The organism is Maribacter sp. (assembly GCA_020629415.1).
In the GTDB taxonomy this organism is placed as follows: domain Bacteria; phylum Bacteroidota; class Bacteroidia; order Flavobacteriales; family Flavobacteriaceae; genus Maribacter; species Maribacter huludaoensis.
Genome location: JAHDDL010000010.1, coordinates 57,672 through 102,718 on the forward strand (window position 1 = coordinate 57,672; position 45,047 = coordinate 102,718).

The 45,047-nt window shown below is 36.4% G+C and carries 39 protein-coding genes (1 of these 39 only partly in view); 21 read left to right on the forward strand and 18 right to left on the reverse strand.

Annotation, left to right across the window (positions count from 1 at the left end):
* Window positions 1-438: the beginning of a peptidyl-prolyl cis-trans isomerase gene (locus tag QZ657_RS06135; RefSeq protein ID WP_291965637.1), read on the reverse strand. 444 nt of this gene lie to the left of the window's left edge; the window shows 438 of its 882 coding nt (coding positions 1-438); its start codon is at window positions 436-438; its stop codon lies off the left edge, out of view.
* A gap of 223 nt (window positions 439-661) precedes the next feature.
* On the opposite strand from QZ657_RS06135, the gene QZ657_RS06140 reads away from it, so the two are divergent.
* The 4 genes from QZ657_RS06140 to QZ657_RS06155 all read left to right on the forward strand — a co-directional run bounded on the left by QZ657_RS06140 (window position 662) and on the right by QZ657_RS06155 (window position 4,216).
* Window positions 662-901 carry a hypothetical protein gene (locus QZ657_RS06140; RefSeq protein WP_291965639.1) on the forward strand — a complete coding sequence of 80 codons (240 nt, stop codon included), beginning with the start codon at window positions 662-664 and terminating at the stop codon, window positions 899-901.
* A gap of 14 nt (window positions 902-915) precedes the next feature.
* On the forward strand, window positions 916-2,043 hold the full coding sequence (locus tag QZ657_RS06145; RefSeq protein WP_291965641.1) for a serine hydrolase: 1,128 nt from the start codon (window positions 916-918) through the stop codon (window positions 2,041-2,043).
* A 22-nt stretch (window positions 2,044-2,065) separates the two neighbouring features.
* Window positions 2,066-2,809, forward strand: coding sequence for a 23S rRNA pseudouridine(2604) synthase RluF (gene rluF / locus QZ657_RS06150; RefSeq protein WP_291959402.1), 744 nt, complete (start codon window positions 2,066-2,068; stop codon window positions 2,807-2,809).
* A 96-nt stretch (window positions 2,810-2,905) separates the two neighbouring features.
* Entirely contained in the window at window positions 2,906-4,216 is a 1,311-nt protein-coding gene (locus tag QZ657_RS06155; RefSeq protein ID WP_412759676.1) for a carboxypeptidase-like regulatory domain-containing protein, read from the forward strand.
* An 83-nt stretch (window positions 4,217-4,299) separates the two neighbouring features.
* On the opposite strand, the gene QZ657_RS06160 is transcribed toward QZ657_RS06155, so the two are convergent.
* Both QZ657_RS06160 and recQ read right to left on the reverse strand, forming a co-directional pair.
* Window positions 4,300-4,812: a fasciclin domain-containing protein gene (locus tag QZ657_RS06160; protein ID WP_291965643.1), complete on the reverse strand. Its 513-nt coding sequence runs from the start codon at window positions 4,810-4,812 to the stop codon at window positions 4,300-4,302.
* A gap of 277 nt (window positions 4,813-5,089) precedes the next feature.
* A complete protein-coding gene (recQ, locus tag QZ657_RS06165; protein WP_291959400.1) occupies window positions 5,090-7,300 on the reverse strand; it encodes a DNA helicase RecQ in 2,211 nt (736 codons plus the stop codon).
* A gap of 173 nt (window positions 7,301-7,473) precedes the next feature.
* Between recQ and QZ657_RS06170 the strand changes: the two genes are divergently transcribed.
* The 4 genes from QZ657_RS06170 to lptB are packed head-to-tail and all read left to right on the forward strand — an operon-like array spanning window position 7,474 to window position 10,437.
* Window positions 7,474-8,451 (forward strand): KpsF/GutQ family sugar-phosphate isomerase, encoded by a 978-nt coding sequence (locus QZ657_RS06170; RefSeq protein WP_291959398.1) that lies wholly within the window; start codon window positions 7,474-7,476, stop codon window positions 8,449-8,451.
* Window positions 8,451-9,311, forward strand: a complete 861-nt coding sequence (tatC, locus tag QZ657_RS06175) for a twin-arginine translocase subunit TatC (RefSeq protein ID WP_291965645.1) — start codon at window positions 8,451-8,453, stop codon at window positions 9,309-9,311. The genes QZ657_RS06170 and tatC overlap by 1 nt, the downstream gene beginning before the upstream one ends.
* Window positions 9,295-9,645, forward strand: a complete 351-nt coding sequence (locus QZ657_RS06180) for a carboxymuconolactone decarboxylase family protein (protein ID WP_058103463.1) — start codon at window positions 9,295-9,297, stop codon at window positions 9,643-9,645. Before tatC ends, QZ657_RS06180 begins: the two co-directional genes overlap by 17 nt.
* A gap of 51 nt (window positions 9,646-9,696) precedes the next feature.
* Window positions 9,697-10,437 carry an LPS export ABC transporter ATP-binding protein gene (gene lptB / locus QZ657_RS06185; RefSeq protein ID WP_068486398.1) on the forward strand — a complete coding sequence of 247 codons (741 nt, stop codon included), beginning with the start codon at window positions 9,697-9,699 and terminating at the stop codon, window positions 10,435-10,437.
* Window positions 10,438-10,447: 10 nt separating this feature from the next.
* Here lptB and QZ657_RS06190 read toward each other — a convergent pair whose 3' ends face one another.
* The 3 genes from QZ657_RS06190 to QZ657_RS06200 are packed head-to-tail and all read right to left on the reverse strand — an operon-like array spanning window position 10,448 to window position 12,601.
* Entirely contained in the window at window positions 10,448-10,828 is a 381-nt protein-coding gene (locus QZ657_RS06190) for a DUF4345 domain-containing protein (RefSeq protein ID WP_291965647.1), read from the reverse strand.
* The gene (locus QZ657_RS06195; RefSeq protein WP_291959389.1) at window positions 10,815-12,089 is read right to left on the reverse strand and encodes an MFS transporter; all 1,275 of its coding nucleotides are present in this window, start codon (window positions 12,087-12,089) and stop codon (window positions 10,815-10,817) included. The genes QZ657_RS06190 and QZ657_RS06195 overlap by 14 nt, the downstream gene beginning before the upstream one ends.
* A complete protein-coding gene (locus QZ657_RS06200) occupies window positions 12,086-12,601 on the reverse strand; it encodes a GyrI-like domain-containing protein (RefSeq protein WP_291965649.1) in 516 nt (171 codons plus the stop codon). The genes QZ657_RS06195 and QZ657_RS06200 overlap by 4 nt, the downstream gene beginning before the upstream one ends.
* Before the next feature lie 130 nt (window positions 12,602-12,731).
* Between QZ657_RS06200 and QZ657_RS06205 the strand changes: the two genes are divergently transcribed.
* The gene (locus tag QZ657_RS06205; protein WP_291965650.1) at window positions 12,732-14,429 is read left to right on the forward strand and encodes an alkaline phosphatase D family protein; all 1,698 of its coding nucleotides are present in this window, start codon (window positions 12,732-12,734) and stop codon (window positions 14,427-14,429) included.
* 50 nt (window positions 14,430-14,479) lie between these two features.
* Here the strand turns inward: QZ657_RS06205 and QZ657_RS06210 are convergent, their stop codons facing one another.
* The 5 genes from QZ657_RS06210 to QZ657_RS06230 are packed head-to-tail and all read right to left on the reverse strand — an operon-like array spanning window position 14,480 to window position 20,022.
* On the reverse strand, window positions 14,480-16,660 hold the full coding sequence (locus QZ657_RS06210) for a B12-binding domain-containing radical SAM protein (RefSeq protein ID WP_291965652.1): 2,181 nt from the start codon (window positions 16,658-16,660) through the stop codon (window positions 14,480-14,482).
* A gap of 40 nt (window positions 16,661-16,700) precedes the next feature.
* Entirely contained in the window at window positions 16,701-17,645 is a 945-nt protein-coding gene (locus QZ657_RS06215; protein ID WP_291965654.1) for a tRNA dihydrouridine synthase, read from the reverse strand.
* A gap of 10 nt (window positions 17,646-17,655) precedes the next feature.
* Window positions 17,656-18,717 carry a flavin monoamine oxidase family protein gene (locus QZ657_RS06220; protein WP_291965657.1) on the reverse strand — a complete coding sequence of 354 codons (1,062 nt, stop codon included), beginning with the start codon at window positions 18,715-18,717 and terminating at the stop codon, window positions 17,656-17,658.
* Window positions 18,718-18,743: 26 nt separating this feature from the next.
* Window positions 18,744-19,259, reverse strand: coding sequence for a DinB family protein (locus QZ657_RS06225; protein WP_291965660.1), 516 nt, complete (start codon window positions 19,257-19,259; stop codon window positions 18,744-18,746).
* A gap of 25 nt (window positions 19,260-19,284) precedes the next feature.
* Entirely contained in the window at window positions 19,285-20,022 is a 738-nt protein-coding gene (locus QZ657_RS06230; RefSeq protein WP_291965662.1) for a CDP-alcohol phosphatidyltransferase family protein, read from the reverse strand.
* Window positions 20,023-20,417: 395 nt separating this feature from the next.
* Between QZ657_RS06230 and QZ657_RS06235 the strand changes: the two genes are divergently transcribed.
* The 11 genes from QZ657_RS06235 (at window position 20,418) to QZ657_RS06285 (ending at window position 36,145) form a co-directional block, all read left to right on the forward strand.
* Window positions 20,418-23,870, forward strand: a complete 3,453-nt coding sequence (locus QZ657_RS06235) for a pyruvate carboxylase (protein ID WP_291965663.1) — start codon at window positions 20,418-20,420, stop codon at window positions 23,868-23,870.
* A gap of 167 nt (window positions 23,871-24,037) precedes the next feature.
* A complete protein-coding gene (locus QZ657_RS06240; protein ID WP_291965665.1) occupies window positions 24,038-25,222 on the forward strand; it encodes a DUF4105 domain-containing protein in 1,185 nt (394 codons plus the stop codon).
* An 18-nt stretch (window positions 25,223-25,240) separates the two neighbouring features.
* Window positions 25,241-27,112 carry an ABC-F family ATP-binding cassette domain-containing protein gene (locus tag QZ657_RS06245; RefSeq protein WP_291965667.1) on the forward strand — a complete coding sequence of 624 codons (1,872 nt, stop codon included), beginning with the start codon at window positions 25,241-25,243 and terminating at the stop codon, window positions 27,110-27,112.
* A gap of 154 nt (window positions 27,113-27,266) precedes the next feature.
* Window positions 27,267-27,527: a hypothetical protein gene (locus QZ657_RS06250; RefSeq protein WP_291959368.1), complete on the forward strand. Its 261-nt coding sequence runs from the start codon at window positions 27,267-27,269 to the stop codon at window positions 27,525-27,527.
* A 193-nt stretch (window positions 27,528-27,720) separates the two neighbouring features.
* On the forward strand, window positions 27,721-28,158 hold the full coding sequence (locus QZ657_RS06255) for a hypothetical protein (protein ID WP_291965668.1): 438 nt from the start codon (window positions 27,721-27,723) through the stop codon (window positions 28,156-28,158).
* 30 nt (window positions 28,159-28,188) lie between these two features.
* Window positions 28,189-28,338, forward strand: a complete 150-nt coding sequence (locus tag QZ657_RS06260) for a hypothetical protein (RefSeq protein ID WP_291965670.1) — start codon at window positions 28,189-28,191, stop codon at window positions 28,336-28,338.
* A 73-nt stretch (window positions 28,339-28,411) separates the two neighbouring features.
* Complete coding sequence (locus QZ657_RS06265; protein ID WP_291965672.1) at window positions 28,412-28,987, forward strand: cob(I)yrinic acid a,c-diamide adenosyltransferase; 576 nt, start codon at window positions 28,412-28,414, stop codon at window positions 28,985-28,987.
* Window positions 28,988-29,120: 133 nt separating this feature from the next.
* A complete protein-coding gene (locus tag QZ657_RS06270) occupies window positions 29,121-29,345 on the forward strand; it encodes a DUF2795 domain-containing protein (protein WP_027064442.1) in 225 nt (74 codons plus the stop codon).
* A gap of 202 nt (window positions 29,346-29,547) precedes the next feature.
* Window positions 29,548-32,907, forward strand: coding sequence for a preprotein translocase subunit SecA (gene secA, locus QZ657_RS06275; protein ID WP_291965674.1), 3,360 nt, complete (start codon window positions 29,548-29,550; stop codon window positions 32,905-32,907).
* A gap of 314 nt (window positions 32,908-33,221) precedes the next feature.
* Window positions 33,222-34,442, forward strand: a complete 1,221-nt coding sequence (locus QZ657_RS06280; RefSeq protein ID WP_291959359.1) for a sensor histidine kinase — start codon at window positions 33,222-33,224, stop codon at window positions 34,440-34,442.
* Between the two features lie 113 nt (window positions 34,443-34,555).
* Window positions 34,556-36,145: an amidohydrolase family protein gene (locus QZ657_RS06285; RefSeq protein WP_291959357.1), complete on the forward strand. Its 1,590-nt coding sequence runs from the start codon at window positions 34,556-34,558 to the stop codon at window positions 36,143-36,145.
* 168 nt (window positions 36,146-36,313) lie between these two features.
* Here QZ657_RS06285 and QZ657_RS06290 read toward each other — a convergent pair whose 3' ends face one another.
* From QZ657_RS06290 to QZ657_RS06315, 6 genes are all read right to left on the reverse strand, one after another.
* Window positions 36,314-36,571 carry a hypothetical protein gene (locus QZ657_RS06290; protein WP_291959356.1) on the reverse strand — a complete coding sequence of 86 codons (258 nt, stop codon included), beginning with the start codon at window positions 36,569-36,571 and terminating at the stop codon, window positions 36,314-36,316.
* Between the two features lie 275 nt (window positions 36,572-36,846).
* The gene (locus QZ657_RS06295; RefSeq protein WP_291965676.1) at window positions 36,847-38,202 is read right to left on the reverse strand and encodes a DEAD/DEAH box helicase; all 1,356 of its coding nucleotides are present in this window, start codon (window positions 38,200-38,202) and stop codon (window positions 36,847-36,849) included.
* Between the two features lie 131 nt (window positions 38,203-38,333).
* Window positions 38,334-38,552: a PLD nuclease N-terminal domain-containing protein gene (locus QZ657_RS06300; protein ID WP_291965678.1), complete on the reverse strand. Its 219-nt coding sequence runs from the start codon at window positions 38,550-38,552 to the stop codon at window positions 38,334-38,336.
* A 129-nt stretch (window positions 38,553-38,681) separates the two neighbouring features.
* On the reverse strand, window positions 38,682-40,337 hold the full coding sequence (locus tag QZ657_RS06305; RefSeq protein WP_291965680.1) for an amidohydrolase: 1,656 nt from the start codon (window positions 40,335-40,337) through the stop codon (window positions 38,682-38,684).
* A 60-nt stretch (window positions 40,338-40,397) separates the two neighbouring features.
* On the reverse strand, window positions 40,398-42,899 hold the full coding sequence (locus QZ657_RS06310) for an ABC transporter permease (protein ID WP_291965690.1): 2,502 nt from the start codon (window positions 42,897-42,899) through the stop codon (window positions 40,398-40,400).
* A 47-nt stretch (window positions 42,900-42,946) separates the two neighbouring features.
* Window positions 42,947-43,636: an ABC transporter ATP-binding protein gene (locus QZ657_RS06315; protein ID WP_291965682.1), complete on the reverse strand. Its 690-nt coding sequence runs from the start codon at window positions 43,634-43,636 to the stop codon at window positions 42,947-42,949.
* Window positions 43,637-43,698: 62 nt separating this feature from the next.
* Between QZ657_RS06315 and QZ657_RS06320 the strand changes: the two genes are divergently transcribed.
* Window positions 43,699-44,433, forward strand: a complete 735-nt coding sequence (locus QZ657_RS06320) for an arylesterase (protein ID WP_291965684.1) — start codon at window positions 43,699-43,701, stop codon at window positions 44,431-44,433.
* Here QZ657_RS06320 and QZ657_RS06325 read toward each other — a convergent pair.
* Entirely contained in the window at window positions 44,430-44,669 is a 240-nt protein-coding gene (locus QZ657_RS06325) for a hypothetical protein (protein WP_291965686.1), read from the reverse strand. The genes QZ657_RS06320 and QZ657_RS06325 overlap by 4 nt on opposite strands.
* Between the last annotated feature and the right edge of the window lie 378 nt (window positions 44,670-45,047).

Sequence of the window (45,047 nt, forward strand, 5' to 3'; positions counted from 1 at the left end):
AATCTGTTCTTTAAGTTTAAAGTTCTCTTTGGCATTTTCATAAAAAGCGTTCAATTGCTCATCCGTAATTACAGAATCTGTGGCCTGTGCAACCAATGCTTCTTTATAAACACTTGTATAAAGTTCCGTTCTGTAATCATCGACCAGGGCATTATACTCGGCCAATTTTTCTTCGGATAAATTTATTTTCGCCTTGGAAAGCAACAATTGTTTTGAGGCCCAATTGTTTATATAATTGACAGCAAATGAAGCACTGTCCCCTTTGGTCATGTTTTCCGTAATTAACGGCGCCAGGTCATCTTCATACAAAAAAGACTCACCAACTCTAGCAATGACCCTTTTTTCCTCATCTTTCTTAAAAAGACCTTCACATGAGCTAAAAACAATTGTCAGTAACCCTATTATTGCAATAGGATAAATTTTACGCAGTAAAAACATTGATTTCTTAAAAAACATCGAGCAAAAATAGTAATAACCACATCGTGTGCAAATGCTTAATGATTTACTTAACACGTTTTTAGGGCTTACAATATATAACAAATAGCTAATAATCAATTAAAATTAGCGTAGCGGTAAGCCGTCAACTCGTTTCTCAAACACTATATTGTGCCATTTTTTATGGTAAATTTGTTACTTATATTTATAACCTAATTATATCTTCTTGAACAGACAAATAAAACTTATATGGGACTTTAGAGGTCCTGCAGCTCTAAAAACTGCCGAACATCATGTCAAGCACTTAAACGAGTTTATAGCTTCTGAAAAAACTGCATTAAATATTACGGGTTTTAAAGAAATTAATGAAATGTACAGTATTGCTTTTATGGTTGTAGAAGAAAAAGAAATGATTACGGTAAGGGATTTACTGAAACCGCATAGGGGTGAAGTCTACAACCCCTAAAAATATATAATAACATGAAGCACTTTCTTCTTTTCATTTGTGGTGTTCTTCTAATTTCTTGCGCACAAGAAAAGCAGAATTTAAACTTTCTTGAAGTTGCCCTATCTTCAAATGACCCTAAAATAAAAAGGGTTATGGACAGCATAAATAGCTATGAAGTACAAATTATATATACACAGATCAATAGAAGAAATGATAGTATTTCATTTACCGATTATGAATTTCAGGTAAATGATAGTAGTTATTTTTACCCTGCGAGTACGGTTAAATTTCCCGTTGCCGTTTTAGCATTGGAAAAACTAAATTTAACGGACACTTTATCAATAAATACAAAATATTATATAGAAGGGGATACTATAGAAAGTACCGTAGCAATTGACATATCTAAAATTTTTGCGGTCAGTGACAATTTAGCGAACAACAGATTGATGGAGTTCTTAGGTTTTGAAGCCATTAATCAAAATTTAAAGGAGAAAGGCATTTCACCTCTAAGATTAAGCCATAGAGTGGGCTATCGTTCAGATGATTTAAGAACCAAACCATTAATCATTTATCTTAACGACTCTACCACCGGAATTACGCAATCACTTTTAAACAAAACTCCAGAGCGTTTAAAACTTCTTAACGTGGAAAAAGGTATTGGGTATTATGAAGGTGATGAACTTATAGAAGAAGCTTTTGATTTTAGTCAAAAAAACTATTATCCTATTACAACGCAACACAACCTTCTTAAAAGAGTACTATTTCCGCAAATGTTTAAAGAAGTTGAACGGTTTAATATTAGTGAAAAACAACGGGAACATTTGTTAAAAGCAATGCATACCACCCCTCAGCACATTGGCTATGATCCAGCTACATATTATGATGGTTATTGTAAGTTTTTCATGTATGGCGATACTAAAAAAAATATACCGGAGTCTATAGAAATATATAATAAAGTAGGGTTTGCTTATGGAACGTTGACAGATTGCGCCTATATAAAGGACACTAAAAATAATATCGATTTTCTCTTAACGGCAACGATCTTGGTCAACAAGGATGGCATTTTTAATGATGATGCCTATGAGTATGATGAAATAGGAATTCCGTTTTTAGCTCAATTAGGTAGAGAAATCTATCAACAAGAATTGAATAGAAAATAATAAAAATACAGCAAAGCTGAATATGCAAGACAACACTCAAAAGACAAGGATCAACAAATATCTTAGCGAAGCAGGATATTGCTCGCGTAGGGCTGCTGATAAACTTATTGAACAGGGCAGAGTTACCATTAATGGAGAAGTACCGGAAATGGGCACTAAAATTTCAATTGGCGATGTGGTAAAGGTGGATGGAGAACTTATCAAAGCCCCTAAAGGTAAATCAACCTATTTGGCATTCAACAAACCTGTGGGTATTGTTTGCACCACGGACACCGGTGTTGAAAAAGACAACATTATTGATTTTATTAATTACCCAAAAAGGATTTTCCCCATCGGCAGATTGGACAAACCCAGTGAAGGGCTTATATTTTTAACCGATGATGGCGACATTGTAAATAAGATATTACGCGCCCGAAACAACCATGAAAAAGAATACCTGGTAACGGTAGATAAACCTATCACCATTGATTTTTTAAATAGAATGCGTAAAGGAATTCCTATTCTTGACCAAGTAACACGGGAGTGTGAAGTTTTTGAAGTAAGTACCTATCAATTTAGAATAATACTTACACAAGGTCTGAACAGACAAATTCGTAGAATGTGCGAGTATCTAGACTATAGGGTAAAGAAATTGAAGCGCATTAGAATTATGAACGTACAATTGGATGTACCTGTAGGAAAATGGCGAGACCTTACAGAAGAAGAACTAAAGGAAATCAATAGATTGGTAAGTACTTCATCAAAAACATTTGATGGCAAGAAATAAAATTATATTACGATAACAACCACAACGATAAGGATTTAACAAAATTGATTACATAAAATTCGTTTTTAATCATTATCTTAAAAGAAAAGCTAGGTTATGTCACAAAAGAACAATTTCTCAACAAGGCTCCATACTGTAAAGTATGTTTTCTTATTGTTATTTTCAATAGGAACAGTAACCAACACTATGTTGGCACAAACAGTTGATTATACGGAATATACCGGTGAAGTTTTAGATACCGATAGTAAAAAACCTTTAATCTTCGCTACCCTAACAGTAGAAAATACTAATGTCTCCACAATTACCAATTCTGAAGGACAATTTTCGTTGAAAGTGCCAAAGGAATATACCGAGAACAATGTAACAATTGCATTTTTAGGATACAAAACAAAGCAGATCGCTATATCGGAACTAGACGAAGAGAAGAACAAAATCTATATGACGGAATTTGCCATGGCCTTGTCCGAAGCGCGAATAGATGCCCCTAATGATGCTGAAAAATTAGTTTTTGAAACTTTGAACAGAAAAGGTGATAATTACTTAGATGAAAGTACTGTAATGACTGCCTTTTACAGAGAGACCATAAAAAAAAGAAGAACAAACGTAAGCCTGTCCGAAGCGGTAGTAAATATTTACAAAACACCCTATTCTTCTAAAAAGACCGATGCACTTGAACTGTACAAAGCACGCAAAAGCACTGATTATACCAAGTTAGATACCGTTGCCCTAAAACTTCAAGGTGGTCCGTTCAATACCTTATTTGTAGATATGGTAAAATACCCTGACTACATCTTTACCCCGGAAACTTTGGCGTACTACGACTTTTCATTTGACACATCTACCCGCGTAAACGACCAATTGATATATGTTATAGAATTCAAGCAAAAGCCAGAAATTATCGATCCATTATATAATGGTAAACTATACATAGATGCCGAGAATAAAATTTTGACTCGAGCCATTTACTCTTTAAATATTACCGATAAGAGGTTGGCATCACAAATGTTCGTTAGAAAAAAGCCAAGAAATGCCGAAGTATGGCCAACAGAAGTATCTTATCGTGTAGATTACAGAGAAAAAAATGGTAAATGGTATTACGGCTACAGTAATGTGTTATTAGAGTTCAAAATTGATTGGGACAAACGCTTGTTCAATTCAATTTACAGCATGAACTGCGAAATGGCAATTACGGATTGGGAAAGAAACACCAATGAAAGCTACCCTAAATATAAGGACAGAATGAAATCTTCTATAATATTAAGTGATGAAGCCATTGGTTTTGCAGACCCGGATTTTTGGGGCGAATACAATATCATAGAACCTGAAAAATCTATTGAATCCGCTATTAAAAAAATACAAAGACAATTACGGAAGAATAAATCTACAAGCGGTGCAACTGCACGCTAATAAAAATTACATAAATTAAAAAAATCCCTTTTACTTCTATCTAAAGAAGCAAAAGGGATTTTTGTACTAGAGAATTCTAATTTCTATAATGGCATTACTACAGTATCAATGGCGTGAACGACACCATTACTTGCTGCTACATCTGCAATAATTACAGTTGCCATATTCCCTTTTTCATCCTTTAACATTACATTCTCATCGGCTAGCGTTAATGTAATCATACCTCCTTGTACGGTTTTTACAGAAAACGCACCATCATTTTTGTTGATAGCATCTATAACATCTGCAGCCATATATTTACCTGCAACTACATGGTACGTTAAAATACCAGTTAGTGCATCTTTACTTTCCGGCTTTAGCAATGTATCTACGGTACCAGCTGGCAATGCTTCAAAAGCGCTATTCACAGGGGCAAAAACTGTAAATGGACCTTCACTACTTAAAGTCTCTACCAAATTGGCAGCTTTAACTGCAGCTACCAAAGTAGTAAAATTGTCATTTCCGGCAGCAACGTCAACAATAGTTTCTGATTGTGCCGAAACATTTGTAACAAATAATGCAATAGCACTTAACAATGTAATTTTCAAAATTTTCATAGTTCTTTTTTTTAGATTTCCGTAAATGTATAACGGAACTACTAGTAATAGTCTTAAATTTTGTTTAAAGTTTTAATAAAAATATTAAACAATTTATAAAAACCTGATTACAAAACTATTAACTACATTAAATAAAACTCATTGCATACTATAAACATTAACCCGACCCGAGCACGACGGTCATTAAATCTTTATTCAGATAATATTTGGCAAAAAAAAATCCATTAACCAAACTAAATTGGGTAATGGATTTAAATCTACTTTGAGTTAAGAACTGTTAATTTGCTACCTCACTAATAAATTTTAGACGGTATAAACGTAATTCTTCTTCCTCGTACTCACCATCAAACTCGGTCATGGCGTCTTCAAGGTTATCACTATCGGCCTCTAAGAAATAATCGTGTATTTCTTCTTGTTGATCTTCGTCTAAAATCTCATCGATCCAATAATTAAGATTCAACTTTGTACCACTGTATACTATTTGTTCCATTTCTTTGATAAGATCAGGTATTTCCAATCCTTTTGCAGATGCAATATCAGACAACGGTAATTTCCTATCTACATTCTGTATTACATATAGCTTTAAAGCAGAGTTGGCACCCGTACTTTTAACTACAAGATCATCTGGTCTAATTATTTCATTTTCCTCAACGTAATTTTTAATAAATGCTACAAAGGGTTTACCGTATTTTTTTGCCTTACCCTCACCTACTCCATGAACATTCAACATTTCCTCATGCGAGATAGGATATTTTAATGCCATATCTTCTAATGAAGGATCCTGAAAGACTACAAAAGGGGGTACACCTATTTTCTTGGCCTGTGCCTTTCGTAAATCTTTTAATTGCTTTAACAATTTCTCATCTGCAATTCCTCCAGATTTAGCGGCACCAACAATAGCATTATCATTTTCCGCATTATAGACATGATCTTTGGTCATCATGAACGATGAAGGTTTCTTTAAAAACTCCTTACCACTATCGGTTACATGAAGTACGCCGTATTGTTCAATTTCTTTTCTAAGAAGACCGGCAACCAAGGTTTGACGAATAAGTGCCATCCAATAACTTTTATCTTTATCGGAACCAATACCAAAAAACTCCTTTTCATTGGTTTTATGAGATGAAATTATTGCATTGGTCTTTCCTCTAAGGGTATTTACAATTTCTTTGGACTTAAACTTTTCACTAGTTCCGGTCACCACCTTTAGTAACTTTTCAACGTTGTCCTTGGCTTCTTCTTTCTCTTTTGGATTTCGGGTGTTGTCATCCATATCTGCTCCTTCACCATTAACCTCGTCAAATTCCTCACCAAAATAATGAAGCATAAACTTACGCCTGGACATTGAGGTTTCTGCATAGGCTACAACTTCTTGCAACAGCGCATTTCCTATCTCTTGTTCTGCCACTGGTTTACCGGACATGAACTTCTCAAGCTTCTCTATATCCTTATATGAATAATATGCCAAACAATGACCTTCGCCACCATCACGGCCTGCCCTACCCGTTTCTTGGTAATAACTTTCTATACTTTTAGGAATATCATGATGTATAACAAAACGCACATCTGGCTTGTCTATACCCATACCAAAAGCAATAGTGGCCACAACCACGTCTACATCTTCCATCAAGAACATGTCTTGATATTTTGATCTGGTCTTAGCGTCAAAACCGGCGTGATACGGCACGGCACTTACGCCATTTACCTGTAAAACCTGAGCCAATTCTTCTACTTTTTTTCGGCTTAAACAATATATAATACCAGATTTGCCTGAATTTTGTTTTACAAAACGGATGATATCCGCCTCAATATTCTCGGTTTTGGTACGTACCTCATAAAACAAATTGGGTCTATTGAAAGATGCCTTGAACAAAGTGGCTCCACCAATTCCTAAATTCTTTATGATATCTTCCTGCACTTTAGGCGTAGCCGTAGCGGTAAGTCCTATAATAGGAATATTATCGCCCAAACGTTCAACAATAGATTTTAGGTTTCTATATTCAGGTCTAAAATCATGACCCCATTCAGAGATACAGTGCGCTTCGTCTACCGCTACAAAAGAAATAGTAACCGAACGTAAAAACTCTACATTCTCTTCTTTTGTCAATGACTCAGGAGCAACATATAAAAGTTTGGTAACACCATTGGTGATATCTTGCTTTACCTGTTTTATTTCCCCTTTGTTCAATGATGAGTTAAGCACATGTGCTATTCCGTTCTCAGAAGATACACCACGTATGGCATCTACTTGATTCTTCATTAAAGCAATAAGTGGAGATACAATAATAGCGGTACCTTCTTGCATTAACGCAGGTAATTGGTAGCACATAGATTTACCACCACCAGTTGGCATAATTACAAACGTATTATTCTGCTTTAAAACATTTTTAATTACCTCTTCTTGAAGTCCTTTAAACTGAGAAAACCCAAAATATTTTTTTAATGAGGAATGTAAATCGATATTGTCAAATTCTTTACTGTCTGTCACATTTTACATTTAAGGGGACACTACTTACTTTAAAATTTTATAAGCGAACAAAATTACAAATTACCAAGCTAGGCGTTTCTAAATTATTATGCGATAATCGGCATTTAAAATTAAGTTTGTTTAATTTTGTCATCTTAAAGATAATACATTCTTTTAGGAATACAATCCATAATTTGAATAATAGATTGATTGCAACGGACACCATTATTGGCTTAGCGAAAAAAACCATTGAAACTGAGCGTGATGCTATAGCACAACTTTCATCTCTTTTGACCGACGATTTTGCCAGTATCGTAAACTGCATTATCCAGGCAAGAGGCCGTGTTATAATCTCTGGTATTGGCAAGAGTGCCATCATTGCCACTAAAATTGTTGCTACCTTGAATTCTACAGGTACACCCGCAATTTTTATGCATGCGGGCGACGCCATTCATGGAGATTTGGGAACCGTACAGGACAATGACGTGGTCATCTGCATTTCTAACAGTGGAAATACGCCCGAAATCAAGATGTTGGTACCGCTCATAAAAAGAGGTACAAACAAATTAATTGCAATGACCGGTAATACCGATTCTTTTTTAGCAAAGCAGGCAGACTATATTTTAAATACCCATGTAGAAAAAGAGGCTTGCCCAAATGGTTTGGCTCCTACAACAAGTACTACCGCACAATTGGTTATGGGAGATGCCTTGGCCATTGTTCTACTGGAAATTAAAGGGTTTACCAGTTCTGACTTTGCAAAATATCACCCTGGCGGGTCATTGGGAAAAAGGCTTTATCTAAGAGTTTCTGACCTTGTAAGCAAAAACCAAGTACCAAGCGTACAACAAGACGAAGAGGTCAAAAAGGTTATTGTTGAAATTTCTAAAAAAATGTTAGGGGTCACTGCCGTACTTAACGGAGAAAAAGTTGTTGGTATCGTTACCGATGGCGATATTAGGCGAATGCTAAACAAGCATGATAATATAAAAGGATTGACCGCCAAAGATATCATGACTACCAACCCAAAAACAATAGCTGCAAATACATTGGCCATAAAAGCTTTAGAACATATGCAGAAAAAGGGTATCTCACAACTGTTGGCCATGGATAACGACACATACGTTGGTGTTATTCATTTACATAATTTAATAAACGAAGGTATTTTATAATGAGTTCCAAAGCTACCACGCCACCAAACGAAATGTCGTTTCTTGACCATTTAGAAGAATTGAGATGGCATTTAATACGATCAGTTTTGGCAGTTGTCATTATTGGTAGTGTTGCCTTTTTAATGAAAGATTTCATTTTTGACACGGTTATTTTCGGACCTAAAAAAATGGATTTCCCCACCTACAAATTATTTTGTGATATCGCAACGTATTTTGGATTCGACTCGGCTTTTTGTGCTGATAAACTTCCATTTACCATACAAAGTAGATTAATGTCCGGGCAATTTTCCGCACATATTTGGACATCGATCTGGGCCGGTTTCATTATTGGCTTTCCTTATGTTCTTTATGAAATGTGGAAATTCATTAGTCCGGGACTTTACGAAAAAGAACGAAGAAATTCTAGAGGCTTTATTTTCATAGCATCTTTCTTATTTTTTCTAGGTGTATTGTTCGGGTACTATGTGGTATCTCCGTTATCCATTAACTTTTTAGGAACCTACCAAGTAAGTTCAGAGGTTACCAATGAATTTGACCTTGCCTCTTACATATCTACCGTTAGAGCATCTGTAATTGCCTGTGGTGTTTTGTTTGAACTACCTATCATTATTTTCTTTTTGACCAAAATTGGCCTGGTAACCCCAGAAATAATGAGAAAATACAGGAAAATAGCATTGGTGGTCGTATTGATCTTATCTGCCGTAATAACTCCGCCAGATGTTGCCAGCCAAATTATAGTGGCCATACCGGTATTGATCTTATATCAAGTAAGTATCTATATTTCTGCTATGGTATTGAGAAAAGAAAGAAGAAAAGCTGAAAAAGAAAAAAAAGCAAATAGAAATGTCAAATCAAATTGAAGAATTTAACGCGTATCGTTCTAAGATGAACGATAAGTTATTGGCCGATAATAATAAAATAGTAAAACGTATATTCAATTTAGACACCAATGCTTTTGCCGCTGGTGCCTTAGATGTGAAAACCAAAGAGTTATTAGGTCTTGTGGCGTCTACGGTGTTACGATGCGATGATTGTGTAAAATATCATTTAGAAAGTTCATACAACGAAGGTGTATCTAAAGAAGAGGTCATGGAAACTTTAAGTATAGCTACTTTGGTAGGCGGTACTATTGTTATACCACACTTAAGAAGAGCTTATGAATACTGGGAAGAATTAGAAAACCAAGAAGGTTAAAAAATCCCTAATTACTTTTCTAGCAGACCAATAACCAATAGATTTGAAAACATGAAGTTACGTGCCGACAATATTATGAAATCCTACAGAGGCCGTAGGGTGGTTAAAGGAATTTCCCTTGAGGTAAACCAAGGAGAGATCGTAGGGCTACTTGGACCAAACGGTGCGGGTAAAACCACATCCTTTTACATGATTGTTGGCCTTATAAAACCTAACGGCGGAAGTATCTATTTAGACGACATGGAAATCACCAAATTCCCCATGTACAAAAGAGCACAGAACGGTATTGGGTACTTGGCACAAGAAGCATCGGTATTTAGAAAACTAAGTATAGAAAAGAACATTCTAAGTGTACTACAACTAACCAAATTAAGCAAGAAAGAGCAGCACATGAAAATGGAATCGCTCATAGAAGAATTTGGATTGGGACATATTCGTAAAAGTCGTGGCGATTTATTATCCGGTGGCGAGCGAAGAAGAACTGAGATTGCAAGAGCGTTGGCTACCGATCCAAAGTTTATTCTTCTTGATGAGCCTTTTGCAGGAGTAGATCCCGTGGCCGTAGAAGACATACAACGTATTGTAGCGCAACTAAAGAACAAAAATATCGGTATACTTATTACCGATCATAACGTACAGGAAACACTTGCTATTACAGAACGTTCTTACCTAATGTTCGAAGGAGGAATTTTAAAATCCGGTATTCCAGAAGATTTGGCTGCAGATGAAATGGTACGTAAAGTATATCTGGGGCAGAATTTTGAGCTACGTAAGAAGAAGCTTGATTTTTAAAAAACAAGTACTATTCCTTATACTTTTTAAGGTTATATAATCCCCAGCCAAAGAACAGCAGTTCTAATACTAATGCGGGAGTAAACAAAGGCGATACCCCATCAAACAGTGTACTTACTATTCTACCAAATGATATTCCTCCCATAAAAAGCACATTGCAGACCGTTGCCCCATACCAAAATTTAGGATTTGAAGCACCAAACAACCAATATAGACCAACTCCCATATAAATTCCCATTACGGCACGCAACATGTTCTTCAATTCTAAATCTACCACCTGAAAACCCAAAAGTTCTGGCATAACATAGGTAGGATAGGCGCCATACACCAAACCTGCAATAATGACGATTACCGCTGAAAGTAGAAGATTAAGATTTTTAGGAATTACCATAAAACCGTTTACCATAAAGTTGAAAATATCTAAAAGCAGCCAATCCGCCCACAAAAGAAAATACAGCCAACATCCAAAATACATGTTGATGTCCTTTTAAACCCGGTGATGCATCTAATAAGTACCCCATTGCGGGTCCGGCAAAAATATCTGGAGTATAGCCCACCAATGAAATAATACCCACAGCGGTACCCGTTAAAACTAAAGGGATTCTACCACTTTGCATAACCGCAAAATATAAGGAACGTATGGCGTAAACACCAAGCGCCACAATCATAATCGAAAATATGAAAATAGCATAAGAAACATTTTCAACCACTCCCGAAGCAAAAATCAAAGAACCAATGAAGGCTATTACAAAACCTATGAACAAAAACAAACTAGGTCTAGACCTGTCTGCAACAATACCGATCAACACCCCTACTACCGGTCTTGCAAACAACAAAACAGTGCCAACTTCTGCTGAGGCAACTTCATTAAGCAACATTACATCTTTAGCATATAGCGAAAAAACATCCGTAATCTTGTAGCCAACATAGGCACATAAAATAATGACCATTAACAATTGAACCGATGGCAACCGCAGTACCTCTTTAATCTGCGAAACTGTAATACGATCAATGACAATTTCTTTTTCCTGATCTGCAGGTAATCTCATGAACAACCATACCAAAACACCCACTAGGGCTACAATACCTGCAGAAGTTAAAATAACATATCTAAAAGCAAAACGGCTCTCTTCCAAACTAGCGACTTCCAAATCCGTCGTCATAAAATAAGAAAATACCACTACTCCAAGTGTACCGAACAAGGCTCCTACCAAGCCCCTACCACCATCTAAAAACCCGAATGCCCTGCCTTGAGAATTTATACCGCCCCAAACACGGGTAGCTTTTATCATGGGAGACCAAAAGAGAAATATGGTAGTAAAGCCCCAAAAACCATAAAGAACCTGCAACGTAAAATAATTGGGAAAAGTAGCGAATACCAATCCGCCCATTGCAGTTAACCAAAGTGCAATGGCTATTAACTTTCTTGGTTGATATTTATCTGCCAACGGACCACCAAGCACATATGAGACCAACGCTACAAAACCGTATACTGAAAAGCACAGACCTAAAGAAACATTATCGAGTTCAAAAACCTTTAAAACAGTAGGTCTAAAAACACGTTGTAGCACAAACGGCAAAATAAAGACACTTTCCCCAGCCAATATCAATAATAAGAGATAGTACCAGGGTGCTTTTTCAGGTTGTTTCATTTTGCTTTTATAGGAATCCAAACTTCTTCTTCTGAGTTGGGATCGTTGTTTTTATATGTAGCCCCAAGTACTTCAAAATGTGGGCGATCATCTAATTGATATTCTGAGTTAGGAATCCATTCCCCATAAATATATTGAAAGAAAGTAGGTGCGTTTTGTGCACTTCCTGTATAATGAAATACAGCATATAAGCCAGTTTCCAATAGCAACATGTTCATGCCTTCGGGAATATTGTCCACTTCATCAACCTCAACACAAGCCCACTTTACAAATTCGCTACCAGCGCTAAATCGTTCAAAATAATGGCTAGGATATTGTTGCAGTGATATAAAATCTTCAGACGCCCTATGATCCACTTCCTTACTACGTTGCCTAAACGTTTTCCAAAGTTGAGGGGTTTTATTATCTAACAAACTCATTTCAGCAGATAATCCTATCAACTTTTTTTCTTTAAGGGTAATAATCTTAGGAGTCATATTTCTACAGCTATTCTCCAAACTTAAGAAATTCATATAGAACAGTTATAAAACCAACTGACCTTAGGTCATTATTGTTACCGATAGTTTCAATAACACAAACATAAAGTTCAACTAACATAGATTGATCGGAATTAAAACAATTTTGAGGAAACTAATTTACCAGATGAAAAAGACGAAAAACACCAGAAGAAATTTTATTCAAATAACCTTAATGGCTTCCGGGGGAATAATTTTAGCCCCAAACATTATAAGCTGTAGCGAAGATGACAATGTACAAGTTGAATATGACGAATCTCAATTAACGGTACAAAACTTTAGTTACGGGGTTGCCAGTTTTGACCCAAGTGATTCTGGTGTAATCATATGGACACGTTATACTACGGCAAATGTTGAAATTATCTGGGAAGTCTCTACACAAACCGATTTTAGTAGCATATTGAGAACTGGAAAAATAACAACTGAAACCTCTAGGGACAATACTCTGGCCATTGAATTGACCGAGCTAGAAGCTGATCAAAAATTATATTATAGATTTATAAGTACCTCTGATAAATCCATTTCCGTGGTTGGTGAAACCATTACCCTACCAACCGATGCCACGCAAGCCAAGTTAGCCGTTTGTTCATGTTCTAACTACCAAGCAGGTTTGTTCAATGCGTACGATGCAATGGCAAATTCCGATGCAGATATCATTGTTCATTTAGGAGACTACTTTTATGAGTATGGTGCCGGAGGATATGGCTCAACAGCAGAAAATGCATTTTTAAATCGTTCTCATGAACCAGAGGGAGAGATTATTTCATTGGATGACTACCGCACCCGCTACAAACAATATAGATCGGATACATCCTTACAATTGGCGCACCAAAAAAAGCCTTTTATCTGTGTTTGGGACGATCACGAAATTGCCAATGACACCTATAAAGAAGGTGCTGAAAACCATGATGAAGCTACCGAAGGTAGTTTTGAAGTAAGAAAGCAAAATGCCTTACAAGCATACAGCGAGTTTTTACCATTCTCAAGAATTTCTGCAGATGACAATAGCCTTATCTACAGATCTGTAAATATTGGAAACCTAGTTAATCTGGTGTTGATGGATACTCGTTTAATTGGCAGGGACAAACAATTAAGCATCACAGATTATTTTACTGCAACCGGTTTTGACGCTGTTGCATTCCAAACAGCATTATCAGACCCCAACCGTTCTATTTTAGGTACGGAACAAAGAGATTGGGTCATTTCAGAAATCAGTAACAGTTCTGCAAAATGGCAGGTACTGGGGCAACAAGTGCTTATGGGTAAAATGAACGTGCCGGCAGAATTACTAACTGCTTTTGGCTCACCCAATTTTGCCACTATCCTTACAGAACTAGTGACCATAAAACTTAGGCATCTTAATAACGACCCAGCATTGACACCGGAAGAAATAGCAAGGGTAACTTCTGTTATTCCATATAACTTAGATGCTTGGGACGGCTACCCAGTGGACCGTGAAATCATATACGGAGCGTTGAACGGCAAAAAAATTGTTACACTTGCCGGTGATACCCACAACGCTTGGCAAAATACACTGATTGCTGCAGATGGTTCTGAAGTAGGCATTGAATTGGCAACTTCTTCCGTTAGCTCACCTGGTTTTGAAACTTACCTGGGTGCAAACGTCACCCCAGAATTAATAGCAGGTTTTCAAGAAGCAATGACAACCTTAATAAACAACCTAAATTATTTTGATGCTTCTAGAAGAGGATTTATGATGACCACTTTCACTACTACCGAGGTAACTTCTGAATGGATTTTTGTAGACACTCTTTTATCAACGTCCTATAGTACAGAGGTAGGCTATACGTATAGCTATTCGTAATTTAACTTTTATGGGTAAAAAAGCCACTTTGTTATTCATTGTGGCTTTTTTTATAATACCAAAAGCCCGTGATCCTGTAACCCCAGTATAGGCTTAGAATACCAGAATAATTCAAAATCCTCAAATTGTATTTCAAAATCTTTCTTTAATTGGGCAAAAGTAATTGGTGTATTGGCTGGACTTATTTTCTCTAAATTATCCAATAGCCACTCACCCTGTTGTTTATCTACCGTAATTTCGTATACATCTGTGGTAGAATGAAAATATAACTGTAATTGCTCCCATGACCTACCCTTTTTCTTTTTCACCTGTTCTTGCACTAATGGCATTTGCCCTATAAAAACAATCTTAGCGGTAGGTTTTGTTTTTAAGACCACTTCTTGTTGCAGACAATCATAAATGTAATCGGGTGATATGGTAGACTGCGGAATATCAAAATCGAACCATTCTTGTAAGCTCATATCAAAACCGATACCGTGCATAAAATTAAAAAGTGATTTCTTTAATCCGAAGCTGAATATACCGTGATCTATACCAGTTTTATCCTTAAAATCTATATCGTTGTTCGCAAAACTGATATCTTTTAAATTTGGCATTACCCCATATTCTTCAGGATCTAAACCAACCGGACTGTGCGCCGTTAATGCAAATTGATGCCAAAAGCCAGATTGTATAATTCCCAACTCAAATAACTGCCTTACCATTTCTAAACTATCTACCGTTTCTTGAACGGTCTGCGTTGGGTAGCCGTACATTAAATACGAATGCACCATGATGTTCGCTTCGGTGAAATTTCTAGTAACCTGTGCTACTTGCGCTACCGTTACGCCTTTATCTATCAGTTTTAAAAGTCGGTCAGATGCAACTTCCAAACCACCAGAGACCGCAATACAGCCTGATGCTTTTAATAGATAACATAAATCTTGGGTAAAATTCTTTTCAAAACGAATGTTCGTCCACCAAGTAATGGTCAAATTACGTTTTAACACCTCTAAGGCAAAAGCCTTCATTAACGAAGGCGGTGCCGCTTCATCAACAAAATGAAAACCTGACTCACCGGTTTGGGCAATTAAAGTTTCTACACGATCTACCAGCATACTTGCGGCAACCGGCTCATAGATTTTTATATAATCTAAAGAAATATCGCAAAAGGTACATTTACCCCAATAACAACCGTGAGCCATGGTAAGCTTGTTCCAACGACCATCGCTCCACAGACTATGCATTGGGTTGGCAATTTCAATGACCGAAATATAATTCTCTAATTGCAGATCAGCATAATCTGGTGTACCTACATTTTGCTGCTTATAATCTTGCCTTAAACTATCATTCTTATAAACAACTTTACCATCCTCTAAGACAAAAGCACGCTTTAACTCCCCTTCTCCATCAACTATATATTGATGTACCAATTCTAACGGAAGTTCACCATCATCCAAAGTTATAAAATCAAAAAATTCAAACACCCGAACATCGGTAAGGCTGCGTAATTCTGTATTTGGAAATCCGCCACCCATGGCAATTTTCACATCAGGATAATTAGCCTTTATAAATTGGGCACAACGAAAGGCGCTATATAAATTACCTGGAAAGGGAACCGAAAAACAAACCAATTTGGGTGTATGTTCCTCTAATTGCTTTTTTAAAATATTTAGTGTTAGTTCATCAATAAAAGTTGGGTCATTACCTAAATGACCATATAGCTCATCAAAAGAATTGGCACTGCGCCCAAGCCGTTCTGCATATCTACTAAAACCAAAATTGGGATCTATACATTCTACTATAAAATCTGAAAGATCCTCCAGATACAGAGTTGCCAAATGCTTGGCTTTATCTTGCATACCCATATTCCCAAATGCCCATTCCAAATCATCCAATTGTTGAAATCTAGAAGCTTTTGGCAAAAAACTATCGGTACATAACTGCCTTGCCAAAGTATCATTTTTACCTTGTAGAAAAAGAATAACCGCATCTAAGGTTTTTAAATATTCATGACGAAGAGCATATATCCTTTGGGTATTCTCAGTTACAATGGCATCTGCCTCATAAGCCATTGCAAACAGCTGATGAAATGTATTTTTATTGAAGAGTGATAAAATAACCTCAATCCCTAAATCTGACTGGTAAGAAGAAATATCCTTTGTGTTCAAAAAACCCTTTATGTATGCCGTTGCCGGATACGGAGTGTTTAATTGAGTAAAGGGCGGTGTTATTAAAAGAAGGTCTTTCACTAGCGATTTTTAGAACAAGTTAGCAAAGATAATGGTTACGCTACTCATTAATCAATATCTCACGCACCGCTTGTTGATAAGCCCTAGGATTGTTAGCTTTTTTTATTTTTTTAAAAGCTTTATGCGGATTAGAAGTAGACAATGCAAAATACTCCCAAAAGCCCCTCATTTTCATTTTTATAGGTGTTGGTCCTGATAATGCCTCATCATATTGCTGATAAATCGTATCATGAAATTCAGAAAAAATCTTCCAACGGTCTTTTGGGTATTCGGTGGTATTGTTCTTGATCATACTAGGCAGAAATGGGTCAGCGATCAGCCCTCTGCCCATCATAAAATGGTCTATGCTAGGAAAGCGCTCTTTCATTTCTTTAAACTTAGCTACAGTGGTAATATCTCCATTATAGTAGAGTTTGTGTTTGGTACCGTTTATACATTTCTGAAAAGCATCTAAATCTACACCGCCTTTATACAGCTGCTTTCCAATACGCGCATGAATGGCAATATTTTTTAACGGATACTTATCTAGAATTGGAAAAACATCTAAAATTTCTTCTGCGTGCTCATAGCCCATTCTCATTTTCATGGAAACCACTACATCTGTTTCTTCATGCGCACGTTTTAAAATATGGTCAATTTTCTCAGGATTACAAATGAGTCCGCTTCCCATACCTTGCTTTGTTACCATTGGGTAAGGGCAACCTAAGTTCCAGTTGAGTTCCTTGTAACCTAAACTTTGAATATACTTAATCACAAATAAAAACTCATCGGCATCGCCCGTCATTACCTGCGGTATTACCTCTAGCGTAGTGTTATTATCTGGCTGTAAATCTTTCTGATACGAATTTTTAATCACCATTTTACCGTTCAGTCTAATGTATGGTGCATAAAAAGTATCTATACCTCCAAAATATTTATGAAACGCATTACGAAACCTAAAATCGGTAAAGCCTTGTAACGGTGAAGATAGTAAGGTGACTGACATTTAAAATTGGCTACTTGTTGTGCAGTTTCTTGAGTTTTGCCACAACAGATTCAGCTGCAAAAATAGCGCCTTCCATGTAACCTGAGTGATGTTTTGAAGTTTCTGCACCAGAAATAAACAATTTATTACCATTTAGAGGTTTAGAAAATACAGCGTGACCTCCATTTTGATGTGGAAACAAATGGTCTGCCTGCATGTCCGATTTTGTAAATTCTTCATTAAACCAAGCCGTTTCATGATACGCCTCATAGTGTAAAGCATCATCACCGAAAACCATTTTTAATTGCGCTTCAATTTTTTCTATACGTTGTTCTTTAGTAAAACGGGCACAACTACCCGATGCAAAACCAACCAGGGCAAATGAATTGTTTTCTACATTAGACTGATCATAAAACTCAGTCAAAGGACCAACATTACTAAATATAGTGCCCGATTTTCCCTGCGCTCTCCAAAATGGGTTTTTATAGGTCAACGCGACTTTGATGGAATCTTGCATCCATGTATGTGTGTGCTCTGCAACGGCTAGCAACTCATTTGGCAACGACGGAGAAAAATCAATTTGATCAATTAAAACTGCAGGGGGCAATGTTGAAATAACGACATCGGTAACCAATGTATGAGATTTAGTTACCACTTTGGCCTTATCTTTCTCAAAAATAACCTTATCTACTTTTTCGTTCAACAAAACCGTTTCTGGCGCAAGTTTAGAGAAAATTGCATTTATTAAACCTACCGTACCATTCTTAAAACGATAACTAGGGCTATCACTAGGGACAGCAATTTCTTGAGGTGGCACATTTGAAAATGTTTGAAAATAAGATATACCGGTCATGAATTGTTCAAAATAGGGAACATTGAACTCTTCTATAACATCCAATAAATGATAATGGCCGTCATTAAACCAGGTGGCACCCATTTCAACTTTGGTTTTATTGGATTCCACGGTATGTATTCTTCCTCCAATACGGCTTCTAGCTTCTAATACCTTTACATTAAAACCAAGTTCTTGTAGACGGTACGCAGTTAACAAACCAGATAATCCTGCGCCGATAATTACTATCGTTTTATTCATGCTGATAAAAAATGGAAATTAAAAGTTTATGAAATATCGGCTTGTAATATGCTTACAGTAACCAATAACTGACCAATATGTCTTTGGCTATGCTCTGCAGCATGAAACAATAAACCTATAACGGTTGTCGGTAAATTTTTCCTACCAACAGTTCTATCTTCGGTAAGTGAATTTTCTGGAACGGTTTTAAAATACCCAATAGCCTCTTCTACTTTAGCAGAAAATTGCTCTTGCAAATGGATTACCTCTGTATTTAGCTTAAAAGTACCTTCTTGTTTCAAAAAAGTAAATTGTTCATCTGATAACGATTCACCTTTAGCGTAGGTCAACATGCGATCTAATACGCCCGTCACATGGTTCATATGAAAACCTACGGAAGCCCTACCTGCCGTTTTAGCCCATAATAATTCTTTAGGAAAATCAGCAGTATACTTCTTTAACTCTCGTTCTGATTGTAAAAGTGCATGTGCGGCAGGCTGTAACAAATCTGGTACACCTTCAATTGGACCACTTAACCAAAACTCATATTCTTCATTCTCCATAGTTATCTTTCCTAAATGTACAGTATTAAAGTCTCTCTTGTATTACTGAACTTACTACATAGAATAAAATAATCAAAGGGATGGCCATAAACTTCATGGTTACAATAAGCACCAGACTAGTAATTAAAAAGATATAACGCATGGCGTTATCCTTAAAACTAGTATTCTTAAATTTTAAGGCGAACAGCGGTAAATTGGCATTCAACAAATAGGCGCATACCAATGTCAAAATTATCAAGAACCATTGATTCAAAATAATCGCGTTTAAGAATTCATTATTCTGATACATTAATATAAGCGGTAATGAAAGAATTAACAAAGCATTGGCCGGAGTAGGCAAGCCAATAAAGGAAGAGGTCTGGTTTTCATCAATATTGAACTTAGCCAATCTATAACCTGAAGCCATTGTAATTACAAATCCGAAAAAGGGCAATAAATGCTGAAATGTAATAGTACCACTTTCAAGAAAAAAGTGAGAACCATCTCCCCAACCACTTGTCTGTGACATTGCCAACAACTGAAACATTACAATACCCGGTACCAAACCACTTGTGATCATATCGGCCAAAGAATCTAACTGAAGGCCTAATTCACTTTTTACATCAAGAACACGTGCTGCCAATCCGTCAAAAAAATCAAAGAATATACCCAGAGCCACAAAAATTGCGGCAATTTCCAATTTATTCAAAACGGCAAAAACCGATGCCACACAGCCGCAGAAAACGTTTAAAAGAGTAATAAAATTTGGAATATGTCTTTTCATAATACTTCACCTAATGTCAAAAACAGGACATTAAATACATGCCCCTTTAACAATATTTGCACTAAAATAATATAATTAAATGGTGCTAAAGATTATCGCCTTAAAAATACTGTTGCAATAGTGGCATTCTTTAATTCAATGACATCTAATAATAGTTAGAACAGCAGGTTAAACACGTGTTTTTCTATTATTTACGACCATCGTATGAAAATAAGGCCTAACTTTTACAACAACATATCACAAAATAATTGCGATATGAAAAATATTATGCATGCATAGTATTGTTTAGTTGAGATATTAGAATTAAATTATGACCTGTGTAACAATTTCAATAAAAAAATACAGTTTTATAACAATCAATCTTATACACTAACCATTAAATACATTACCCTAAAATGAAAATTAAAAAGGTTTTAGTAGCCAACAGAAGTGAAATTGCAATCAGAGTACTACGTGCCTGTACCGAACTGAACATTAAGACAGTTGCCATTTACACTTATGAAGATCGCTATTCTCAACACCGTAATAAAGCCGATGAATCTTACCAGATCGGTGAGGACAATCAGCCATTAAAACCTTACTTGGACATTCCTCAAATTATAGCATTGGCAAAGGCTAAAAATGTAGATGCCATACACCCAGGCTACGGATTCCTTTCTGAAAACTCTGAATTTGCAAGACAATGTGCTGCCAATGACATCATCTTTATAGGTCCTGACCCAAAAGTGATGGATGCCTTGGGCGATAAGATTACCGCCAAGAAAGTTGCCGTAAAATGTAACGTTCCTATCATTGAGAGTAATAAAAAGAAATTGACTTCTTTAAAAATTGCTTTGTCAGAAGCCGCTACAATTGGCTACCCTGTTATGCTTAAGGCCGCATCTGGTGGTGGCGGTCGTGGTATGCGCATTATTAGAAAAGATGAAGATCTAGAAATGAATTTTGATTCTGCCAGAAACGAAGCACTAAATGCTTTTGGCGATGACACTATGTTTCTTGAGAAATATGTAGAAGACCCAAAGCACATTGAAGTACAAATTGTGGCGGATAACCATGGTAATATTCGCCACTTACATGAACGCGATTGTTCCGTGCAACGACGTCACCAAAAAGTGGTAGAGATCGCACCTTCCCATAACGTTAGCAAAGAAGTAAAACAAAACCTTTACAAGTATGCCGTTGACATTGCCAAAGAAGTTAACTATAACAATATTGGAACCGTAGAGTTTTTGGTAGATCCCAATGACAATATCTATTTTATTGAGGTGAATCCAAGAATACAGGTAGAACATACGGTTACAGAAATGGTAACCGGTATAGACTTGGTAAAAACACAAATTTTCGTTGCGGGCAATTATAAATTAGATAGTCAGCAAATTAAAATATACGGTCAAGAAACCATATCCACTTATGGCTTTGCCTTACAGTGTAGATTGACCACCGAAGATCCAGGCAACAATTTTACCCCAGATTATGGTACGGTAACTACGTACCGTAGTGCCTCTGGTATGGGAATTCGTTTAGATGCCGGTAGTATTTATCAAGGATATCAAGTGAGTCCGTTTTTTGATTCCATGCTGGTGAAAGTTTCCTCGCACGGCAGAACACTTGACGGTGCTACCCGTAAAATGGTTCGTGCGTTAAAAGAATTTAGGATTAGAGGCGTAGAGACCAACATTCATTTCCTTCAGAATGTAATACAGCATCCTACTTTCAAAGAAGGTAAGGTAACTGTTAATTTTATACAGAACACCCCTGCCCTATTCGACATTAAACTATCACAAGATAGAACCTCAAAGGTGGTGAACTTTTTGGCGGAGGTTATTGTAAACGGTAATTCTGATGTAAAGTATATTGATGAGAACAAGGTCTTTAGAAATGCAAAAGTTCCAAAATTCAATCCGTTAGAAGCGCATCCAAAGGGAACAAAAGATATGCTGACCGAAATGGGTCCAGAGAAATTTTGTGCTTGGTTAATGGATGAAAAGAAAATTCATTATACAGATACCACTATGCGCGATGCGCATCAATCACTATTGGCAACAAGAATGCGTACCTATGACATGTTGCGTGTTGCAGAGAGTTATGCCAAGAATCATCCTAACACCTTTAGTATGGAAGTTTGGGGCGGGGCAACTTTTGATGTAAGTATGCGATTTTTACATGAGAGTCCGTGGACACGATTACGAGAGCTACGCAAAGCTGTACCCAATATTTTGTTTCAAATGCTACTTAGAGGATCAAACGGCGTGGGTTACAAGGCATACCCCGACAACCTTATTGAAAAGTTCGTAGAGAAATCTTGGGAAAATGGAGTTGATATTTTCCGAATATTCGATTCGCTCAATTGGGTAAAGGCCATGGAGCCAAGTATTAATTATGTTCGTAATAAAACCGGTGGTATTGCCGAGGCCGCATTGAGCTATACGGGTGACATTTTAGATATCAACGAAACCAAGTACAACCTAAAATATTACACACAGCTGGCAAAAGACCTGGAAAATGCCGGTGCGCATATGATCGCTATCAAGGATATGGCGGGTCTTTTAAAACCCTATGCCGCTACTGAATTGGTGACAGCATTAAAAGACACTGTTAACGTGCCTATTCATTTACATACGCACGATACTTCTTCGTTACAGACAACAACGTACTTAAAAGCAATTGAGGCAGGTGTAGATGTGATCGATGTTGCTTTGGGCGGCCTCTCTGGATTGACATCACAGCCCAACTTTAATTCGGTAGTTGAAATGATGAAGGGTCAACCAAGAGCTCATGAATTCGATATGCCGAAGCTGAACCAGTTTTCTAACTATTGGGAAGATACAAGAGAGTTGTACTACCCGTTTGAATCTGGACTAAAATCTGGTACTGCAGAAGTATACGGTCATGAAATTCCAGGAGGCCAATACTCAAACTTACGTCCGCAAGCAACAGCATTAGGATTAGGTGATAGGTTTGATGAAGTAAAGAAAATGTATGCTGATGTCAATAAACTTTTTGGAAACCTGATCAAAGTAACGCCGAGTTCAAAAGTTGTTGGCGACATGGCAATTTTCATGGTAACCAATGAACTTACTACAGAAGATGTTATGACACGTGGAGAGGAAATATCTTTCCCAGATTCTGTGATTAGTTTCTTTATGGGAGATTTGGGTCAGCCTGTTGGCGGATTCCCTAAAAAGCTTCAAAAGATTATTCTTAAAAACAAAAAGCCATACACGAACAGACCAAATGCCCATTTGGCGCCAACAGATTTTGACAAGGAATTCAAAGCCTTCAAAAAGAAATTCCAAAAAGGCTTTACACGAGCTATTGAAATGGAAGATTTTCTTTCGTACACCTTATACCCAAAAGTGTTTGAAAAAGCACATGAAAACTATAAGCTGTATGGTAATTTAGCGCTGGTACAAACAAAGCATTTCTTCTACGGTATGAAGCTTCGTGAAGAAACCTTAATTGAATTAGAACCGGGCAAAACGGTAATAGTAAGGCTACTTTCTGTAGGTATACCAAACGAGTTGGGAATGAGAACCGTGTTTTTTCAAGTAAACGGTGAAAACAGATTTGTGGATGTTTTAGACACCTCTTTAAATCTTAAAATTGAAGAAAACGAAAAGATAGATCCGGCAAACGATGACCAAATTGGTGCACCGTTACAAGGCTCTTTGTACAAAGTATTGGTAAAAAAAGGTCAAGAAGTAAAAGAAAACGACCCTTTATTCGTAATTGAAGCCATGAAAATGGAAACTACGGTTACCGCATTTAAATCTGGTAAGGTACAATCAATAAGCCTAAAAGAAGGCAGTATGGTAAAGCAAGATGATTTGGTCGTAACCATTTCATAAAGCATAATTTTTTCAATAAAATTTCTTAAAGCCACCTATTACAGGTGGCTTTAGTTTTATAGCGGGTAGTTCAACTTATAAAATCTTTCACAAAAAATTAAAAAAACCAATCTGCTTCAAGTCTGTTATTATTCGCATCTTTGCAGTTGCTATGAACTAGTAAAGATATGTTCAGAAAAATCACATTTCTTGTAGTATTCTTATGTACTGCATTTTTGGGTCACGCTCAAAATGCAGAACTATCTCCTTTATCAAAGATTAGCTTGTTAACAGTTGGAACAGGCGAAGAATTAGCGGCTAAATTTGGACATAGTGCCATTCGTCTACAAGACCCCACCCTGGGCATAGATGAAGTTTACGGTTACGGCACCTATGATTTTGAGGACCCTAATTTCTATTTAAATTTCACTCGCGGTAAACTATCCTATACCATTTCTAGAATTCCGTTCAAATATTTTGAATACTCTTACCAACAAGAAAAACGTTGGATAAGGGAGCAAGTATTAGATGTTGATCTGGAGCAAAGAAACGCTATTGTATCTTTCTTGGAACATAACTTGTTACCGGAAAACAAAAAATACAAATATGACTTTTTGTTTGATAATTGCGCCACAAGAATACCTATGGTATTTGAAAAAACTTTGGGCAACACCTTCAAATTCCATTACAATCATCTAAAAGAACAACTAACATTTAGGGAGCTGATACGTTTAAAATTGAACCCTAATTCCTGGTCAAATTTTGGTATTGATCTAGCTTTAGGCTCTGTAATAGACAGAGAAGCATCACCATACGAGCATTTATTCTTACCTATTTATGTGTATGAACAAATGAAACATACCACTTTAGATGGTAAACCGATAGTTAGAAAAGAGACAGTATTACTAGACATACCAGAACAAGAAGACAGGTCTCTACTATTTCTAACTCCGTTATTTTGGCTTAGTGTAGTACTACTATTAATTTGTTATGTTACATATAACGATTTCAAAAATTTACGTAGAAATAAATGGTTAGACTTTGGGCTTTTTGCAGTTACCGGGTTAGCAGGTGTACTTATATTATTCTTATGGTTTGCAACTGATCACTTAGCTACTAAAGCCAATTTTAATTCCCTTTGGGCATTTGCCCCGAATATAGTAATCGCATTTATAATGGTCAAAAAGCAGATTCCGTCTTGGATGCTCACTTACATCTTATTTTTAACCATAATACTAGGTATCACTTGCATACTGTGGATGTTTAAAATTCAAGTGTTTTCCGTTTTATTAATCATTGTTTTACTGGCGTTGGCAATTAGATACACTTATCTTATTTATTATTTTAAGCGTAAAAAATTAGCCAAAAAATAAACCTATAGCTACCCTTTTATGAATTTACTTACCGTTGAAAACATATCAAAATCCTATGGCGAACATGTGCTTTTTGAGAATCTATCCTTTGGTATCAATAAAGACCAAAAAATAGCCTTGATCGCTAAAAACGGTACAGGAAAAACATCTATACTTAATATTCTTTCAGGAGCTGACAGCCCAGATAGCGGTCAAGTAAACTATCGTAAATCTACCCGTGTATCCTTTCTTGCTCAGGAACCTAACATGGACCCAAATTTGAGTATTGAGGAAACCATTTTTGCTTCTGACAACGAAGTGCTTGAAGTCATTAAAAATTATGATAAGGCACTTCAAAACCCTGAAGATGCCGATGCATATCAAAAAGCTTTTGAAGCAATGGACCGTTTTGAAGCATGGGATTTTGAAACACAGTACAAGCAGATTCTATCAAAACTAAAGCTGGACGATCTTAATGCCAAGGTGGATAAATTATCGGGCGGACAGAAAAAAAGATTGGCTTTGGCCAATGCCTTGATCAACAAACCAGACCTTTTGGTTTTTGACGAACCTACCAACCACCTGGATCTAGAAATGATAGAGTGGCTAGAAGAGTTTTTTGCCAAAGAGAACATGACTTTGTTCATGGTAACTCATGACCGTTACTTTTTAGAACGTGTCTGTAATGAAATTATAGAACTAGAGAACGGTAAGCTTTATCCGTATAAAGGAAATTATTCTTACTACTTAGAAAAAAAAGAAGCACGTATTGAACAGGAAGCGGTAGAGCAGCATAAAACAGAATTGCTATTTAAAAAAGAATTAGATTGGATGCGCAGGCAACCAAAGGCCCGTACAACAAAATCTAAATCCCGAATAGATGATTTTGCCATTATTAAAGATAAAGCAAGCCAACGTAGAAAAGATCACCAAGTTCAGTTAGAATTGAACATGGAGCGTATGGGAAGTAAAATTCTTGAGCTTCATAAGATTTCTAAATCTTTCCCTAACAAACCAATTTTGGACAAATTTGAATATGTTTTTCAAAAAGGAGAACGTATTGGTATTATAGGTAAAAACGGTACTGGAAAATCTACATTTTTAAATATTCTAAGTGGGCGCGAACAACCCGATAGCGGAAAAGTCATTGTAGGTGAAACCATAAAGTTTGGTTACTACACACAAAAAGGAATTGAGATAAAAGAAGGCCAGAAAGTAATTGACGTCATTAGGGAATTTGGTGATTATATTCCGCTAATGAAAGGTAGGCAGATATCTGCACAGCAGTTACTGGAACGCTTTCTATTTGATAGAAAAAAGCAATATGATTTTGTAGATAAACTAAGTGGTGGCGAGCGTAAGCGCTTGTACTTATGCACGGTATTGATACAAAACCCTAATTTTCTAATTTTAGATGAGCCTACCAATGATTTGGATATTGTAACACTAAACGTACTGGAAAGTTTCTTAATGGATTTTCAAGGCTGTTTAATGGTAGTTTCCCACGACCGTTACTTTATGGACAAGATCGTAGACCACTTGTTTGTATTTAGGGGCGATGCCGTAGTGGAAGATTTTCCTGGCAACTATTCTGACTATCGTACCTATGAAGACAGTCAGATTTTAGAAAAAAGAGAGCAAAAAGAATCTCAACCTACCAATAAAACAAATTGGAAAGAAGCAGAGACATCTCCTAAAATATCTTATGCAGAGCAACAAGAGTATAAAAAACTAGAGCGTGAGATTCAGAAACTTGAGTCAAAAAAAGTAACGTTACAAGAAAAATTTACAGATAGTACTTTGAGCGGAGAGGACATTAAAAATCTATCCATTGAATTGAAAGAAGTAACGGATACCATAGATGCCAAAACAGAACGCTGGTTTGAGCTTTCCGCACTAATGGAAGGTTAACCTCCTTTATTACGTACATACCCAGCCTTTTTAAAAATTTCTAAAATTGCAAACGAATGTTTTTTACCGTTCGTCTACAGTTAAATGATGCCCAACGACTAGCGGCAAAATATGTTTGTGCTTGCCTGTACTTTAGCAGTGTAAAACAAATATTATGAAATCAATTGTTCTTTTAACCGCTCTTTTCTTTACATGTTTCTTCGCTCAGGCACAGGCTAACAATGAGAATGTTTCTTTGGAAATTGAAACTGCACAAATAGAATTGGTTCATACAATTGAAATCAACGCTATTAATGTAGCAACTATGGAAACTGAAAATACGATTGAAGTTGCAAGATTACACAAGTACAAAAACCATAGAGCAATTAGGGCTTTAGAATTCATCACAAAACTAAATGATGCCAAACTATCCTAATTAAAAATCCTTTTTCGTCCCCTCTCTTACACCTATCCCAATTCTTACCATTACCTACTTTTTAAATACAAATTCAAAAATTAAACTTAGTTTAATGACAATCTTTACTTTTGACAAAAAATTGAAAAGGTAATCAGTGTTTCATTTTATATCTTACATTAAATTTCTTCTTACTTCTAAAAATCAGCACGGAGTGCATTCACCATTTGTGTATGATTACATTACTAAATGTCTTTATCAAAAGACAGGATTAAAGCTTGCTACAACATTAAAAGTTAGTGTAAAGAGTATAAACTACTTCAAGTACAAGTCAATTTTTCTGGTAGGCGACTATAGGACATCCAAAGAAACTATAAAAAAAAAATGTTCGCATATAACTTTTGTAGAGAACAATGCAGATATTTTACTAGCAACCATCAATGAATTAAAAGGAATCAATTTAGACTTGAGCAAATTACCTAATGACAGTATGCTTCTTTTAGACGGCATACATAAGAACAAAAAAAATCATGATAGTTGGGAAAAGCTTAAAACCAATAATAACGTGACCGTTACAATAGACATGTTTTATTGTGGAGCGGTGTTCTTTAGAAAAGAGCAAGTAAAGGAACATTTTAAAATACGGATTTAAACCAGTAATTTTAGACTAAAGCAAATCTTAATGAGCAGTAATTCCATCTATATAACCCTTGGTATCGTTTTCGTAATCTACTTGGCCATACGTATTACCAGTAAAGGAAAATCAAAAGACCGAAAATCCAGAAAATTCATGGGAGATTATGAAAGAAAAAACAAGGATGACAAAAAATAAAAGCCGCGTTACTATTTTGGACATTTATGTTAACCTTAGTTTTAACCTTACTTCTTTCCTAAACCCGATCTAAATGAAAATATATACTAAAACAGGTGATGACGGAACTACCGGACTATTTGGTGGCACACGCGTACCAAAACATCATATACGTATTGACAGTTACGGTACGGTAGATGAGCTAAATTCTTGGATAGGACTCATAAGAGATCAGGATATTGACCCTATTTACCAGCATCAGCTAATTGCCATACAAGAACATCTATTTACCGTTGGTGCAATTTTGGCAACAAATCCTGAAAAAGAAATGCTTAAAAATGGTACTGAGCGTTTAAAAATAACCAAAGTAGGCACCAATGAAATTAATTTTTTGGAAAATGCTATTGATAGCATGGACACACAACTACCACAAATGACCCATTTTATTCTTCCGGGTGGCCATACCACAGTGTCATACTGTCATATTGCCCGTACCATCTGTCGCAGGGCGGAACGCATTTCAACATTATTACATGAAAACGAACCGTTTGATAAAAATGTGTTATCTTTTCTTAATAGGCTTTCAGATTATCTCTTTGTATTGGCACGGAAATTGTCATATGATTTACAAGCAAATGAAATAAAATGGGTTCCTAAAAAAAAGGACTAATAAATCCGTAATTTATTCGTTATCAATTAATAAATGCGAAAAAAGATATTGATAAACTGAATTTTATTACTATTTATTTTGCTGTTTAAATTTAAAAATTACTTTTGCAAAAAATTAAAATCAAAAAATTACTATGTATTGGACATTAGAATTAGCATCTTATTTAAGTGATGCACCTTGGCCGGCAAGTAAAGATGAGTTAATAGACTACTCCATCAGAACTGGAGCCCCTCTTGAAGTTGTAGAAAATTTACAATCTATGGAAGAAGAAGGTGGCGAAATATATGAATCTATCGAAGAGATCTGGCCCGACTATCCAACGGAAGAAGATTACCTCTGGAACGAGGACGAATATTAATATTCGATATTATAATATCTACAAAAAAGTCTCTTCGGAGGCTTTTTTTTTATGTAATTTTGACAGGTTCTTAGGTAAATTGGTCTAAAAATCAAGACTGGAATACCTTTTGCTCTTTATGAGCATCGATAATAAAATATTTGAAAGCTATTCTTATGATAGTACCTGATAGAAAAGCTTCAATTCTAATAGATTAAAATATATGAGTTTCATTAATTCCATACTAAAGGCATTCGTTGGTGACAAATCACAAAAAGATGTAAAGGAATTGCAGCCTTTGGTAGATCAAATAAAAACCTTCGAATCTAAATTGGAAAGTCTTAGCCATGATGAACTTAGGCAGAAAACCATAGCGTTCAAAGAGGCTATCAAAGAATCTATAAAAGAAAAAACGGATCAAATCAATGCTTTGGAAGAAGAGGTAAAAAACTCTACAGACATTGATAAAAACGAAGATATCTACACTGAAATAGATAAATTAACGGAGGAAGCCTACACTATTTCCGAGGACACGTTAAACAAAATATTACCGGAAGCCTTTGCAGTGGTCAAAGAAACCGCTAAGCGTTTTGCAAATAATGAGACTTTACAAGTAACGGCATCTGAATATGACAGAACGTTATCTGCCACAAAAGACTATGTAACCCTAGAAGGCGCCAATGCAATTTGGAAAAATTCATGGAACGCCGCAGGTAAAGAAGTTACTTGGGACATGGTACATTATGATGTTCAGCTTATTGGTGGTATTGCCATGCACCAAGGTAAAATTGCAGAGATGCAAACAGGTGAAGGTAAAACATTGGTGGCCACGTTACCTTTATACCTTAACGCTTTAACAGGTAATGGCGCGCATTTGGTAACCGTAAACGATTATTTGGCAAAAAGGGATAGTGCTTGGATGGCACCTATTTTTCAATTTCATGGTTTAACAGTAGATTGTATAGATTACCACAGACCAAATTCTGATGGTAGACGTGCTGCCTACAATGCAGATATTACATACGGAACTAATAATGAATTCGGTTTTGATTATCTAAGGGATAATATGGCGCACACACCAAAAGATTTGGTACAACGCCCACATAACTATGCCATGGTCGATGAGGTAGATTCTGTTTTGGTAGATGATGCACGTACACCTCTTATCATTTCAGGTCCTGTACCGGAAGGTGACCGTCATGAATTCAACGAGTTAAAACCAAAGGTCGATGAAATCGTTAGAAAACAACGCCAACATTTAACCGGTGTTTTGGCAGAAGCTAAAAAATTAATTGCCGAAGGTGATACAAAAGAAGGTGGTTTCTTATTATTAAGAGTATATCGTGGATTACCAAAGAACAAGGCCTTAATAAAATTCTTAAGTGAGGAAGGAGTAAAACAATTACTTCAAAAAACAGAGAATTATTATATGCAGGACAACAACAGGGAAATGCCAGTTGTTGATGAAGATCTACTTTTTGTAATTGACGAAAAGAACAACCAAATTGAATTGACGGACAAAGGGGTAAATTATATTTCTGGAGAGCAGGATAAAGATTTCTTCGTAATGCCGGACATAGGTGCAGAAATAGCGAAGATTGAAAATCAAAATCTTGAAATTGAAAAAGAAGCTGAACTAAAAGAAGAGCTTTTTAAAGATTTCACCGTTAAGAGCGAGCGTATTCATACCATGAGCCAATTATTAAAAGCTTATACTTTATTTGAAAAGGATACCGAATATGTGGTTATGGATAATAAGGTAATGATCGTAGATGAGCAAACGGGACGTATTATGGACGGCCGTAGATATTCTGACGGATTACATCAGGCAATTGAAGCAAAGGAGAACGTGAAAATTGAAGCGTTGACACAAACTTTTGCAACCGTTACTTTACAGAACTACTTTAGAATGTACCGTAAACTTGCGGGTATGACAGGTACCGCTGTAACGGAAGCTGGTGAATTCTGGGAAATTTACAAGCTAGATGTTATGGAAATTCCTACCAACAGACCTATTGCCAGAGAAGACAAAAATGATCTTATCTACAAAACAAAAAGAGAGAAATATAATGCTATTATAGAAGAAGTAACGAAAATAAGTCAAGCGGGTAGACCTGTATTGATCGGTACAACTTCTGTAGAAATATCAGAATTACTATCAAAATTATTAAGTGTTCGTAAAGTTCCACATAATGTACTTAACGCAAAACTTCACAAGAAAGAAGCAGATGTAGTTGCTGAGGCCGGTAACGCCGGTGTTGTAACCATAGCGACCAACATGGCAGGTCGTGGTACCGATATTAAATTATCTGATGCCGTTAAAAAAGCAGGGGGTCTTGCGATTATAGGTACGGAAAGACATGACTCTCGTCGTGTTGACAGACAGTTACGTGGTAGATCTGGTCGTCAAGGAGATCCTGGTAGTTCTCAATTCTACGTCTCTTTAGAAGACAACCTAATGCGTTTGTTCGGTTCTGACAGGGTAGCCAAAATGATGGACAAAATGGGCTTGGAAGATGGTGAAGTTATTCAACACAGCATGATGACAAAATCTATTGAACGTGCTCAGAAAAAGGTGGAGGAAAACAACTTTGGCGTTCGTAAACGTTTGTTGGAATATGATGACGTAATGAACGCGCAACGTGAAGTCGTTTACAAAAGAAGACGCCATGCATTACAAGGCGAGCGATTAAAACTTGACATCGCCAATATGATATATGATACCTGTGAGGTTATCGTAGAAAGCAATAAAGCTGCCAGTGATTATAAGAATTTAGAATTTGAATTGATCAAATACTTCTCTATCACGGCACCTGTAGATGAGGCTGAGTTCGGCAAATTGTCCGCTCAAGAAATTACTGGCAAAATTTACAAGGCAGCTTACGGACATTATAACGACAAAATGGAGCGTAACGCTGCAGCAGCCTTTCCGGTCATTAAAAAAGTACATGAAGACAATGCCAATAACTTTGAGCGTATTGTAGTTCCTTTTACAGACGGTATTAAAAGTTTGAATGTAGTAACCAACCTGCAAGAAGCTTATGACAGCAACGGTAAACAACTGATTACAGATTTTGAGAAGAATATTTCATTGGCTATTATAGATGATTCGTGGAAAACACATTTACGTAAGATGGATGAGTTGAAACAGTCTGTACAACTAGCGGTCCACGAACAAAAAGACCCTTTGTTGATCTATAAGTTCGAAGCATTTGAACTTTTTAAATCTATGATAGAGAAAGTAAACAAAGATGTAGTTTCTTTCTTGTTCAAAGGAGAGTTGCCTTCTGAGAACCCCAATGCCATTCAAGAAGAAAGAAATGTACAACGCAAAGAAAATTTAAAGACTACTAAAGAGGAAATTCCAAATAGTGATGAATTAGCGGAACGTAGTAGAGCGGTAAGTCAAAATCAAACTGAACGACCTTCGGTTACCGAAACTATTACCAGGGAACAACCAAAAATTGGTAGAAATGAGCGTGTAACCATTAAAAATGTAATGAGCGGCGAAAGTAAAACGGTAAAATTTAAACAAGCTGAACCACTTTTACAAAACGGATCTTGGGTGTTGACACAAGATTAATTTTAATATAATTTTAAGTTTAAAATAGGCATCTAAATAGATGCCTATTTTATTTGACACCTATAACAGACTATAAATAAACCTAATAGAAATTAATTTTTCCTAAATGCTTTTTATTAGAAAAATACAGTGAAGTATTCAATTAACAGATCATTTCATATTTTTAAGTATTATTTAGGGATAAAAAATATGTTATTCTAAAAAATTATAACAGTTTTTATCATACTAAAGTCGAAAATACTAGTATAATGATAAAAACATAATTAGATTTACATTACGTAATTTGTATATTTTCTAGTACATAAATAATTTCTATGCCCGGATTTACCATTGACAAAGAACGTCTACAGGATAAAACCAAACTATTTTTAAGGGTAAATTATACCACAAGCATTATCTCCATTCTTTTTGGGGCTTTATGCTATTTCTTTTTGAACATAACTAAGATCATACCTTTTGCCCTTGTCGGCTTTGCCGTCTTGAACATTGTTAATCTACTTTACTTCAGGTCTCATAAAAATATAGTACCCACCTTTAATTTTTCTTCTATAATAGGATTAATTACAGCGGTTATAGTAACTGTTTATAGTGGTGGCATTCACAGTGCGTTTATATTCATGATTCCGCTGATCGCCTTTGGAGGTTTTATTAATAGCACTAAATATGGCAAAGTGTATTTTAATATTATAACCGTTCTAATACTATTGGTTTTTACACAGAACATACCAGAATTGCGTGTTACAGAAAATTTGGTTCCAGAAGAATCAAGCTCGGTCTTTAGTTTAGTTTCCGTTTTGTTCGCTGTTTTCATATTAGGAAACACTTTAGGAAAAACATTGCTAAAAACGTACAATGCCATGTATAGTTCAAAAAAGGCGCTGGCAAACCAAGTACACGAAAAGGAAAATCTTTTAAAAGAAGTTCACCATAGAGTAAAAAACAATCTTCAAACAGTTTCTAGTTTGTTGAGCTTACAATCCAGGAATATAGAAACAGGTCCAATGAAAGGCTTGTTGAAAGGAACCCAAAATAGGGTAATTGCAATGGCAATGGTTCATGAAATGCTGTATATGCGTAATGATATTAGCCACATTGAATACAAATCATATGTGTTAGAATTGGGTGAATATTTAATTCGTTCAATAAAGGGCAACGACAACAATGTTGATTTAAAAATTGATATTCCCGATATAAAATTGGGAATAGACACGGCAATTCCATTAGGGCTTTTAATTAATGAAACATTGACCAATGCCTTAAAATATGGTATAGAAAACGATAACGAAGGCATCATCAGTATCAAACTAAGAAAAGATAGTGAACAAAAAAACTGCTATATTCTTGAGATTGGTGATAATGGAATCGGCTTTCCGGAAACCATTAATCATAAAAACACAAAGTCTTTAGGTTTAAAATTGATTCATAACCTTACGCGACAATTACGCGGAACAATAGAACGTGACAAATCTAAGAAAGGGACTAATTACATTATCAAGTTTCAAGAAATCAAGCAACAATTATCTCCCGTTGCTTAATGCTTTAGGGTACAAATAACAACAACACTTTTTATTTGTAAAGTTGTCATACGTTCACCATTCTTTTTGCGGGTTTCTCTATATTTAAGGAAATTAACGCAAACAACCACCCTATGTTACGTAAACATCTGCTCTTAACAGCTCTATTCTTATCCGTATGGTTTACAATACAAGCACAATCTCTTGAAGGGGACGGACCCCACGATCAATTGATCATTAGAGGCGTAATGCTTATTAATGGTAACGGAGCACCACCACAAGGACCTATTGACATTGTTGTAGAAAACAATGTGATCACCAATATAAAGGTGGTTGGTTATCCAGGTGTAGATATAGATGCGGCCAAGAGGCCAAAATTAAAGTCAGGTGGTAAAGAATTGGATTGTACCGGTATGTATCTATTGCCTGGTTTCATAGATATGCACACCCATATTGGCGGTGATGCCCAAGGCGCTGATCCAGATTATGTATTTAAACTTTGGATGGCGCATGGTGTAACTACCGCCCGTGAAGTTGCCGGTAGAGGTATTGATGTCACCCTTGACTTAAAACGCAAAAGCGAAAAAAATGAAATTATAGCTCCGCGTATTATTTCCTATACTGCTTTCGGGCAAACAAGTAAATCTTTTAATCCGTTGAACGATATTCCTATTTCTACTCCTGAACAAGCTAGGGAATGGGTACGCGCCAATGCCAAAAGAGGAGCTGACGGTATTAAGTTCTTTGGAGCTGAACCGGCAATTATGGCAGCGGCATTGGACGAGAACAAGAAATTAGGATTAGGTTCTGCATGCCACCATGCGCAAATGAGCGTTGCCCGTTGGAATGTTTTACATTCCGCCAGAGCAGGTTTAACCTCTATGGAGCATTGGTACGGGTTACCAGAAGCTCTGTTCGATGATAGAACGGTACAAGATTTTCCGTTGGACTACAACTACCAAAACGAGCAGGATCGTTTTGAAAATGCCGGAAAATTATGGGAACAAGCGGCGGAGCCTTATTCCGAACACTGGAATAACGTAATGAACGAATTATTGGAACTTGATTTTACCTTGGACCCAACTTTCAACATCTATGAGGCTAGTAGAGATTTACAGCGCGCAAGAAGAGCTGAATGGCATGAAGATTATACATTACCATCTTTATGGGAGTTTTATCAGCCTAGCAAAGTATCTCATGGATCGTACTGGCATGATTGGGGAACGGAACAAGAAGTTGCTTGGAGAAAAAATTATAAACTTTGGATGACCTTTATCAATGAATATAAAAACAGAGGTGGTAGAGTAACCACGGGATCAGATTCCGGATTCATTTTTCAATTATATGGTTTTGCCTATATAAGAGAACTGGAATTAATGCGAGAAGCTGGGTTTCATCCTTTAGAAATCATACAATCTGCTACACTAAATGGTGCAGAGGCATTAGGTTTAGATGACAAATTAGGTTCGGTAACCATAGGCAAATTGGCAGACTTTGTCATTGTTGAGGAAAATCCGCTACAAAATTTCAAAGTATTGTACGGTACGGGAGCTATTAAACTTACCGAGGACAATGAGGTGGTTCGGGTTGGTGGTGTTAAATACACCGTTAAAGACGGAATCATCTATGATTCCAAAGCGCTACTAGCAGATGTAAAACGCCAAGTAGATGAGGCAAAAGCTAAAAGTAATTATACTATTAAGCAGCCTGGCGTAAAAAATTAAAACTTACGCTTGTTTACAGGTACTTTAATTGGACGTACTTTTTTTTCATTTTTTGAAGTAAAGGCAATAGTTGCAATAACGATAACTGCTGGTATTAAAATTGAAAGTAACATCATAGTTTTAATATTTATAAGGTGCTTAATTGCACCTTGTTGTATAGGGCAAAGATTATGCCAATTTACCGTAATCCTTAGCTGTAATAAAAGCTAATTCTTTGTTAACCCTTGCATTCTTATATCTGTACAAACGTGCTACCGACGTCTCGTCAGTGATAGTAATCTCTTTTTCGTGGTTAATATTGTCAGTGCTATCAGCCAAAACAACACCCACTTCAGTAGCGTTAATTTTATCATCTGTTTGGGGAGTTTGTGCCAGTGCCAATGCGCCGGCGAAAATAACTATTAGTGTGGTGAATAATGCTTTCATATCGTAATGTTGAACAATATAAAAGTAGTTTCAGATAGAGGATAATGGCTCTTACCCTCGCTAAACTGCTATAATTTTCGCCTAGCGTAAAATTCTATGACGAATAGACAAAAAGTGTCGACGAATGGTTTTTGACCTAAAAACACCACACCGATTCCACGTGTATTTTATCGATGTTTTTAAGTATGTAAAATTTATAACACTGCAGAAATTGGGGTCTAAAAGACCAACTTAGAAATGGAAAATAGAATAAATTAAACTAAAGTAAATTCTGCTTACTTTTTATTTCTACCACGTTTACCATAGTTCTTGTCTCCACGGGTCTTAGGTTTAGAATATTTCTTTTTAATGATACGCTTATAAGACCCACCTTGATTCTCCTTCTTGTTCTTATCAGATTTCTCATGAAAACTTGCTCCACGCTCCTCTTCGTTTATATTAAGCGGATTTTCACGCTCTCTATGCTTAGGTTGCTCGTCAAAAGTAAGTTGCGTTGCAATTTCTACATCCTCTGGTAATGGTAATTGATTTATCTTATGAGACATTAAATCCTCTATAGCATTCTTGGCTTCTTCTTCTTTTTCCGTGTACAATAAAATAGATGTTCCTTCTTTCTCTGCCCTACCTGTTCTACCAATACGGTGCATGTAGTTTTCAGGATATGACGGAGTATCAAAGTTTATTACATGAGAAATTTCCTGTAAATCCAGTCCACGTGCCATAACATCTGTAGTTACCAAAATACGGTTCTTACCTTCGTCAAACTGATTAATGGAGCGTAGTCTGTAGTTCTGAGTTTTATTGGAGTGAATAATACATATTTCTTCACTAAAGAACTCTGCCAATTCTTTAAAGAGTAAATCTGCACTACGCTTACTTGAAACAAAGACTAGCACCTTATGGTACGTTTCTACATTTTGTAATAAGTGGACCAACAAATTTACTTTTGTATAAAAGTTAGGGATAGCGTAACTATATTGGGTAATATTTTCTAGAGGAGTACCACTAACGGCTATGGCAATTTTTTGAACGCCTGTAAAGAAATCGGTAATGAACAATTCAATATCATCGGTCATGGTAGCGGAAAACATGATATTCTGTCTCTTCTGCGGCAAGAGTTCAAAAATATTTACAAGTTGAAATCTAAAACCCAGGTCCAGCATTACATCGACCTCATCGATAACAAGCTTCTTCACTTGTTTTAATTGAACCGCTTTAGTTAGAATAAGATCATAAAGTCTGGCAGGGGTTGCCACCAATACATCTGTACCCAATGCCAAAGCCTCCTTTTGGCGCAACATACTTTTACCACCAAACACACCTAAAATTCTAGTTCCAGAATATTTAGCCAGCTTCTCCGCCTCTTCAACCACCTGTACCACCAACTCACGTGTAGGTACAAGAATAATAACCTTTGGATGGATTTCTTTGGAAAACTTCAGCGTATTTAAAATAGGAAGTAAATAAGCAAACGTTTTACCGGTACCCGTTTGCGCAATACCAACAACATCACTACCACTCATTACAATAGGAAAAGCTTTCTCTTGAATGGGAGTAGTATTTTCAAAACCTAGATCTTCAAGTGCTTTTTCTAGGTTTCTAGATATTTTTAAATCGGTAAACAACGGCATAACAATCACTTTTGTATTTCAGTTGCAAAGCTATGTTGATTAGTTGACAAATTACGTATAGTGAGTAATTTATCCGTAATTTGGTAACAAGAGACTATTTAAAACGGAAAATTGTAAGAACGGAATTGAGATTAGACCTTTAAAATACGTTTACTTTTCCCTGTGGATAAATATAGTACCGAACCTAAAATTGGAAGAAAAAATACAATTAGCAACCATGTGGTCTTACTGTTATTCTTGAATTCATGTCGTACAATATCAACCAAACAATACACCCATACAAACAGGGCTAGAATTGCAAAAGTTTGCCAAATACTTAGTGTAAACGAAAAGCCTGCAGGTATACTCATAATTGAATGATTTATAAAAATTACGTATTCCTTAAAGTTATAAAAATTAATACCACATTGCGCACGCTATTTCTAATTAAACAAGTTACTAGCGGTATTAAAACGAAAAATATACAAAGAAATTAATTGTTAATTAGAAAGCTCACTATGTACAAACATACGTTTACCGCCAACATAAGTCTCCAGCACTTGTACGTCTTTAATGGATGTAGGGTCAATTTGAAAAATATCTTCATTTAGAATAACAAAATCTGCCAATTTACCCGGTTCTAAAGTGCCTTTTATATTTTCATCAAAAGAGCTAAAAGCAGCATCTTTAGTATATGCCCTTAATGCCTGTTCCACATTTATTTTTTGTTCAGGAACCCAACCATCAGGATTTTTGGCATCTAAAGTTCTTCTGGTGACGGCAGCATAAATCCCATATAAAGGTGATGCAGGTGCTACAGGCCAATCACTACCAAATACTAAAGTTGTGTTGGCATTTAAAATAGATTTAAAAGCATAGGTAGTCTTTATCCGTTCATGTCCAATTAACTCTTCAGCCCATCTACCGTCATCAATGGCATGATAGGGTTGCATACTCGTAATGACATCAAGTTTGGAAAATCTATCAATATCCTCTACCGCCAAGTGTTGCGCATGTTCTATTCTTAATCGCCTATCTCGTTTTCCGTTTTTTACCACAACACTATCAAAAACATCTAATATGGTACTGTTTGCCAAATCGCCTATTGCGTGAACGGTAATCTGCAATTGTTGTTTATCCGCATTTATGACCCAAGTATTTAAGCGATCCTTATCTACAATAAATAAACCGCTATCTGATGGCTTATCCGAATAAGGATCTTTAAAGGCTGCAGTATGCGAACCTAACGAGCCATCAACAAAGCCTTTCATAAGACCGTTCTTTAACCATTTGGAGTTTTTTTCATCTTTAGTTGTTGTTTTCCAATACTTCAACGGATCGGCCGTGTAAACCCTTACCTTAAGTTGATCATTGAAATTCATTTTTTCTAAAATTTCATATCCACCCAAACTATCTACATCATGAATAGTAGTTACTCCTTGTGAAATTAGATAATCTTGAGCTGCACTAATTGCCTTTTCCTTTTCTGTTATTGTTAACTCCGGAATTTTATTTAAAACCAAATACATGGCTTCACTTTTAAGAATACCAGATGGTGTACCATCTTTATTTTTAACAATTTCTCCACTTTCTACCTTAGGACTATTCTCATCTATACCGGCAATTTTTAGCGCTGCCGAGTTGGCTAGAATCATATGACCGTCCATTCTATAAATTGCAACCGGATTTTCACCCGTAAATTCATCTATCCAATCTTTATTAGGTAATTCACCTCCCCACAGGGTATGGTCCCAATTTCCCTCAACGATCCATTGACCAGGTTCTATTTCTTTAGCGAACGATGCTATTTTATTTATGAATTCTTCTTTACTATCAACATCTCTTAATGCTACATTTAATAGGCTATTTCCCCCCATCAATAAATGCACATGAGTATCAATAAAACCTGGTGTAATGAATTTGCCTCTAACATCTTTTATTTCAGTAATGGAGCCTTTAAACTTTTGAATATCATCAAATAAGCCAATGGTCAAAATGGTATCTGCTTTTATGGCCATTGCCTCAGCTTTTGGTAAGTCTGAATTACCGGTCCAGATATTGGCATTGGTAATTATCAAATCGGCTTTTACATTATTGGTTCTACAAGAACATAACAACAACGAAATAATGAACAAATAGAATAGTTGCTTTCCCATGCTTTTAAAGGTAGAAAACTTATAATGCAACCATCAATTTTATATCAGAAAAAGCTTTTCTCAATTTGCTTCTTTCCGCAGTACCTGTAATGGCGGACTATTTAACACCCCTCTACTGTTCATTAATCCGATAGCTAGGACCAATAATATTATGCCCGGTAACACAACTAAAAATGGAACCCAGGACGGAATAAATGGCGTATCGAAAATAAAATATGCGAGTAGAAAGCTGCTTAGTAACGAAAGTAAAACCCCTACTCCGCTTCCTAAAACCCCTAAAAAAAAGTATTCTAGGGCATTAATTTTTAAAATCTGTTTACTCTGGGCACCAAGTGTTCTTAACAATACACTTTCCCGAATACGCTGGTATTTACTGTTACGAACGGAGCCGATCAAGACAATAATTCCTGTTAGAATACTGAAAAATGCCATAAAAGATATGACCCATGAAATTTTATCTAAAATATCTTCGACCAAGGTTACTACCTGTCTTAAATCTATGATCGATACATTGGGGAATTTCTTCACCAATTCTCTTTGCAGATCCGCTGATGATTTTTTGTCCGGGGCATTTGTAGTTACCACATGAAACTGTGGTGCATTTTCTAACACACCTTTTGGAAATACGATAGAGAAATTGAGCTGCATTCTAGCCCAATCTACCTGACGGATATTACCCACAACGGTGGTCATCAATTTTCCCTGAACATTAAATAACAATGTATCGCCTAAGGTTACCAGAGCGTCATTGGCAACATTTTCTGCCAATGAAATAGGAATTACTTTTGCATTAGGGTCAACGGTAGGCATCCACTCCCCTTCAAATAGTTTCTCTGAACTGATCATAGAATCCCTATACGTAGTTCTAAACTCATGGTTTAAAATCCACTTGTTCACTCGGGTAGTCGTATCTAATCTTATGTCATTTACATTTCTATTCTTTATACGCTCAATTCTCATCGTAACGATAGGAATATTATCTATTACAGGAAGACCTTTTGGGGTAATGGTGTTAGCCACGGCATCACGCTGATCTGTCTGCACATCAAATAATATCAAATTCGGACTCTCGGCACTTGCCTCGAAAGAAGTTTTAGCCAGAAGAAAATCTTTTGTAAAATATAATGTACTGATCAAAAATGTTCCAATACCAATAGCTAAAATCAACACTACCGTCTGGTTATTCGGTCGGTATAAATTCAACAAACTCTGTCTAGCGGCAAAACTCCATGATTTTGGAAAGTAGCGTTTTATCAATCGCATAAATAAAATAGACACACCCGCTAAAATGGAAAAAGTCACCAATATACCTCCTACAAAACTCAATGCGAACGCCCATCTTCCCAACAGCCAAAATGCGAATAAAAATATAAAAAGTACTATGGCAACAACTACCCAAATTTGATAAGGTCTTGCCTTTTTACCAGTGTCTTCTTGCACCCGCAATACTTGTAAAGGGGAAACAAACCAAGTATGGATCAATGGTGACAAGGCAAATAAAACCGACATACAAACACCTAGTAACAACCCAACGAATATGGCTTGAAATGAAGTAGATATTTCTACATCAAATGGTAAAAACTCTTGTAATATTAGCGGAAAAGTCTGTTGTAACAACAATCCTATAATGGTACCTATGAGTCCGCCCAACAAACCCATTCCAGCAATCTGAATCAGGTAAGTTAAAAATGTCTGTTTTCTAGTTGCCCCCAAACACTTTAGCACTGCAACTGCCTTTAATTTTTCTTTTATATAAATATGTACAGAACTGGCAATACCAACACACCCTAAGAGAAGTGCTATAAATGCGACCAAATTTAGAAAACGACCTACATTTTCATATCTACGTCCCAGGCGTTCACTAGTATCGGTATGGGTATCCATATCAGCATTCTCAGCATCTAATAACGGGTCAACATCTTTACTCAGTGCTTCTAGATCCGCCTTATCATTGTTGAAGTAATAATTATATCTTAGACGACTACCACGCTGTAAGAGCCCGCTATCTTCCATAAAGCGAAAAGGCACAATTATAGGTGGCGCTGCAGTGGCACCAATACCTGTGCTACCAGGAGCGGTAATCAAGGACCCAACAATAGGGAAAGTAATGTTACCAAGTTTTACACTATCGCCAGGTTTTAAATTGTATTGAAGCATTGCGGTAGCATCAACTAATGCTCCACCTTTTTCCAAGTATTCTTGTGCAGCTTTGGCAGGTTCAGTTTCTAATGCTCCGTAAAAAGGAAAAGCACCTTCAACGGCACGTACCTGTACTAATTTTGTAGTTAGACTTTTAGGGAAAGCCGCCATTGAGGCAAAATTGACTTCTCGTGCATTATACCCTCCTAAAGAATCCATTAATGCCGCTACCCTATCATTCGCCGGCTGATTACTATCAATCAGAAAATCTGCACCCATAAGTGCTTTTGATTGTAGACCAATATTGTCTTTCAGATTATCGCTAAAAGATTGAATTGAAACAACTGCGGCAATACCCAGAATAATGGAGGCAATAAAAAGCAACAAACGTTTACCGCTTGCCTTGCCATCACGCCAAGCCATTTTCAATAACCAATTAAATGATGCTTTTGATGTTCTTTGTGTTTTACTCAAGATGTAGCCGTGGTTTCGTTAATTACTATTTTACCACCTTTAAGTCGCAATACCTGCTTGTTCAGGTTTGCCAGCTCTAAATCATGGGTAACAATCACCAAAGTAGTTCCCATTTCTTTATTCAGGTCAAACAAAAGCTTAATAACTTTTTCTCCGGTTTCTTCATCTAAATTACCTGTAGGCTCGTCGGCAAAAAGAATAGAGGGTTTATTTGAAAATGCCCGTGCCAAGGCAACCCGCTGTTGTTCACCACCAGATAGTTGAGACGGATAATGGTCATGACGATTACCTAAACCTACCTTGTCCAGAAGTTCCATCGCATCTTTAGAAGCATTGGTTGCACCCTGTAATTCCAAGGGTACACTAACGTTTTCCAAAGCGGTCAAAGTTGGCAGTAGTTGAAAATCTTGAAAAATAAATCCTACTTTTTCATTTCGTAGTAAAGCACGTTGATCTTCGTTTAAACTACTTAAATCTTCACCGCAAAGTTCAATTACTCCGTCGTTGATTTCATCTAATCCCGCGCAAAGACCTAACAGTGTTGTTTTTCCACTTCCTGACGGACCAACGATAGCAAAAGTGTCGCCTTCTTCAATAGAAAAAGAAATATCATCAATAACTGTCAAATTCTTAGATCCGCTGGTATACGTTTTCTTTAGATTACGTACGTTTAATATCTTTGTCATAAATCATTTTGGTACAAGACAACAAAATAAACAAATGATTTGGAATCTAATAAGTTAAGCTTATGTTGAAAGTATTAAAGTTTCGTTATTTTTTAGTGGTGTTGATATTCGTTGGATGTGGAGAAACGTCAGAAAAAAAACAAACTGAAATACAAACCGAAGCTGTAAGCAGTACTGAAGAAGCAATTTCAACAGATGATAAAGTTATTTTATTCTACGGAAACAGCCTTACCGCTGCGTATGGCTTAGATACCAAAGAAGGTTTTCCTTATAGAATTCAATTAAGATTAGATTCTTTAGGGTTAGATTACAAGGTAATCAATTCTGGATTAAGTGGTGAAACTACTTCTGGGGGCTTAAACCGTTTGGACTGGGTCCTAAATCAGCCGGTAGATATTTTTGTTTTGGAATTAGGTGCAAACGACGGATTGCGAGGAATTCCTATTACGGAGTCAATGAACAACTTGCAAGCCATGATCGATATGGTCAAAGATAAAAACCCCGAAACACAAATTATATTGGCCGGTATGCAAATACCGCCAAATATGGGTGCAGATTATGCTTCGCAGTTTAAAATGATGTATCCTGCATTGGCAAAAAGTAATGATATAGAACTGATTCCGTTTTTATTGGAGGGTGTTGCCGGTATTCCTGACTTGAACTTAGAAGATGGTATTCACCCAACTGCAGAAGGTCAGAGAATAGTTACCGAAAATGTATGGGATGTTTTAAAAACTATAGTATTACCTCAAGGGGGAACAGAGGTAACCGAAAAACTTGTAGAAGAATTGAACTAGGCAAAAGAAACTGTTCTCACCCTTGCCTTAAAAAGTAAAGCACGTTTTATTCTTGCATTTTTGACTGTGTAAAACCTTGCAGCTGTTTGGAAACCGGGAGTGTTTACGTTAGACTTAACTGCTACATCTGCCATGGGCATAAAAATGGTCTGTACTTTCGTGTCTGGTGACTTCGATTGTGCTTGAGACTTGGTTCCCAAACAGATAACAAGGAATAAAAAAATAATTGTACGCATAATAAAGTAGGTAAATTTGGTGTATAGATAACCACCTACACGTAAGTAAACGTATTTTCAATTCGATAAGAGGTATGCTTTTTACGATGAAAAGTATGCATTTCGATGTACTACCAGTTTTTGTAGTCCGTTTTCCTACAAAAATTTGAACTATTATTGGCTGTATTTGTGCAGTTTACCGAGTTAATAAGCTTTTTCCTACATAATTGCTTTTGTGATAAATAAAAGGACTACAAGAGGTAAGTTTAATAATGGAAATTGAAGTATTAGATTTTGGTTGTCCGTTGTCCGTTGTCCGTTGTCCGTTGTCCGTTGTCCGTTGTCCGTTGTCCGTTGTCCGTTGTCCGTTGTCCGTTGTCCGTTGTCCGTTGTCCGTTG

Coding starts and splice junctions, on each gene's coding strand:
- QZ657_RS06145 (WP_291965641.1), top strand. CDS start 916: ATGAAGCACTTTCTTCTTTTCATTTGTGGTGTTCTTCTAATTTCTTGC.
- rluF (WP_291959402.1), top strand. CDS start 2,066: ATGCAAGACAACACTCAAAAGACAAGGATCAACAAATATCTTAGCGAA.
- QZ657_RS06155 (WP_412759676.1), top strand. CDS start 2,906: ATGTCACAAAAGAACAATTTCTCAACAAGGCTCCATACTGTAAAGTAT.
- QZ657_RS06160 (WP_291965643.1), bottom strand. CDS start 4,812: ATGAAAATTTTGAAAATTACATTGTTAAGTGCTATTGCATTATTTGTT.
- tatC (WP_291965645.1), top strand. CDS start 8,451: ATGAGTTCCAAAGCTACCACGCCACCAAACGAAATGTCGTTTCTTGAC.
- QZ657_RS06180 (WP_058103463.1), top strand. CDS start 9,295: ATGTCAAATCAAATTGAAGAATTTAACGCGTATCGTTCTAAGATGAAC.
- lptB (WP_068486398.1), top strand. CDS start 9,697: ATGAAGTTACGTGCCGACAATATTATGAAATCCTACAGAGGCCGTAGG.
- QZ657_RS06190 (WP_291965647.1), bottom strand. CDS start 10,828: ATGGTAATTCCTAAAAATCTTAATCTTCTACTTTCAGCGGTAATCGTC.
- QZ657_RS06195 (WP_291959389.1), bottom strand. CDS start 12,089: ATGAAACAACCTGAAAAAGCACCCTGGTACTATCTCTTATTATTGATA.
- QZ657_RS06200 (WP_291965649.1), bottom strand. CDS start 12,601: ATGAATTTCTTAAGTTTGGAGAATAGCTGTAGAAATATGACTCCTAAG.
- QZ657_RS06205 (WP_291965650.1), top strand. CDS start 12,732: ATGAAAAAGACGAAAAACACCAGAAGAAATTTTATTCAAATAACCTTA.
- QZ657_RS06215 (WP_291965654.1), bottom strand. CDS start 17,645: ATGTCAGTCACCTTACTATCTTCACCGTTACAAGGCTTTACCGATTTT.
- QZ657_RS06220 (WP_291965657.1), bottom strand. CDS start 18,717: ATGAATAAAACGATAGTAATTATCGGCGCAGGATTATCTGGTTTGTTA.
- QZ657_RS06225 (WP_291965660.1), bottom strand. CDS start 19,259: ATGGAGAATGAAGAATATGAGTTTTGGTTAAGTGGTCCAATTGAAGGT.
- QZ657_RS06230 (WP_291965662.1), bottom strand. CDS start 20,022: ATGAAAAGACATATTCCAAATTTTATTACTCTTTTAAACGTTTTCTGC.
- QZ657_RS06235 (WP_291965663.1), top strand. CDS start 20,418: ATGAAAATTAAAAAGGTTTTAGTAGCCAACAGAAGTGAAATTGCAATC.
- QZ657_RS06240 (WP_291965665.1), top strand. CDS start 24,038: ATGTTCAGAAAAATCACATTTCTTGTAGTATTCTTATGTACTGCATTT.
- QZ657_RS06245 (WP_291965667.1), top strand. CDS start 25,241: ATGAATTTACTTACCGTTGAAAACATATCAAAATCCTATGGCGAACAT.
- QZ657_RS06250 (WP_291959368.1), top strand. CDS start 27,267: ATGAAATCAATTGTTCTTTTAACCGCTCTTTTCTTTACATGTTTCTTC.
- QZ657_RS06260 (WP_291965670.1), top strand. CDS start 28,189: ATGAGCAGTAATTCCATCTATATAACCCTTGGTATCGTTTTCGTAATC.
- QZ657_RS06265 (WP_291965672.1), top strand. CDS start 28,412: ATGAAAATATATACTAAAACAGGTGATGACGGAACTACCGGACTATTT.
- QZ657_RS06270 (WP_027064442.1), top strand. CDS start 29,121: ATGTATTGGACATTAGAATTAGCATCTTATTTAAGTGATGCACCTTGG.
- secA (WP_291965674.1), top strand. CDS start 29,548: ATGAGTTTCATTAATTCCATACTAAAGGCATTCGTTGGTGACAAATCA.
- QZ657_RS06280 (WP_291959359.1), top strand. CDS start 33,222: ATGCCCGGATTTACCATTGACAAAGAACGTCTACAGGATAAAACCAAA.
- QZ657_RS06285 (WP_291959357.1), top strand. CDS start 34,556: ATGTTACGTAAACATCTGCTCTTAACAGCTCTATTCTTATCCGTATGG.
- QZ657_RS06290 (WP_291959356.1), bottom strand. CDS start 36,571: ATGAAAGCATTATTCACCACACTAATAGTTATTTTCGCCGGCGCATTG.
- QZ657_RS06295 (WP_291965676.1), bottom strand. CDS start 38,202: ATGCCGTTGTTTACCGATTTAAAAATATCTAGAAACCTAGAAAAAGCA.
- QZ657_RS06300 (WP_291965678.1), bottom strand. CDS start 38,552: ATGAGTATACCTGCAGGCTTTTCGTTTACACTAAGTATTTGGCAAACT.
- QZ657_RS06305 (WP_291965680.1), bottom strand. CDS start 40,337: ATGGGAAAGCAACTATTCTATTTGTTCATTATTTCGTTGTTGTTATGT.
- QZ657_RS06310 (WP_291965690.1), bottom strand. CDS start 42,899: ATGGCTTGGCGTGATGGCAAGGCAAGCGGTAAACGTTTGTTGCTTTTT.
- QZ657_RS06315 (WP_291965682.1), bottom strand. CDS start 43,636: ATGACAAAGATATTAAACGTACGTAATCTAAAGAAAACGTATACCAGC.
- QZ657_RS06320 (WP_291965684.1), top strand. CDS start 43,699: ATGTTGAAAGTATTAAAGTTTCGTTATTTTTTAGTGGTGTTGATATTC.
- QZ657_RS06325 (WP_291965686.1), bottom strand. CDS start 44,669: ATGCGTACAATTATTTTTTTATTCCTTGTTATCTGTTTGGGAACCAAG.